The following is a 55,460-nucleotide window of genomic DNA, read 5'->3' as shown; positions in this document are numbered from 1 at the left end:
ACAGCGACCTGTACCGCGCCCACCCCGACTGGGTGCAGTACCAGCCGGGACGAAAGCGGACGGAACTGCGCAACCAGCTCGTTCTCAACCTCGCGCGCGAGGACGTCCAGGAGTACCTCTGGGAGCGGCTGGACACCCTGCTGTCCAGCGCCCCGATCGATTATGTGAAGTGGGACTTCAACCGCTGCTTCACCGACGCCGGCTGGCCCGGGGAGCCGTACCCGCAGCGCCTGTGGGTGGACCACGTCCGCGCCCTGTACGCCCTTCTGGACCGGCTGCGGGCGGCCCATCCGGGTGTCGCCTTCGAGTCCTGCTCGGGCGGCGGCGGCCGGATCGACCTCGGCGTGCTCGGCCGCACCGACCAGGTGTGGACCTCCGACAACACCGACCCGCTGGACCGGCTCGCCATCCAGCACGGCTTCACCCAGATCCACCCCGCGCGCGTGATGGCGGCCTGGGTCACCGACAGCCCCAACACCCAGCTCAACGGGCGGGTCAGCTCACTGCGGTTCCGGTTCGTCAGCGCCATGGCGGGCGTGCTCGGGGTGGGCGGAGACCTGACGGAGTGGAGCGCTCAGGAGCTGGCAGAGGCCCGGCGGTGGGTGGAGCTGTACAAGGAGATCCGCCCGGTCGTGCAGCACGGCGAGCTGTACCGGCTGCGGCCCCCGGCGGGCGGTCTGAGCGCCGTGCAGTACCTCCGGGGCGAGGAGACGGTCGTCCTCGCCTGGCTCCAGGCGCAGAGCCACGGCGAACCGGCCCCGGCGGTGCGGTTGCGCGGGCTCGACCCGACAGCCTCGTACGAATGCCGTGAAACGGGCGAAGTGCACCGAGGTGCCGTACTGCGGCACCACGGGCTGCACACCGGACTGAAGGGTGACCTGGACGCGACGGTTATCCGGCTGCACCGCATCTGAGCCTTCTGTCCGAATTGACCCCTTCATTCCAACTCGGTGTGAAATGAAGGGGCCTAGGAATGGTGTGCGTGAGCAGCGTCATATCCGTGACCGAGCGTCGCGCGTCATGTCCACGTAATGCCCGGGTGTGCAGGGGAAATTGAGGGGGCGAAGGGGCGGGGATGCACCGTGGGTGACCGTGCGTCCCCGCATCCGACCACCCGGAACACGAACAACCGGAATCGGTTGCTTGTGTCGTACGTCCCGCTCGCTTACGTTCGCCACCCAACCGGACGGAACGCCGAATCCTGCCGCCGTCCGGACTCCCCACACATGACCCGTGTCGGCAGGAGCGGGGGACCCACCAGGTACGACTGCCTGTCCCGGTCTCCGCGACAGGCTAGGGGTGCAGCCGTGTGCGCACGGCCGGGCAGCTCCAGCCCGAACCCGACAGCTGACCTCGCAGGCGCCGGAGAGGAACAGCTCCATGCCCGCCAAGGGTAAGCACCGACGCCCCAAGACCCCGCGTTTTTCCCGCTCCCTGGCCGTCGCCGGAACCGGCGGCGCCGCCCTCGCGCTCCCGCTGGTGGGGGCCACCGGAGCGCACGCCGCGACCCCCGCGCAGTCCGTGCCCGAAGCGGCCGTGCAGTCCCTTCCGGACGCGGCCGGGAAGGCCGCCGCCCAGCCGGAGGCGGGCGTGCGCACCTACACCGTGCGCGGCGGCGACTGCCTCGCGAAGATCGCCCAGGAGCAGCACGTCAGCGGCGGCTGGCAGCGGCTCTACGACGACAACCGGCAGGTCGTCGGCGCCGACCCGGCGCTCATCCACCCGGGCCTGAAGCTCAGCCTCGGCGGGCAGGCCGCACCGGCCCGCACCGAGTCCGCCGCGCCGAAGCCCGCCCGGCCGGCCGCCCCGAAGCCCGCCCGGCCGGCCGGGTCCGGCACCGCGCAGACCGCCTCCGCCGGCTACACCCTGCCGGTGGCCGGCGCCACCATCGGCACCGGCTACCACGTCGCCGGCAGCATGTGGTCCAGCGGCTACCACACCGGCGTCGACTTCGTCGTCCCGACCGGCACCCCCCTCAAGGCCGTCGCCGCGGGCACCGTCGTCTCCGCCGGCTGGGGCGGCGCGTACGGCAACCAGGTCGTCCTCAAGCTGAACGACGGCCACTACGCCCAGTACGCCCACCTCTCGCAGCTCTCCGTCTCGGCCGGCCAGACCGTGACCGCGGGCCAGCAGGTCGGCCTGTCCGGCGCCACCGGCAACGTGACCGGACCGCACCTGCACTTCGAGATCCGCACCACGCCGGACTACGGCTCGGACCTGGACCCGGTCGCCTACCTCCGCGCGCACGGCGTTCCCGTCGGCTGACACCCGCCCCCCTGCCCGACGCCGCCTATTCCTGACTTGGCATATTTTTGAGAGTGGCTCATCTCACCGTTCGTCAACCCCGGCCTACGGTCGCGTAGGTCACATCGAAAGGTGAATCATGGTCCGACGTGGCAGACGATTCGAAGAATGACAACGCATCAGTGATCGGGTCGTACGTGGCGGTGGGGGACAGCTTCACCGAGGGCGTCGGCGACCCCGGCCCCGACGGGGCGTTCGTGGGCTGGGCCGACCGCTTCGCGGTACTGCTCGCCGACCGGCGCCCCGAGGGGGACTTCCGGTACACCAACCTCGCCGTGCGGGGGAAGCTGCTGGACCAGATCGTGGCCGACCAGCTCCCGCAGGCCGTCGAACTCGCCCCCGACCTGGTCTCCTTCTGCGCGGGCGGCAACGACATCATCCGCCCCGGCACCGACCCGGACGAGGTCGCCGAGCGCTTCGAACGCGCCGTGGCCCGGCTGACCGAGGCCGTCGGCACCGTTATGGTGACGACCGGCTTCGACACCCGGGGCATGCCCGTGCTCAAGCATCTCCGGGGCAAGATCGCCACCTACAACGGGCACGTCCGGGCCATCGCCGACCGGTACGGCTGTCCCGTCCTCGACCTGTGGTCCCTGAAGTCCGTGCAGGACCGCAGGGCCTGGGACAACGACCGGCTGCACCTCTCGCCCGAGGGTCACACGCGCGTGGCGCTGCGCGCCGGACAGGTCCTCGGCCTGGACGTCCCGGCCGACCCGGAGCAGCCGTGGCCGCCGTTGCCGCCCCGGGGCACCCTGGACGTCCGCCGCGACGACGTCCAGTGGGCCCGCGAGTACCTCGTCCCCTGGATCGGCCGCCGCCTGCGCGGCGAGTCCTCCGGTGACCACGTCACCGCCAAGGGCACCCTCTCCCCGGACGACATCAAGCTGCGCATCGCCTCGGTGGCCTGACCCGGCGAACCGCGCCCCGCCGCCTGCGTGGGCGGGCGGGGCGCGGTCGGGTCAGTGGCCCGGGGTGGCCGGCGTGCACGGTGCGGCCCGTGTGCTCACCGTGCCCGTTCGGTCAACGTCTTCCGGTCCAGGCCCAGTTCCCGGGCAAGGGCGTCGTCCACCCACTCCTGTGCGCGGGAGCGCGCCACCGCGCCCGGGTACGACGTCAGCTGCACCGCCAGGCCGTCCAGCAGCGCGGTCAGCCGCAGTGCCGTGCCGGCCGGGTCCGCGCAGGCGAACTCACCGGCCGCCACGCCCTCGGCGATGACCTCCGCGATCGCCGCCTTCCACTGCTTGTCCAGCTCCCGGGTGACCTCCCGCAGCGCCGGCTCGCGCAGGGCGACGGCCCAGCCCTCGATCCACAGCCGCCAGCCCTTGGCCTGCCCGGTCGGCGCGTACCAGCGCACCGCGGCCCGCAGCCGGCGCAGCGCGGTGGTCCGCCGGTCCACCACCTTGCGCAGGCGCGCGAGGTCGTCCTCGGCCGCGTACGCGAACGCGGCGGCGACCAGCTTCTCCTTCGTGGAGAAGTGGTACAGCACCAGCGCGTTGCTCACCCCGAGGGCCGCGGCCACGTCGGCGATCCGCACCGCCGCCACGCCCCGCGCCTCGATCTGCCCGATGGCTGCCCGCAGCAGCTCCTCCCGCCGCTCGGCCACGCTCAACCGCACTCTTGCCACGCGCTCACCCTAGTCGTAGTCGATCGCAGGTGAGCGTCACCGGTCGCAAACGATCCCGTCCCCTCGGCCTCCGCGCCACCATCCCCAGCCGCCCGGCCCGGAGTTGACCACCACCTCAGGGCCTCGACGGCCCGACGGGCGTGGAACGGATCCTCACCGGCGGCCGGGGCCTGCCCCTGCCTGCCCGGACTGTCGGAGGGGCCGACCATAATGGAGGGCCTCACCCACTCCACCGGGAGGTACCGTGACCGGTTTGCGTTCTCCGAGCTCCGGGCTCCGCGCGCTGCGGCCCGCGGCCTTCGGCGCGGACCCGGGCGGTGAGCGCCTGGCACGCATCCGCCGCTCGCCCCACTTCAGGAACGGTGTCTTCCAGAACCCCGGCGGCCCCGCCCGCACCCGCCCCTCCGGCTCCACGATGGACCTCGCGAAGGTGTTCCTGGACAAGGACACCCGGCCGTTGCGCGCCCCCGGAGGCACCGTCCCGGTGCACCCCACCACCTTCGCCGACCTGGCCGGACCGCCCACGACGGGGCTGCGGCTGACCTGGATGGGCCACTCCAGCGTGCTCGCCGAGATCGACGGTCACCGGGTCCTGTTCGACCCCGTCTGGGGCGAGCGCTGCTCCCCGTTCCCCTTCGCCGGACCCAAGCGGCTGCACCCGGTGCCGCTGCCGCTGGCCGCGCTCGGCCCGGTCGACGTCGTCGTCATCTCCCACGACCACTACGACCACCTGGACCTGCCCAGCATCAAGGCGCTGGCGGACACGGACACCGTGTTCGCCGTGCCGCTCGGCGTCGGCGCCCACCTGGAGCACTGGGGCGTCCCGGCGGACCGGCTGCGCGAACTGGACTGGCACGAGTCCACCAAGATCGGCGGGCTGACCCTCACGGCCACCCCGGCGCGGCACTTCTGCGGCCGCGGGCTGCGCAACACCCAGCACACCCTCTGGGCGTCCTGGACCGTCGCCGGCGACGAACACCGGATCTACCACAGCGGTGACACCGGCTACTTCGACGGCTTCAAGGACATCGGCGCCGCGCACGGCCCCTTCGACGCCACGATGATCCAGATCGGCGCCTACAGCGAGTTCTGGCCCGACATCCACATGACCCCCGAGGAGGGCCTGCGCGCCCACCTCGACCTGCAGGGCGGGGCGCCGCACGGCGTACTGCTGCCGATCCACTGGGGCACCTTCAACCTCGCCCCGCACCCGTGGGCCGAGCCGGGGGAGTGGACGAAGGAGGCCGCCGAGGAGGCCGGCCAGGCGGTGGCCCTGCCCCGGCCCGGCGAGCCCTTCGAACCGGCCGGCAAGCTGCCCGCCGAGGCGTGGTGGCGAGGCGTGTCGGGGGACGTGCGGCGCACCTGGCGCTCGGTCGGCGCCTTCGTCGCCGAGCCGCCCGCCCGCGCGACCGGCGACCTCGCGGACTGACCCGGCGGGGGCATGCGTTTCAGCGGGCAAAACGTACGATTGTGAATGAAATGTACGTTGTGCTCGGAGTGCGGTCATGGCCGAGCACGACAAACCGCAGAGGCGGCGACGCCTGAGCCGTCCCGTGGTGCTCGCCGCGGCCGTCGCCCTGGTGGACCGGGAGGGGCCGGCGGTCCTGACCATGCGCCGCCTGGCGGCCGAGCTGGGTGTGGAGCCGATGGCCCTCTACCGGTACACCGTCGGCAAGGAAGGACTGCTCGACGGCCTGGTGGAGTCCTTCTTCGCCGAGGTCGACGAACGGCTGCGGACCTCGGTCGAGCAGGCCCGCGCCGACACGGCCACCGCCTCCGCCGAACCACCCTGGCTGACCGAACTGCGGCGCATCGCGCGGGCGTTCGCCGGTGCCGTGCACGCCCATCCCGAGGTGCTGCCCGTCCACAGCCGCGGAGCACCCTGAGGACACAACGTACATATCGGCATACAGTCGTAGAAAACTGTCGCCCGCACCCTGCGCGCGCTCCTGTGCGACGTCCGTCCCGATGTCGCAGGGCTCGCTGAGGCCTTCAGGCGTGGTGGTCCCGCTAGCGCGGGGACTGCGCGGCAGCCGGGTGGCTGCGGCGCCACTCCAGGCGCGCGCCCAGGATGCACAGGTCGGTGACCAGTGCGGTGGCGGCCACGGTCAGCCATTCCACCGCTCCGCCCGCAGTGCACCTACGGGACACACGTACCCCGTACATCAGTCTGCGCTCGGCACCCCCGGTCAAGGCCAAAGCGAGCACGTTCCGTGACGATCGGCTTTGGGGAAGGGGGTCGGAGAGGGGCCTGGAGCCGCTCCTACGGCGATCCGTGCGCGGGGCAGGCCGTGGCGAGCGAGTCGCTCGGACTCCCGGGGGGATCCCTCGCTCGTTTCGTTTGCGACCGCTTGTGAGCAGGCCGGATCGGTCCTGTTGACGGTTCGATCGCATGCCCGCCAAGGGTCATCGGACTTTCGTGCGAGAGCTCATACCAGAGCGGGACGCTCCTCGGGGGACTTTGTCAACTGCCCACCGCACATGATGCTCAGGCAACTACTGTGAGTGGCCGTCGGGCGACGCGCGGCCGGTCCGCCGGTGCCGCCGGCCGACGCCGTGATGACGCACGCCCGCATCGACGCATGCCCGCGGCGCACCGCACCAGGACACAGGCCCGACGGACAGTACGAGGACGCAGATGTCTCACCTCCGAGCACCGGCCACCCGAGCCGACCGCCGCGAGGGCGGCCGGCACGGGCGGCCGGTCGCCCGACCCGCTCCCGCACTGCCCGAAACACATATACGGCCCCAGCTCATGCGGCTCGCCGTCCTGCCGCCCCTCGCGGTCGCGCTCAGCGCCACCGCCGCGGTCCTCTTCAGCATCCGCTCCACCGGCGCCCGCACCGGCCCCCTGCTGTGGGCCGTGCTCGCCGGAGCGGTCAGCGTGGCCATGGCCGGGATCCTCATCGCCGCCGTGGCCGCCGACCGCGCCGCCCGCTCGGTCACCGACCGCGTCGACGCCCTGCGCCGCACCGCCGCGCGCGGCGAGGCCGACCTGCACGCCCTGGTCGACGCGCTCCGCCAGGGCGAGGCCCCGCCGCAGCCCGGTCCGCGCCGCCGGCCGCCCGCCGACGCCGACGACTTCGAACTGCTCGCCGCCGACCTGGCCCGCGCGTACGACGGCGCCGTCACCGCCGTCGTCCGGGCCGCCCAGCTCTCCAGCCGGGCCGGCAGCGAACAGAAGCTGGAGGTGTTCGTCAACCTCGCGCGCCGGCTCCAGTCGCTCGTGCACCGGGAGATCTCGATCCTCGACGACCTCGAGAACGAGATCGAGGACCCCGACCTGCTCAAGGGCCTCTTCCACGTGGACCACCTGGCCACCCGGATCCGGCGGCACGCCGAGAACCTCGCCGTGCTCGGCGGCGCGGTCTCCCGCCGGCAGTGGAGCAATCCGGTCAGCATGACCGAGGTGCTGCGCTCCGCCATCGCCGAGGTCGAGCAGTACTCCCGGGTCAAGCTCGTGCCCCCCATCGACGGCGAACTGCGCGGCCACGCCGTCGCCGACGTCATCCACCTGCTCGCCGAACTCATCGAGAACGCCACCGTCTTCTCCGCCCCGCACACCCAGGTGCTGCTGCGCGCCAACCTCGTCACCTCCGGGCTCGCCGTGGAGGTCGAGGACCGCGGGCTGGGCATGCCCGTCGGCGAGCAGAGCCGGATGAACGCCCTGCTCGCCGACCCCGACCAGGTCAACGTCGCCAGCCTGCTGGCCGACGGCCGCATCGGCCTCTACGTCGTCTCCCAGCTCGCCCGCCGGCACCACATCCACGTACGGCTGCAGACCAACATCTACGGCGGCGTGCAGGCCGTGCTCGTCGTCCCGCAGGCGCTGCTGGGCAACGCGCCGGGGGTGCCGGGCGCGGGTGCCGGGACCGCGGAACCGCAGCCGCAGGGCCGGCCGCCGGCGGACACCGGTGCGTCGCAGCGGGCAGGGGCGGCCGTGCCGGTGCCCGCGCAGACACCGCGGAGCGGGGGTGCGCCCGGAGCCGGGAGCGCTGCCGGAGGCGGGGCCGGGGACGGTGCCGAGGCCGGGGCGGGCTCCGGACGGCGGCGGCACGCCCAGCGCGGAACCGGGCGGCGCGGCGCCGACAGCGGTGCGCACGGACGGCACGGAGGTGCCCCCGCCCCGCTGCCCGTGCGCGGCGCCCAGGAGACGCGGCCCACCCCCGCCGAGGCCGTGCCCGGCATCAGTGCCGAGGACCGGGCGGTGGTGGAGGCGCACGCGGGCGTGCTGCCCACCCCGCGCGTCGGCCCGGTGCGCGGCACCATGGACAAGCCCCAACTGCCCCGCCGACGCGCCCAGGAGCACATCGTGCCCCAGCTGCGCGGCGGCCCCGCACCCCGCCAGGACTCCGACACCGTCGCCGACCACGACCCCGGCCTGATGGCCGCCTTCCAACGCGGCATCGGACTCGCCGAGGCCCAGCAGACCCTGGAGCCGGAGCACCGGGGGGCGGAGTACGGGGTGTCGTCGGAGCTCGGAGGGCCGGGCAACCGGGCGCCGTCCGAGTACCGGGGCCCGGAGTACGGGGCATCGCCGGTGGACGGCAAGCCGGGATACGGGGCATCGCCGGTGGACGGCAAGCCGGGATACGGGCACATGGGCTCGGCCCCCCTGGAGGCCGCGCACATGGCAGGCGCGCACCTCCCTACCGCCGCGCCCCACTCCACCGAGCCGGCCCGCGTACGTGCCGACCACGGCGGCGGCCTGGAACACATGGGCGCCCCACACAGCGGCCCGTACCACGGGGGCTCCGACCACATGGAGTCTGCGCACATGGGCTCGGAGCACATGGAGGCTGCGCACATGGGTTCCGAGCACGTGGTGCCCACCCACATGGGCGCAGGCCACACGGGCTCGGGCCACACGGGCTCGGGCCACACGGACGTGGACTACACGGGCGCGGACCTCACAGCCCCCGGCCACCCCGCCCCGCACAACGCGGCCCCGCCCCACACGGCCCCGGAGCACATGCCGCCAGACCACATGGCCCGGCCCGACACGGGCCCGCTCCACACGGCGCCAGAGCACATGGTCCCGCCCCGCACACCCCAGGCCCCCATGTCCCGAGAAGACAGGTCCCCGGCCCCCATACCCCCAGCGCACGCCCCCGCGCCCGCAGGCGACGGTGGCCGCGGCACCGGCCGGTCCGAGGGGAGCGCCCCGGCCGGATGACCGCCCCCGCACCCCTACGCCGTACCCCCACCCCCAGCGCTCCCGCAGATCTTCGTACCCCAAGGAGTCGATCCACCATGGCGAGCGACGCGCCGACCGTCCCCGCATCCGACCTCGACTGGCTGCTGAGCGGCCTCGTGCAGCGCGTACCGCACACCTCCAGCGCGGTGCTCCTGTCCTGCGACGGGCTGGTGAAGTCCGTGCACGGCCTGGACGCCGACAGCGCCGACCACATGGCGGCCCTGGCCTCCGGCCTGTACTCCCTCGGCCGCAGCGCGGGCGTCCGGTTCGGCGACGGCGGAGAGGTCCGCCAGGTCGTCGTCGAGCTCGACTCGACGCTGTTGTTCGTGACCACCGCCGGCTCCGGCACCTGCCTCGCCGTGCTCGCCGGCCGCGAGGCCGACGCGGCGGTGCTCGGCTACGAGATGGCGATGCTGGTCAAGAGCGTCCGCCCGTACCTGGTGACCGCTCCCCGGCAGCATGCCGTCGAATCCACGGCGACGAGGACTTGAGCGTGGCCGCAGCCGGCGACGGGCCCTGGCTGGACGACGCGGCGGGGCGGCTGGTGCGGCCGTTCACGGTCAGCAACGGCCGGACCAAGCCCAGCATCGCCCTCGACCTGATGTCGCAGGTGATGGCCACCGGCGTCACCCCGCTCGGCTACCTCGGACCCGAACACGCCCAGGCACTCGACCTGTGCCGCGCGCCCGTCTCGGTCGCCGAGGTCGCCGCCCAGCTGAAACTGCCCGCCGTGGTCACCAAGGTGCTCCTGTCGGACCTGGTCGACTGCGGTGCGCTGACCACCAAGCCGCCCGTCTACCACCACACTCCCACTGACCGGTCTCTGCTGGAGGCAGTGCTCGATGGACTACGACGACAGCTCTGACCCGTTCCCGACCGCGCTGAAGATCCTGGTCGCGGGCGGGTTCGGGGCCGGCAAGACCACCTTCGTGGGCGCGGTCAGCGAGATCGCGCCGCTCAGCACGGAGGAGCTGCTCACCACGGTCAGCGTCGGCACGGACAGTCTCGACGGCGTCGAGAACAAGATGGAGACCACCGTCGCCATGGACTTCGGCCGGATCACCCTCGATCCGGAACATGTGCTGTACCTGTTCGGCACGCCCGGCCAGGAGCGGTTCTGGTTCATGTGGGACGAGCTGTCCGAGGGCGCGCTCGGCGCGGTGATCCTCGCCGACACCCGGCGACTGCAGGACTGCTTCGCGGCCGTGGACTTCTTCGAGGAGCGCGGGCTCGCCTTCATCGTCGCCGTCAACGAGTTCGACGGCGCCCACCGCTACGACCCGGAGGAGGTGCGGGCCGCCATCGACCTCGACCCGGAGGTCCCGGTGGTGCGCTGCGACGCCCGCATCTCCAGCTCCGGCGTCCAGACCCTGCTCGTCCTCGTACGCCACCTCCTCGCCCACGCCCCGGCGACCGCGCCCAGCCACGGCGCCCACATGTGATCCCGCCCTACCGCCCACGGAGCCGCTATATGAGGTACGCCCACCGCGCCGGAGCCCGGCCATGAGCTACGAGCCGCCCCGGCCGGTCCGGGGTCTGCTGCTCACCCCCGAGGACAAGGAGGCCCCCGCCCGCGTCCACCGGCTGCGCCGACTCGGCCTGGCGGACCGGCCCGATCCCGTGCTCGACGCCTTCGCCGCCCACCTCGCCCAGCTCACCGGCGCGCTCTACGCCATGGTCAACTTCATCGGCGAGGACCACCAGTTCTTCGCGGGCCTGAGCGCCCCCGCCACCGCCCCGGTCGTCCGGGACGACGGCAGCAGGGCCGAGATCGGGCGGGTGCTGCCCCGCGACCACGGTTTCTGCCCCCATGTGGTCGTCCGCCGAAAGGCTCTGGTTCTGGAGGACGTCCGCGACTATCCCCGGTTCGCGGGCAACCCGGTCGTTGACGAGTACGGCATCCGTTCCTATCTCGGCGCGCCGCTCATCGACAGCTCCGGCATGGCGCTCGGCACCGTGTGTGCCGCCGACACAGCGCCCCGCGCCTGGGGCAGGCCGGGCCTGGAGACCATCAAGGCGCTCGCCGCCGATCTCGTCGTACGCCTGGAACGCAGTGCGCAGGACGGTCTGCCGATCTGACACGCGGAAAGGGCGTGTAGGAAAGCTGAGGCGCAGGTTAAGAAAAGCTCGATGGACCCCGGCCCGCGCATACGGCAGATTGCAGGGTGATTCCACCCCTCTGACCCGGTGCGGGCTCCTTCGGCATGCCCGTGGGCCGGGCCTCACTCACAGGAGCCCTAGCGTTGAAGGCGCTCGTCAAGGAGAAGGCGGAGCCGGGACTCTGGCTGACGGACGTCCCGGAGCCCGCCATCGGCCCCGGTGATGTCCTGATCAAGGTCATGCGGACCGGTATCTGCGGCACCGACCTGCACATCCGGGCCTGGGACGGCTGGGCCCGGCAGACGATCCGCACGCCCCTCGTGCTCGGCCACGAGTTCGTCGGGCAGGTCGTCGAGGTCGGCCGGGACGTGGCCGACATCCGCATCGGCGACCGGGTCAGCGGCGAGGGCCACCTGGTGTGCGGCAAGTGCCGCAACTGCCTGGCCGGCCGCCGCCACCTGTGCCGGGCCACCGTCGGCCTCGGCGTCGGCCGCGACGGCGCGTTCGCCGAGTACGTCGCCCTGCCCGCGTCCAACGTCTGGGTGCACCGGGTCCCCGTCGACCTCGACGTCGCCGCGATCTTCGACCCGTTCGGCAACGCCGTGCACACCGCGCTCTCCTTCCCGCTGGTCGGCGAGGACGTGCTGATCACCGGTGCCGGCCCGATCGGTCTGATGGCCGCCGCCGTGGCCCGGCACGCGGGCGCCCGCAACGTCGTCATCACCGACGTCAGCGAGGACCGCCTGGAACTGGCCCGCAAGATAGGAGTGAGCCTCGCCCTGAACGTCGCCGAGACGACCATCGCCGACGGACAGCGCGAGCTGGGGCTGCGCGAGGGCTTCGACATCGGCCTGGAGATGTCCGGCCGTGCCGAGGCCATGCGGGACATGATCGCCAACATGACGCACGGCGGCCGGATCGCCATGCTCGGCCTGCCCGCCCAGGAGTTCCCGGTCGACTGGGCCCGGATCGTCACCTCGATGATCACCATCAAGGGCATCTACGGCCGCGAGATGTTCGAGACCTGGTACGCGATGTCGGTGCTGCTGGAGGGCGGCCTCGACCTCGCCCCGGTGATCACCGGCCGGTACGGCTACCGCGACTTCGAGGCGGCCTTCGCCGACGCGGCGAGCGGCACCGGCGGCAAGGTCATCCTCGACTGGACCGTGTGACTCCCTTCATCCGCAAGCACCTTCAGGAGAGCCCCCATGTTCGACACCGTCCGTGAGGACCTGCGCGCCACCCTCGACGAGATCCGCGCCGCCGGCCTGCACAAGCCCGAGCGGGTCATCGACACCCCGCAGTCCGCGACCGTCAACGTCTCGGCCGGCGGCCGCCCCGGCGAGGTCCTCAACTTCTGCGCCAACAACTACCTCGGCCTCGCCGACCACCCCGAAGTGGTCGCCGCCGCCCACGCCGCGCTGGACCGCTGGGGCTACGGCATGGCCTCCGTCCGCTTCATCTGCGGCACCCAGGAGGTCCACAAGGAGCTGGAGGCCCGGCTGTCGGCGTTCCTCGGCCAGGAGGACACGATCCTGTACTCCTCCTGCTTCGACGCCAACGGCGGTGTCTTCGAGACCCTGCTCGGCGAGGAGGACGCGGTGATCTCCGACGCCCTCAACCACGCCTCCATCATCGACGGCATCCGGCTGTCCAAGGCCCGCCGCTTCCGCTACGCCAACCGCGACCTCGCCGACCTGGAGACCAAGCTCAAGGAGGCGTCCGACGCCCGGCGCCGCCTGATCGTCACCGACGGCGTCTTCTCCATGGACGGCTATGTGGCGCCCCTGGCGGAGATCTGCGACCTGGCCGACCGCTACGACGCGATGGTCATGGTCGACGACTCGCACGCCGTCGGCTTCGTCGGCCCGACCGGCCGGGGCACGCCCGAACTGCACGGTGTCATGGACCGGGTCGACATCATCACCGGCACCCTCGGCAAGGCCCTCGGCGGCGCCTCCGGCGGCTATGTCGCCGCCCGCGCCGAGATCGTCGCGCTGCTGCGCCAGCGCTCCCGCCCCTACCTGTTCTCCAACACGCTCGCCCCGGTGATCGCCGCCGCCTCCCTCAAGGTCCTCGACCTGCTGGAGTCGGCCGACGACCTGCGCGTCCGCCTCGCCGAGAACACGGCCCTGTTCCGCCGCCGGATGACCGAGGAGGGCTTCGACGTCCTCCCCGGCGACCACGCCATCGCCCCCGTCATGATCGGCGACGCGGCCGAGGCGGCCCGCATGGCCGAACTGCTGCTGGAGCGCGGGGTCTACGTGATCGGCTTCTCCTACCCGGTGGTCCCGCAGGGCCAGGCCCGCATCCGCGTCCAGCTGTCCGCCGCGCACTCCACGGACGACGTCAACCGCGCGGTCGACGCGTTCATCGCGGCGCGCGCCGCGCTGGCGGCCTGACCGACCGGATGACCTGGGATAATTGAGGTCATGATCGAAGCACGGCGGCTCCACATCCTCCGTGCGGTGGCCGACCACCGCACGGTCACCGCGGCAGCCGCCGCGCTCTACCTCACCCCCTCCGCCGTCTCCCAGCAACTGACGGCCCTGGAACAGGAGACCGGCCACCGCCTGGTGGAGCGCGGCGCCAAGGGCGTACGGCTCACCCCGGCCGGCGAGATCCTGCTCGGCCACACCAACGCGGTCCTCGCCCAGCTGGAGCGGGCCGAGGCCGAGCTGGCCGCCTACGGCTCCGGCGAGGCGGGCACGGTCACCGTGGCGGCCTTCGCGACCGGCATCGCCCAGGTCGTGGCCCCGGCCGTGGCCCGCCTCGCCCACTCCGCGCCCGGCATAAGGATCCGCGTGCAGGACGCGGAGGGCGACGCCAGCCTGCCCATGGTGCTGGACCGGCAGGTCGACGTCGCGGTCGCCGTCGAGTACCGGGGCGCGCCGCCCGCCGACGACCCCCGGCTGACCCACGTGCCGCTCTACGCCGAGCCGTTCGACGCCGTCGTACCGGTGGGGCACCGCCTGGCGGACGCCCCCGAGGTGCCCCTCGCCGAGCTGGCCAAGGACCCCTGGATCGGCCCGTACCCCGGCAACCCCTGCCACGACGTGGTCGTCCTGGCCTGCGAGAGCGCCGGCTTCCAGCCCCGCCTCGAACACTCCTCGGACGACTTCCGGGCCGTCGTCGCCCTGGCCTCGGCCGACGCCGGGGTGGCGCTCGTACCGCGCTCCGCGCTGCGCGGCATGGACCTCGCCGGTGTGGTCGTACGGCCCGTCGACGGCGTCGCCCCGACCCGCCGGGTGTTCGCCGCCGTCCGCCGCGGCGCCGAGGGGCACCCGCTGATCCGCCCGGTGCTGGAGGCGCTCGGCGAGGCGGCCCAGGCGTGAGGCTTCCGTAACCGTGCCGTCTCATATCCGGGATAGCGTCCCGGATATGAGAAGCGAGGATCACGTCGATCTCCTCATCGGCGCCCGGCTGGCCGAACTGCGCGCCCAGCACGGCTGGTCCCTGGGCGAGCTGGCGGAACGCAGCGGAGTCAGCCGCTCCACCCTGTCCCGCGCCGAACGCGCCGAGACCAGCGCCACGGCCGCCCTCCTGAACCGGCTCTGCCACGTCTACGGGCGCACCATGTCCCAGCTGCTGAGCGAGGTCGAGGCGGCGCCGGCCCCGCTGGTCCGGGCCGCGGAGCAGCAGGTGTGGGAGGACCGCGCCTCCGGTTTCGTCCGCCGGTCGGTGTCCCCGCCGCACACCGGGCTGCGCGGCGAACTGGTCGAGGGCCGGCTCACCCCGGGCGCGGACCTCGCCTACGACCGCCCGCCCGTGCCCGGCCTGGAACAGCACCTGTGGCTGCTGGCGGGGACCCTGGAGGTGACCGTGGGGGACCAGGTCCACCGGCTCGACCCGGGTGACTGCCTGCGGATGCGCGTGACCGGCGCGACCCGCTTCCGCTGCACCGGTCCCGGCGAGGCCCGCTACGTCCTGGCGGTGGTACGGCCATGAGGGTGGAGCGCTGGACCGGCGACCGGGTGCGCGACCGGGCCGGGGACCTGGCGGAGCTGCTGGCCGACACCGTGGCCTCGGGCGCCTCCGTCGGCTTCCTCGCGCCGCTCGGCCACGCGGAGGCGGCCGCCTGGTGGCGGGAGCAGGCGGACGCCGCGGCGGCGGGCCGGCTCGCCGTCTGGGCGGCCCTGGACCCCACGGACCGGGTGACCGGCACCGTCAGCCTCGCCTTCCCCGGCAAGCCGAACAGCCGGCACCGCGCCGAACTGGTCAAGCTGATGGTGCACCGCACGGCACGGGGACAGGGACTCGCCCGCCGGCTCCTGGCCACCGCCGAGCAGGCCGCCGCTGCCGACGGCCGCACCCTGCTCCACCTCGACACCGAGACCGGCAGCCCCGCCGAGCACCTGTACCGCTCGGCCGGCTGGACCGTGGCCGGCACCATCCCCGGCTACGCGGCGGACCCGGCGGGCGAGTTGCGGCCGACGACCCTCTACTACAAGCACCTCGGGGGGTGACTGTCAGTGGCAGGAGCTACCTTGCGTGGCATGCCGGATGCAGAAGACGTACGCCGAATCGCCCTGTCCCTGCCGGACACCGCGGAGAAGATCGCCTGGAGCATGCCCACGTTCCGGGTCGCCGGGAAGATGTTCGCGACCCTGCCCGAGGACGAGACGTCCCTCGCCGTGCGCTGTCCCAAGGACGAGCGTGACGAACTGGTGCTGGCCGAGCCGGAGAAGTTCTGGATCGCCGACCACGAGGCCCAGTTCGCCTGGGTGAGAGCGAGACTCTCCGCGCTGGAGGACGAGGAGGAGCTGCGGGACATCCTCGCCGACTCCTGGCGCCAGTCCGCCCCGGCCCGACTCCTGGACGCCCACCCCGAGTTGGGGCTTCCGCCCGGGATGTGACATCGCGGCGGCCGACGCCGGGACCGAGCATCCGGTGCGGCACATCGGCCAGCGGGCGACCTGGTCCGGGCCGACCCGGCTGCACCCGCCGCCCGCTGGATCCCGGGGCTCACCCGTGCGCCGCCGTCCTCCGCCCGGCGTCCACGAACCGGCCGATCCGCTCCCGCAGGCTCGCCGCGTCCAGCCCGTGCGCGGCCACATGCTCCTCGATCGTGCCGTAGCGGCGCAGCTCGCGGCGGCCGACGCCGAGACCGAGCACCCGGTGCGGCACATCGGCCAGCGCCTCGCTCACCGCGGCCGTCGACGTCCCCGCCAGGTACGGCTCGACGAGCACGACGTCGGTACCCGCCGCCTGCGTCGCCCGGCGCAGCCCGGCCGCGTCGAAGGGCCGTACGGTCGTCGCGTACAGCACGGTCACGTCCAGGCCCTCCGTGGCGGCGAGGACCGCGTCCAGCACCGGTCCGACGGCGACGACGACACCGGAGCGGCCCTCGCGGACGGGGCGGAAGTGCTGCCCGTCGACGGCCCGGCCCTGCCGGTTGGACTGCACGGACAGGCGCACGTACACCTTGTCGTCCCCCGCGGCGACCGCGTGTCGCAGCAGCGTCTCGGCCTCGTCCGGGTGCCCGGGCACATGCACGGTCCAGCCGTCCAGCGTGTCGAGCAGGGCGACGTCGCCCGGGGCCATGTGGGTGAAGCCACCGGCCGGCCAGTCGAAGGAGGCGGCGGCGCTGACCAGCACCGCGCCCGTGTCCTGGTGCCCCAGATCCAGCTTGAGCTGCTCGAACGGCCGCTCCACGAGGAAGCTGGCGAAGGTGTGCACGACCGGCCGCAGCCCGGTGAGCGCGAGCCCCGCCGCCGCCCCGACCAGCAGCTGCTCGCGGATGCCGACGTTGATCACCCGGTCGGGGTGCCGGCGCTCGGCCTCGCGGAACCCGTCCCGGCCGATCTCGGCGAGGACGACCGCGACCCGCGGATCCTCGTCCAGCAGCCGGGAGACGACGGGGGCGAGACGGTCACGCATGGTGTCCATGGAGGTGTGCCCTTTCAGAGCAGGGGAGGGTCAGGCGTTCTTCGGTTCGACGCGGGCCACGACGGCATGCGGCCGGCCCGGGTGCGGCGCGGTGAACGCGGCGTACAGCGCCTCGTGGTCGCGCCCGTCGACGGTCACCGCGGACCAGCCCGCCGCCTCGAACCGGGCGGCGATCCCGCCGGGCAGCGCGTGGCTGGCGGAGGAGTTGTCGATCACGACGGTGTGCAGCCGGTCCAGTCCGGCCGGCCCGGCGAAGGCGATCGCCTCGTGGTTGCTGCCCTCGTCCAGCTCGGCGTCCCCGATCAGCACCCACACTGCCGGGTCGGTCCGGCCCTGCGCCCGCAGGCCCAGCGCGGTGCCCACGGCGATCGGCAGCCCGTGCCCGAGCGACCCGCTGCCGATCTCGGCCCCCGGCACCAGCACCCGGTCGGGGTGATGACCGAGCGGGGAGTCGTACGCCCCGAACCCCGGCAGCCAGTCCACCGGCACGAAGCCCTTCGCGGCGAGCACCGCGTAGTAGGCCATGGGTCCGTGCCCCTTGCTCAGCAGGAACCGGTCCCGGGCCGGGTCCTCCCGCCGCTCCGGAGCGACCCGGAGCACCCGGTCGTAGAGGACCCACAGCACGTCGAGCGTGGAGGTGGCCGCCGGGCCGTGCTTCTCGTCGCCGGTCATCATGCCCATCAGCCGGGGCAGGTCGGCATAGCCGTACGTGCGGCTCTGTTCCGCTGTGGTCGTCATGCCGATGATCGTGCAACCTCGACCGAGCTTGAGGTCAACACGGAAAGGGGCGCGCGACCACCGATCCGAGTGCGGTATTGTTTCCCTGCACGTTGTGACCGGGGAAACCCCAGGTCAAACGGCACCGGGACGTGGCGCAGCTTGGTAGCGCACTTGACTGGGGGTCAAGGGGTCGCAGGTTCAAATCCTGTCGTCCCGACTCGTGAGAGTCGCCGGTGAGGGCCGGTTCCGGAGACATCCGGAACCGGCCCTCACTCATTCGAGGAGACGTCCCTCACCCTGCCGACTTGTCCCCCTTGGTGCCGTCGATCACCTGTCCCGCCGGCGGGGGTGCCGCCTTGACCGGCTTCTCGTAGTCCGAGAAGACGATCGTGCCGGGATTCTCGCCGCCGGACTGGTCGAGCTTGAGAATGTACGGCTTTCCCTCCGTGGCGACGTACAGGGTGATGGTTTCGCCGCCGCCCTTCTTTTTCTTCAGGGGGATCGCCTTCCGGCCGTCGACCGTGGTGACGTCGCCCTTCGTCATTCCCTTGCGCTCGGACTTGTCGCTGTCCATGTCGGCCAGGAATCCCTGCTTGTCGCACAGCCCCGTCGTGCGGGCGTCGCCGACCGGTACCTTCACCCAACGGCCGATCAGCGCCCGAGCCTCCTTCTGCCGGCCGGTCGAGCCCTTGGCGGCGTTGGCCCAGAACTCCTTGTCGCCCTTGATGTACGTTGCCTGGCCTGCGTGGATGATGTCGGCCGAGCCTCGTTCCATGGCCATCCGGCCCTTGCAGTTCTTCTGGGTGTCGACGTGGAAGTCGACCGTCATGGGCTGACCGTCCGCGGAGACCTTGCCGGCCATGCGCAACGATGCGGAGTTCCGGGTGGCGGTCACCGCCTTGGCGGCCACCTGGTCCGCGCTCTGCCCCTTGAACGGCTGATCCGACGATCCGCCGTCCGAGCATCCCGCGGTACCTATGGCAGCGGTCGCGCAGATCACGGATGCGGCTAACGTGCGGCTCACAGACATGGAAAACCCTTCCCGGGGAAACTGCTGCATTTCCTGGGCGGCCGCTCTTTCACCTCGTGACGGCCGCTGTGGATGTCCGGTTTTCCCGGGGATCATGGAATAGTCGCTTCCTCTTCCGTGGGAAGGCCCGCACCGCACTCGATCAGGGGTGCGAGACTCTTCGGAATGGACATCGCCCGCAGGAGCAATGTCACCGTCACCGGCAACCCCGAGGGACGGCCGGTGGTGCTGGCGCACGGGTTCGGGCTGCGACCAGAACATGTGGCGGCTGACGGTTCCCGGCTCCGGAGCGGCTCGGGGCGCTGGTGATGGTCGCCCCGTCTCCCCGCTACATCGACGACGACGGCTACCGGGGCGGATTCAGCGCCGAGGACATCGAGGAACTGCTGTCCTCGCTGGAGTCCAACTATCTCCCTGCTGGCCTTCGCCGCCGGACAGGCCGACAAGTCCCCCGGGGCCGTCGTCGAGGCGGTGACGGCCCTGCTGCACAGTTTCGGCGACGGCCTCGAGGACGACACCGCCGTCCTCGCCCTCGGAGCCGCCCCTCGGACGAGATGGCCACGATGAGCCCGCTGAAGATCACCATCCGAGACGCCGCCAACGGTCCCGTGCTGGAGATCTCCGGCGAACTCGACTACGCCAACGCCACACAGCTGCGTGACCTGATCCCCACCATCGGCCTGCGGGCCGGTCAGCGCCTGACCCTGGACCTGGGCGAGATGGCGTTCTGCGACTCCAGCGGCATCACCGCCATGATCGCCGCCCGCAACCATGCGCACGCGGCCCGGGCGGACGTCGCACTCGCCGCCGTCCCCGCCCGCACGCTGCGGGTCCTGCGCATCGTCGGCCTCGACCAGATCTTCACCATCCACCCCGGCGGCGAGACGGCCAGCCGTTCCTGACGGTGCGGCGGCGTCGAAGAGGTCAGAAGGCCAGCCCCACGTGCGCGAGGGCCTGCTTCAGCAGTACCCCGTGGCCGCCCGGCATCTCGTTCTGCACGGCGGGGGAGGCGGCCTCCTGGGGGCTGAACCAGACGAGGTCCAGCGCGTCCTGGCGGGGCCGGCAGTCCCCGGTCACCGGCACGATGTAGGCGAGGGAGACCGCGTGCTGGCGCGGGTCGTGGTACGGCGTGATGCCGGCGGTGGGGAAGTACTCGGCGACCGTGAACGGCTGGAGCGAGGCGGGGACGCGGGGCAGGGCGACCGGGCCGAGGTCCTTCTCCAGGTGACGCAGCAGCGCGTCGCGGACCCGCTCGTGGTGCAGGACCCGGCCGGAGACCAGGGTCCGGCTGACGGTGCCGTCCGGGCCGATGCGCAGCAGCACCCCGATGCTGGTGACTTCACCGCTGTCGTCCACGCGCACGGGCACGGCCTCGACGTACAGGATCGGCATCCGGGCCCTGGCCATCTCCAGCTCGTCCGTGGTCAGCCAGCCGGGCGTGGTTTCGGTCATGTCAGACATTGCTTGATCATACTTTCCGGATGGGGTGCCCGCTGGAATCGCGGGCAGGTTCGGATACGGGCGGTCCGTACAGCCGGCGGGCGTTGTCGCGGCCCGTCCAGTCCGCGATCCGCAGGGCGTCTGCCAGGCTCAACTCGTCGGCGTCGACGCGGTCCTGCAGCAGACCGGCGAGGCCCTGGCGGAAGCACAGGGCCCCCAGGTGGTGGAACTCGGCCACACCGTAGGCGTCGGAGCTGTACAGCAGTTTGCGGAACGGGGTGATCTCCAGCGCCTCCTCCAGCACCGCCCGGCAGCGGGCGGGGCCGGTGTGGTGCAGTGCGAGGCCGACGTCCAGGTACACCCGCTCGAACACCGCGGCGAGATAGGCGGCCTGGCGGTGGTACGGCCAGCAGTGCAGCAGCAGCACCGGGATGGTGCCGGCGGTCCGGTGCAGCCAGTCGGTGAGCAGCGTGGGGTCGGCGCGGTGCAGCCGTACGTCCGCGTCGCCGAAGCCGGTGTGCAGCTGCAGCGGCAGGCCCAGCTCGACCGCGGTCCACAGCAGGTGCCGCAGCAGCACGGGGTCGTCGAGGCGGCCGCCGCGTGCCAGCCAGCGCCCGGCCGCCCGGGTCACCTCGGCCGCGGCGGGGCGCTCCGGGTCCAGCGCGAAGCCCGTCCGGTACGCCGCGACGGACTTCACCGCCACCACGCCCGGCCGGCGTACGGCCTCCTCGGCGGCGGCCCGGAACGCGGCCGCGTAGCCGCCCGCCGCCGTGCCCCGCGCGGCCACCGACTCGGCGATCCGTTCCAGCCGTACGACCTCGCAGGCGGCGGCGCCGGCCGCGGCGGCCAGGTCCGCGGGGGAGGTGAGCGGGTGCGGGGCGTAGCCGGTGTCCACGCAGAACATCCCGGCTCCGGACGCCGTCAGGAAGCGGCGGTTGACCTCCTGCCAGCCCAGCTCCGCGCGCCGGGCCACGTAGTCGGCGGGCGGCGCGTGCCGGGGGAGGTCCAGCAGGGGCGCGCAGTGGCGGCGGACGGCCACGCCGGCGGGGGTGTCGAAGGGGGAGACGCCGGGCCAGGCCGCGCCCTCGGTGATCAGGGCCTCGAACTCCGCGGCGCTCAGGTCGGCCGTGACCGCGCCGTGGCAGTGGTGGTCCACCAGCGGCAGCACGGCGAGCGCCTCGTGCACGGGTCCGGGGGCGGCCATGGTCAGTACGTCCAGCGGTAGGCCGCCGCGACCCGGTCGGGGCCCAGTCCGTCGACGGCCGCCGCCTCGCCGAGCCGTACGGCGGTCACCGCGTCGGCGAGGACCGGGCCCAGCGCGGCCCGCAGCACCGCGTCGGCGCGGAACTCCTCGACGGCCTCGGGCAACGACTGCGGCAGCCGGCGTACGCCCAGGGCCGCCGCCTCGTCGGGGCCGTAGCGGGCCGGGTCGCCGGTGATCTCGTCGGGCAGGGCGCGGGCCGCCGTGACGCCGTCGAGTCCCGCGGCGATCACACAGCCGAGGGCGAGATACGGGTTGGCGGCCAGGTCGACGGGTTTGACCTCCATGTTGGCGTCCTGGTCGTGGCGGCCGGCCGTGCCCGTGATCATCCGCAGGGCTGCCTCGCGGGTCTCGCGGCCCCAGGCGGTGAAGACCCCGGCCCACTGGGAGGGCCGCAGCCGCAGGTAACTGGCCGGGCTCGGGGCGGTGACCGCCGTCAGCGCCGGGAGGCGGGCGAGGACACCGGCCGCGAAGGACTCCGCCTCGGCCGTCATGCCGTACCGGCGGTCGCCGCCCGCGTGCAGGTTCACCCCGTCGCGCCAGCAGGACAGGTGCAGGTGGCCGCCGTTGCCGACGCCCTCGGCGGACACCGCGGGCGCGAACGACACCCGCAGGCCGTGCCGCTGGGCCACCGCCCGGACGGTCTGGCGGACCAGCACGCTGCGGTCGGCCGCGGCCACCGGGTCCCGCGCGCCCACCGAGATCTCGAACTGCCCGGGCGCGTACTCGGGGTGCAGCTGGTCGACGTCCACGCCCTGAGCTGCGCACGCGGCCAGCAGATCGGCGGCGTAGTCGCTCAGCCCGACCTGCCGGATCGCGCCGTACGCCGGCCCGGCGACCGCCGGGACGAACTCCCCGGCGGGCGCCGAGTCCAGTCCGACGGACCACTCGATCTCGACCGCCGCCTTGAAGGCGAGGCCGTGCCGCTCGGCGGCGTCGGTGACGGTCCGGCGCAGAAAGGTCCGGGCGCAGCCGGGGTGCCGGGCGCCCTCCTGGGTGATCCGGTCCACCGGCGCCCAGGCCCAGCCGGGCTGCCCGGCCAGCGCCACCAGCTGGTCGAGGTCCGGGTAGAGCCGCAGGTCGCCGTCGGGGGAGCCGAGGACGTCGGTGGTGACGACGGAGTCGTGGGCGAGGAAGGTGTCGAACACCGGGGACATGCCGACGCCCCAGGACACGGCCGCCTCCAGCCGCGCGGTGGGGATCGTCTTGACCCGGCCGACGCCCGCCGTGTCGACGTACGCCAGCACGATGCCGCGGACGCCCCGCGCGGACAGGCCGGCGGTGAGGGCGGCGACCCGGCGCAGGTCGCCGGGACGGCCGCCGGGCACGGGGTCGGCGAAAGTCGTCATACGTCCTCCTCGGCGGGCCCGTCGGCGCGCCGCCGGCCCGCGCCGCCCGCCTCGGGGTGGGAGGCCGGACGGGTGAGGACGGGACGACTGCCGCCGGCTACCGCCGGCATCAGCCGCCGTGCCGACGGGGAGTGGCCCTCGCTCACGCCCTCGCTCACGTATCCGCCCTTCTCACGTGCGGTCGTCCGCCGTCATTGTGCCGCCCGCCGATCGCGCTGTCCCGGCAACCGGGCACCGTGGGCGGTTCCGGGCACCCGGGGCGCATGAGGAACACTGGACCGGTATCCCCGCCCCCGACCGGAAGCAGGACATGCCCGCCACGCCCGCCACCCTCCCGGACGCCTCCACATCGCCCGCCGGCCCCGCCGACATCCGGCTGATCGTCACCGACATGGACGGCACGCTGCTGGACGACACCCAGCGGATACCCGACGGCCTGTGGCCGATGCTCGCCGAACTGCGCCGGCGCGGGGTGCTGTTCAGCCCGGCGAGCGGCCGCCAGTACGCGACCCTGCACCGGCAGTTCGCGCAGGTCGCCGAGGGCATGGTGTTCATCGCGGAGAACGGCACGTACGTGGTCCGCGACGGCGTGGAGCTGAGCTCCGACCCGCTCGACCGGTCCGTCGCCGCCGGGGTCGTCCGGACGGTACGGCGGCTGGTCGCGGGCGGTGCGGACGTCGGCGCCGTGGTCTGCGGCAAACGGGCGGCGTACGTCGAGCGGACCGACGAGGCGTTCCTCGCGCAGGTGCGCACGTACTACGTCGAGCACCGGATCGTCGAGGACGTCACCGCGATCGACGACGATGTGATCAAGGTCGCCCTGTTCGACTTCGGCTCCGCCGAGCACAGCACCGCCCCGGCCCTCGCGGGGTTCGCCGGCACCCACCAGGTGGTGGTCTCCGGCGAGCACTGGGTGGACGTGATGAACCGCACCGCCAACAAGGGCACCGCCCTGCGCGGTCTCCAGCGGGCGCTCGGCATCACCCCCGCGCAGACCATGGTCTTCGGCGACTACCTGAACGACCTGGAGATGCTCGACGCCGCCGAGTGGTCCTTCGCCATGGCGGGTGCCCACCCCGAGGTGATCCGCCGGGCCCGCCACCTGGCGCCGTCCAACAACGACGAGGGCGTGCTGCGGACCATGGCCCGCGTGCTCGGCCTGTAACCCGGCTCAGGGCTTGAGCCCGACCCCGCCGTACAGCGAGACGGGCCCGTCCGGTGCGGCCTCGGGCCGCCACTCCGCCACGGAGACGATCCCTGGCTCCAGCAGCCGAAGTCCCCGGAAGAACGTGCCCACTTCGGCGTGTGAGCGGGCCACCAGGGTGACCCCGCCGGCCGCGTAGGCCGCGATGCCCTTTTGGACGTTCTCGGGTTCGAGGTCGGCGGTCATCGTGGACAGCACCAGGCAGCTGCCGGGCGCCAGCGCGCCGACCAGGGTGTCCACCAGGTCGTGGGCGCCGTCCTCGTCGGCGATGAAGTGCAGCAGGGCGATGAGGGAGAGGGCCACCGGGCGGTCGAGGTCCAGGACGCGGGCGGCCTGTTCCAGGATGCTGCGCGGTTCGCGGGCGTCGGCCTGGACGTACTCGGTCACGCCCTCGCGGGTGCCGCGCAGCAGCGCGCCGGCGTGGGCCAGCACGATGGGGTCGTTGTCGACGTAGACCACGCGGGCGTCCGGGGCCACCGACTGGGCGATCTGGTGCAGGTTCGGCTCGGTCGGTATGCCGGTGCCGATGTCCAGGAACTGGCGGATGCCCTGCTCCGCGGCGAGCGCCCGGGTGGTGCGGTGCATGAACGCCCGGTTGGCGCGGGCGGCCTTCGGGGCGCCCGCGTCGATCGCCGCGATGCTCCGGCCCAGTTCCTCGTCGACCGGGTAGTTGTCCTTGCCGCCGAGGAACCAGTCGTACACCCGGGCCGGATGCGGCCGGGTCGTGTCGATGGTGTCCTGAATACGCGGGCCGGTCCCCGTCACGTGCTGCTCCTCCACCCGTCCGGTCCCGGCGGTCGGTCCGGGACGTGCGGGGAGCAGTCTGACACGATCATGCGGCGCGGCGCAGACAGTCTTCGGCCACCTGTCGGTCGAGCGCCGCCCGCACCAACGCGGCGGCCAGCACCGCCGGTTGGGTGTCCCCGGCCAGCGCGGTCAGCTCGCCGGGGTCCTCGGGCAGGCCGAGCCGCCCGGCGCCGGACAGCGCCTTCCCGTCCAGGTAGGGCGCGATGTCCGGCCACACCCGCTGCGCCTCGCGCAGGAAGATGTCGGCGCCGGCCGGCCCGATGCCCGGCTCCTCCTGGAGCAGCTGCTTCAGCGTGCCGGGGTCGCCCTCCGCCTCCCGGTGCAGCCGGCGCAGGTCCCCGCCCCAGCGCTCGGTCAACAGCTCGGCACCGTCGCCGAGCTGGGTGGCCGTCCGCTCGTCGTACCGGCGGTAGCCGCCCCGGCCGAGCGCGTTCACCCGCTGCTGCCGGCCTGCCTCGGCCATGCGGCGCGGGGTGTCCAGGTGGTCCTCGTGCAGGGCCCGGGCGGCGGCCACCGCGACCGAGGCCCGGATCCGGGCACTCAGCAACAGGGACAGCACCAGGAGCCGGTACAGCGGCCGGGGGGTGTCCTTCAGGCGGATGCCCGCCTCCTCGGCGTACGTCCGCCCGTACGCGGACACCAGCTCGTGCACGACCCGTTCGTCGCGGTTCATGTCCGCACCGGCTACGGCTTGAGCGGGTCGTGGCCCAGCGTCATCAGCCGGTGCCGCCGGCGGGTGTCCTCCGGTGTGTTCTCCGGCTCGGGCTCGTTCTCCGGGTCGGCCAGGTCACCGACGGTGTCGACGACCTTGTACATGACCCGGACGTCGTCGTCGGTGAGGTCGGTACGGCGCTTCTGCAGGATCGCGAGGACGTGCTGCCCGGTGGGCGTGCCCGCCTCCTCCGGCAGCGGTTCCGTCTCCTCGTCGGCGTCGCGGACCCTCAGCCAGGCCGCGAGTTCCGCCGAGGTCATGTTGACCACGCGGTGGAAGTCCTCCCACAGCGCCTCGATCTCCAGGGCGTCGGCCATGGGCCTCCCCCTTCCGTGCGGGAGTGGGTGTCCTAGCTGGCGGCGTCGTCGTGCGGGTGGTTCTCCGCCTCGAACATCCAGCGCTGCTTCTCCAGGTCGGCCGTGACCGCGATCAGCAGGTCCTGGGTGACCGGGTCGGCCTTCTCGGTGGCCTCGATCCGCTGGCGCAGCCGGCCGATGGCCGCCTCCAGCGTCGACACCATCAGCTGGACCACCTCGGTGTCGCGCAGCCAGCCGTCCTTGGTGCCGGGCAGCGCGAAGGTCGCGGCGATGGTCTCCGGACGGCCGTCCGGCGGCACGCCCAGTGCGGCGGCGCGCTCGGCCACGGTGTCCGAGTGGTCCCGGGCCGTGGCGACCACCTCGTCCAGCTGGAGGTGGATCGACCGGAACCGGGGTCCCACGATGTTCCAGTGCGCCTGCTTGCCGATCAGCGACAGGCCGAGCAGGTCGACCAGGGTCTCCTGCAGGGCGGTCCCGGTGACGCCGAGCGCCTCCTCGGGCAGCGTGCTCTTGACCACGGTCATGGCGCGTACGTCCCCTTTCGTGAGCTGTGCACGGTCATGTCCGTGGGAGCGGGTGCCCGGTGCGCCGGGGAGCAAACCGGCTGATCAGCGGGGCAGTACCCGGTCCAGGAAGTTCAGCACCACGGCGAAGACGTCCGCCTTGCAGGTCTCGTGGAACACCTCGTGCCGCGCCCCCGGGAAGATCCGCTCGGTCAGCCGCCCGCCGCTCAGCCGCTGCACCCCGGTCCGGCTGCCGGGCAGCGGCACCAACCGGTCGTCGTCGCCGTGCAGCCACAGCAGCGGCAGCCGGCCGACGTCACCGCCCCGGGCGACGGTCTCGAGGGTCCGCGCGAACGCCTCCAGCGTCGGCCGCTTCATGGGCCCGTGCCAGACCAGCGGATCGGCGGCGTAGGCGGCGCCCACGGCGGGGTCCCGGGAGAGCGCGGACGGGCTGATCGGGACGTCCGGGATCTCGTCGAGGGCCAGCAGCCGCCCGGGCAGCTCCCAGGTGCCGATCACCGGGCCGGACAGGATCAGCGCGCTCAGCTCGTCGCCGTACCGCTGGGCGCAGCGGGCCGCGATCAGTCCGCCCATGGAGTGGCCGACCAGGACCAGCGGCAGGCCGGGGTGGCCGGCACGGGCCAGTTCCGCCACCGCGTGCACGTCCGTGACCACGTCCTCGAAGTCCTCGATCAGCACCCGCTCTCCGGCCGAGCGGCCGTGGCCGGCGTGGTCGGGTGCGTAGACGGCGGCGCCGTGCCCGGTGAGCACGCCGGCGAGTTCCGCGTACCGGCCGGCGTGTTCGCCGTAGCCGTGCACCAGGAGGGCCAGGTAGCGGGGGGCCGGATGGGGCCACTCGTGTACGGCGAGGGGGCCGTGCGTGCCGTCGAGGGCATGCTCGCGGACGTGGGGCATTTCTCCTCCAGCTGCCTCGGTGAAGGTCCTGGGGGATCTTCCCAGTGAGGCGGTCGGGGGTCTATAGTCCAAAACTAGCAGTGCTAATTAACGGTGCTGTGCAGGTCCGTGATCCACAGAGTCGTAGGTCAGGAGTCCCAGCCGTGCGTCCCGTCCACTTCGCGGCCGCCCGCCGCACCCCCATCGGCAAGCTGCGCGGAGCCCTCTCCTCCGTCCGCCCCGACGATCTGGCCGCGACCGTCATCCGCCACCTGGTCGCCGACGTGCCCGCGCTCGACCCGGCCCGCATCGACGACGTCTACTGGGGCGCCGCCAACCAGGCCGGCGAGGACAACCGCAACGTCGCCCGCATGGCCGTCCTGCTCGCCGGACTGCCCGACTCCGTGCCCGGCGCCACCGTCAACCGGCTGTGCGCCTCCGGACTCGAAGCGGTCACCGCCGCCGCCCGCACCATCGCCGCCGGCGAGGCCGACATCGTGATCGCCGGCGGCTCGGAGTCGATGAGCCGCGCCCCCTTCGTCCTGCCCCGCCCCGACGAGGCCCTGCCGCAGCGCATCGAGACCCACGACACCCGGCTCGGCTGGCGGCTGGTCAACCCCGCCATGAAGGAGCTGCACGGCCTGCTCTCCATGGGCGAGACCGCCGAGGAGGTCGCCGAGCGGTACGGCATCTCGCGCGCCCGGCAGGACGAGTTCGCCCTGCGCAGCCACCAACTCGCCGCCGCCGCACGCAAGAACGGCCACTTCGACGACGAACTCCTGCCCGTCGAGCGCCCCGACGGCATCGTGGTCGAGCAGGACGAGTGCGTCCGCGAGGACACCTCCCTGGAGAAGCTCTCCCGCCTCAAGCCGGTCTTCCGCACGGACGGCACCGTGACGGCCGGGAACGCCTCGCCGATGAACGACGGCGCGGCCGGCCTCCTGCTGGTCAGCGAGGAGGCCCTGAACGAACTGGGCCTGGAGTCCCTCGGCCGCTATGTCGCGGGCGCCTCCGCCGGCGTCCACCCCGACGTCATGGGCCTCGGCCCGGTCCCGGCCACCCGCAAGGTGCTGGCCCGGGCCGGCTGGGAGACCGGCGACCTCCAGGAGGCCGAGTTCAACGAGGCGTTCGCCGCGCAGGCCCTCGCCTGCGTCGACCAGCTGGGCATCGACCCGGAGCTGGTGAACCCCACCGGCGGCGCCATCGCCCTCGGCCACCCCCTCGGCTGTTCCGGCGCCCGCATCCTCACCACCCTGCTGCACCGGATGCGGCGCACGGGCGCGGACCGCGGGCTCGCGACCATGTGCGTGGGCGTGGGGCAGGGGAGCGCGGTCCTGGTCGAGAGGCACTAGCGCGTCCGCAACGGGGGCTCCCCGCGAGGGGATCCGGTACACGAGCCGCAGCAAGGAAACGGAGCACCACTCCATGGCCACCCTGTCCGTCGCCGCCATTCTCGCCGAGAACGCCCGGCGCCGCCCCGGCAAGACCGCCCTCGTCGAAGGCGGCCTGCGGCTCACCTTCGCCGAGGTGTGGCAGCGGGCGCTGGCCCGGGCGGGCGCGCTCACCGGTCTCGGCGTACGGCCCGGCGACCGGGTCGCCCTCATGGCACCCAACACCGCCGAGTTCCCGGTGGCCTACTACGCGATCGCGGCGGCGGGCGGTGTCGTCGTCCCCGTGCACCTGCTGCTGTCGGCCGGCGAGGTGGAGCACGTCCTGCGGGACAGCGGGGCCACGTTGCTGCTGGTGCACCCGGCGCAGGCGGAGACCGGCACCGCCGCCGCACGCGCCACGGGCGTCCGCGTGGTCACCCTGGGGGGCGAGTTCGAGAAGCTCGCGGCCGACGCGGAGCCCCTGGCGTCGTACGTCACCCGGGCCGCCGACGACCCCGCCGTCGTCTTCTACACCAGCGGTACGACCGGTGTCCCCAAGGGCGCCGTCCTCAGCCACTTCAACCTGGTGATGAACGCGACCGTCAACGCCTTCGACGCCAACGACATCCGCGCCGACGACATCGCCCTCGGCGCGCTGCCGCTGTTCCACGCCTTCGGCCAGACGGTGTCGCTCCACTCCACCTGGCGGGCCGGCGCCACGCTCGTGCTGCTGCCCCGCTTCGACGCGGCCCGGGCCATCGAGCTGATGGTGCAGGAGGGCGTGAACACCTTCCAGGGCGTGCCGACCATGTTCGTCGCCCTCACGGCGGCCGCCGCCGACGCCGATCGGCTCCCCGCGCTGCGGGTGTGCATCTCCGGCGGGGCCTCGCTCCCGGTCGCCGTGCTGGAACGGTTCGAGGTCGCGTTCGGGGCGAAGATCTACGAGGGGTACGGACTGTCGGAGACCTCGCCGACCGCCACCGTCAACCAGCCGGTGTTCGGCACCAAGGCCGGCACCATCGGCCACCCCCTGTGGGGCATCGACGTGGAGATCGCCCGCGCCGAACTGGAGGGCCGGATCGAACTGCTGCCGCCCGGCGAGCTGGGCGAGGTCGTCATCCGCGGCCACAACGTCTTCTCCGGCTACCTCGGCCGCCCCGAGGCCACCGCCGAAGCCCTGGTGGACGGCTGGTTCCGCACCGGCGACCTCGGCACCAAGGACGACGAGGGCTTCCTGCGGATCGTCGACCGCAAGAAGGACGTCATCATCCGCGGCGGCTACAACGTCTACCCGAGGGAGGTCGAGGAGGTCCTGATACGCCACCCGCAGATCGCCCAGGTCGCCGTCATCGGCCTGCCCGACGAGCTGCACGGCGAGGAGGTGTGCGCCGTCGTCGTCCCGGCGCCGGGCACCGCCCCCGACGCCGCCGCGCTCACCGAGTGGTCCAAGGAGCACCTCGGCCGGCACAAGTACCCTCGGCGCGTGGAGGTCACCGACGGGCTGCCGCTCGGGCCGAGCATGAAGGTCCTCAAGCGGGAGCTGCGGGCGCGGTACGCGGGCCGCTAGGCGGTGCGCCGGCCGGCGCACCGGGACCGGCCGGCGAGACGCCGCTTACGCCGAACCCATGCATGTGCATAGCATCGGTTCCTCCATGAACACGATGACGCTCTGGCACATGTCCGGCTGGGGGTTCGCGGCGCTCGCCTTCGCGGCCCTGCTAGTCGGCTTCTCCAAGACCGCGGTCAGCGGGGCCAACACCGTCAGCCTCGCGATCTTCGCCGCGGTCCTGCCCGCCCGCGCCTCGACCGGCGTGCTGCTGCCCGTGCTGATCGCCGGCGACGTGCTCGCCGTGCTCACCTACCGGCGGCACGCGCACTGGCCCACGCTGTGGCGGCTGTTCCCGGCCGTGGCGGCGGGCGTGGTGGCGGGCACGCTCTTCCTGGTGTGGGCCGACGACGGGATCGTACGGACCTCGATCGGCGCGATCCTGCTGCTGATGGCCGGGGTGACGGTGTGGCGCCGGCGCACCGCCGAGGCCCCGCGGGCGCCGGAGGCGGTGACGACCCGGGCGGCCCGGGTGAAGGCCCGCTCGTACGGCGTGCTCGGCGGGTTCACGACGATGGTCGCCAACGCGGGCGGGCCGGTGATGTCGATGTACCTGCTGTCCGCGGGCTTCCGGAAGCTCGGCTTCCTGGGCACCTCCGCGTTCTTCTTCCTCATCGTGAACGTCTCGAAGGTGCCGTTCAGCGCGGGGCTGGGGCTCATCGACGGGCGCTCACTGCTCCTTGACGCCGCGCTCGTGGTGTTCGTCGTGCCCGGCGCGTTGTTCGGCAAGTGGGCTGTGAACCGGATCAACCAGCGACTCTTCGAACAACTCGTGATCGCGGCGACGGTCGTGGGCGGCCTGCAACTGCTACTGCGCTAGCCCCAGCAGCTCCGGGACGTCCGCGAAGGAGTCCACGACGTGGTCCGGGGTACCGCTTGCCTGTTCGTGCGTCTCCGGCTGGTACTTGCCCGTCTTCACCAGCACCCCCGTCAGCCCGGCCCGCTGCGCCGCGAGCACGTCCGACTCGATGTCGTCGCCGACCATCAGCGCCTGCTCCGCGCCGACCCCCAGCCGGGCCAGCGCCGCCTCGAAGAACGCCCGCGACGGCTTGCCCGTGACCTCCGCCTCCACACGCGCCGCCTGTTCCAGCCCGAGCAGGAAGGCACCCGAGTCCAGCTGCAGCCCGGCGTCGGTCCGCCAGTACAGGTTGCGGTGCATGGCGAGCAGGCGCGCGCCCCGCTGCAGCTCGCCGAAGGCCCGGTTCAGCGCCGCGTAGTCGAACCCGGGCCCGGCGCCGCCGATCACGACCACGTCGGCACCCTCCTCGACCAGCGTGACGTCCCCCAGGTCAGCGGCGATGTCCCCGCTGTTCAGCAGCGTGCAGCGGGCGCCCGGAAAGTGCTCGGCGAGATGGGCGGCGGTGACGGCGGGCGCGGTCAGCACGTCCTGCGCGCCCACCTCGAAACCGGCCTCCGCCAGCGTCTCGGCGATCGACGCCCGGGTCCGGGAGGTCGTGTTGGTCACCAGGGCCACGCCGAGCCCGGCCGCACGGAGGGCGCGCAGCGCCGCCACCGCGCCGGGCAGCGGCTTCCAGGACACGGTGAGGACCCCGTCGATGTCGATCAGGACGGCACGCGCGGACGCCAGGGACTCCATGGACCGACCGTAGCGACCCGGGCGGCGGACGGGTGCGTACGACCGGGCAGGCTCACCCCTGTGTCGGCTGGTCAGTCCTGAGTCCGGCCGTCCCGCGCGGGATGCCGGCGCAGCAGGTACGTGTCCATGATCCAGCCCTTGCGCTCCCGGGCCTCCGCCCGCAGCCGCTCGATGCGCGGGCCGGCCTCGGCGATCGGACCGGAGACGAGGATCTCGTCCGGCGTGCCGATGTAGGCGCCCCAGTAGATGTCCATGTCCTCCTCGGCGTACCGCCGGAAGGCCTGGTGCGCGTCCAGCATCACGACCACGTCGTCCACCCCCTCGGGGAAGCCCTCGGCCAGCCGCCGCCCGGTGGTGATCTGCACCGGCCGGGCGACCCGGTTCAGGCCCGTGCGATGCCGGGCGACCAGCGCGGAGACACTGCTGATGCCGGGCACCACGTCGTGCGCGAACTCCACCGCGCCCCGCTCCCGCACCTCCTCGAGGACGGCCAGCGTGCTGTCGTAGAGCGCCGGGTCACCCCACACCAGGAAGGCGCCGGTGCCGTCCTCGTCCAGCTCCTCGGCGATCAGCCGCTCGTAGATCCCGGCGCGGGCGCTGCGCCAGTCCCCGACGGCCGGCGAATAGGCCGCCCCGCCCGCCTTCCGGTCCCGCTCCGGATCCCGGGCCTCCACCACGCGGTACGACCCCTCGGGCAGATGCGCGTCCAGGATGTCCCGGCGGAGCTGGGTGAGATCGCTCTTCACCTCGCCCTTGTCGAGCAGGAAGAACACGTCCGTGCTCCGCAGCGCCTTGACCGCCTGCAGGGTCAGCTGGTCGGGGTCGCCCGCGCCGATACCGATGACATGAATTTTTCGCACGCCCCGAGTCTGCCGCACCCACCGCCTCGGCCTGCGCGGCGGGGCCCGGCGGGGGCGCGGCTCGGCAGCATGCTGCGCGGCACCCCGGCCAGGGCGCCGACGGGGGTCTCGACCCGTGGATCCACTGTCTCGGCAACGTGCTGCATCGCCCCGGTCGGGGGCTCGGCCGCGGCGCTCTGCCGGCGGGGCCGTGGCCTTGGCGCGCGCTGCGGCCGTCTTCGGGGTCGGGGGTCGAGCGGGGGTGCCTTGGCTCGTGCTGCGCCGATCCCTGGTCAGGGGGGTCGCGTGGGGTCTACTGCCTCGGCAACGTGCTGTACCGCCCCCGGTGCTGGCGGGGCCGTGGCCTTGGCGCGCGCTGGGACCGGCTTCGGAGTCGGGGGTGGAGCGGGGGCGCCCCGGCTCGTGCGTCCACTGCCTCGACGTGCTGTACCGCCCCCGGTCAGGGACCCAGGCGGGGTGCCTCCGCCCGCGCGTCCGCCGGTGTCGAGCTGTGCTCCACCCGGTCGGCCAGCTCCCGCGCCCACCGGGTGAGGCCCGGCAGGTCCAGGCCGTACGGCCGGTCCTCCCCCCGGTCGGTCTCCCACTCCTCGACCGCGCCGGCACCCCGCCGGAGCAGCCGCGCCCCGCCGAGGGCGTTCCCGCGGGCCGCGTGGGTGAGACCCACCGCCAGCTGGGCCAGCCCCCGCCACAGCGGACGCTCGTCCTGCGGGCCCGACTTCCAGGCGTCCTCGAACACCTCGTGCGCGTGGAACGGCCGCCCCTCGGCCAGCAGCGCCTGCGCCTCGGCAACCGTCTCCTGCGGCGCCCGCACGACCCCCTCCGGCTGCCGCGGCACCCCTTCGGCGCCGTACGGCAGCGGGCGCCCCAGCCCGTCCCGCGGTCGCGCGTTCCGGGCCCGCCCTGCCACGTCCCGGTCCCTGGCATCCGATGCGCCCGTGTTCGTCATACCGCCGATTGTCCCCCGCCCCGCCCGGGCCTTCTTCGGCGCACCCCCAGGCGTGGGGTAAAGTGCTGTCCGCACGATCACGCGGGGCACCGCGGGTGAGCGCAACGGGACGTGGCGCAGCTTGGTAGCGCACTTGACTGGGGGTCAAGGGGTCGCAGGTTCAAATCCTGTCGTCCCGACGGGAGCAAAAGCTCCATAGTCGCAGGTCAAAGGGCCCTGCTCCGCACAGCGGAGTGGGGCCCTCGATCATGTTCCGGGGAGTGGGCAGCCCGGTACGCCAGGTGCCCCGCCGAGCCGACGCGTCAACGGCACGAGCTCCCCGAAGCGAGCGGGTGCACGCGGCCATTGGGCTGATGGGTGCCGGTGAGATCGGTCTGATACAGGGCGGTCACCGTCGCCGCGGCGGCCGCACTCCAACTGGGCTCGACGAGCGCGCTCGTCTGCGCCCCCGGACGCCTGGAGCCTACGGTTGCGGGGTGTTGGGGGCAGAGTAGCCTGGAGTTGATCGGCGCCACCCGGTTCTGGAGGTAGGCGATGTTGATCCGATTTCTGCGGCTCCGTATGCCGCGCGGGCTCGTTCTTCTCGGCGGCGGCCGCCTGATCCGGGGTTTCAGCGGCGGCGACTACGACGGCCACGGATACCAGTCCTGACACCGTGCACGGGCGCATGGGAGGTCGTGCGGTGACCCAGGACACCGACGCCCTGGCGGCCATGGAGCGGATCCTCTCCCCGCACTGCCGTGTCACCAGGCTGTCCGGAGGGGCGCTCATCGCCGACTGGCGGCGGACGCGGTTTCTCGGCATGACGGCGGCGGACGTCCGCAAGTTCGCCGACCGGGACTCCGAGGAACGCGCGGAACTCGTCACCGGTCTGGTCCGGGCCGGCTGCGCCACGGCCCGCCGCAAGGCGTACACGGACGCCGAGGTCGGCCTCTGGCTGCGCGGCGGGCACCTGCTCATCCGGACGCTGGGCTTCGGGCGCGTGCTGCGGCTCCTGCCCCTGGTCGCTCCCGCCTACGCCCGGACGGACATCCCTTCCCCGGCGGACGTCGCACGGCTGAAGCGAGCGGTCGAGGCGCACAGCCGGAGCAGCTGGTTCGTCAACGACGACTGCAAGACCGAGGCCGTCACCGCGTTCGTCCTGTTGCGGCGGTGCGGGTGCAAGGCCGTACTCCATGTCGGTGTGCGCGAGCACCCGTTCGCCCTGCACGCCTGGACGTCCTCCGCGGGCCTGTGCATCCCGGATGCCGATCCGCGAGGGCACTCCTTCACCCCGGTTCTCTCGATCGGTGGTTGAGGGCGTCGACGTGGAGGCGCTCCGAGTCGAGTTCGCCGAGGGCGCACCCCGGCTCCGCACGGCCGAGACCATGGTCCGGAGCGGCCTCGTGACGACGGTGTCCTCACCGGCCGGCACCGCGGCGGTCGTCGGCTGGGCCGGCTCGGTCCGCGACCGCCTGGCCGGCGCACGCGCTCTCCTCGATGCCTTCGCCCGCCCGGGACCCCGACCGCCGCTGCCCACCGGCGACTTCGCGGCGGTCCTGGTGTACCAGGACCGCGTCCTGCTGATACGTGACCAGCAGGCGCGCATCCCGCTGTTCTACCGGGAGTCCGGTGGCCGGGTGAGCGCGGTGAGCACCTCGGCGCGCGGCCTGGGCAACGTCACGGAGCTGGAACCCCGCTACTTCTGCCACTACTTGACCGGCAACATGGCGCAACCGCACACGGAGCCGAGCCCGTTCGCCGGGGTGCACCGGGTGCTGGGCGGCGAGGTGGTGGAGCTGTCGGCCACCGGGCGGATGCGCCGCCGGGTGCCGGGCCGCACCCGGGGCACCGACGACCCGCCGGCACCGGCGGCGGACGGAACCGGTCCCGGGCAGGAGCTGCGCCGCGCACTGGAGCACGCTGTCGGGCGCCGCCTCGGCCGGACGGTCGCCTGCCATGTCTCCGGCGGCACCGACTCCACCAGCGTCGCGTTGCTCGCGGCCCGCCTGCTCGCCGCCGGACGGGGCGGCACCGGCGACCTGGTGCTGCTCGCCGGGCGCTTCGACCGGGGAGAGCTGGCCGGCGAACGGCCGTACCTCGACGAGGCGGTGGAGGCGGTCTGCCGGCAGGCACCCGGCGCCCGCCCGGTGATCGTGGACGCCGACGACGTGGCGGACTTCGACGATTTCCTGCACCACGCCGGGGACGCCGACGAACCCCATGCCCACGCCTTCCGCGCCCCCTTCTGGAGCAGGCTGCACACCGCCGCGGCGGAGCTGGGCTGCGACACCCTCCTGACCGGATGCGGAGCCGATCCGGTCGTGGACGCCAACCCGTTTCACCTGCACGCGCTGGCCCGGTCCGGACAGCTGCGGGAGCTGACGCGTCAGGCGCGGGTCCGGGCCGCGGCGAGCGGGCAGGGAGTACGCGACGTCGTCCGCACCCACGTCGTGCAGCCGGCGCTGCCGCTGGCCGCCGAACGGGCCGCCAGGCTCGTCCACCGCGGCACGGTCCTCGGGGGCCTCGGCCACTTCACCCGTCCGCCCTGGCTGCGCCGCGGATTCGCGCGGGCGCACGGCTACCGCGCGGCCGGCGCCGCGGAGAGCCGCTTCGTGTTCGGGCGCACGCCGGAACGGTCGCTGTACGACGCGGCCAACTACCTGGCCGCGCCCGACCCGCTGTCGTTGCGCTGCGCACAGCGCAACGGCTTCTTCCTCTCGCATCCGTTCCTCGACCCGGAGGTCGTCGCCACGATGCGGCGCCTCCCCGCCGACGCCGCGTTCCGTCCGGGCCGTCCGAAGGCGCTCCTGCGCGAGGCCATGGCCGATCTCCTGCCGCCCCGGATACGCGACCGGACCGCGAAGATCCCCTTCAACGAGCCGTACGTCCACGGACTGCGGTCGCACGGCGACGACCTCATCGACCTCTGCCGCTCGGCCCGCCATCCGCTCACCGCGGAGATGTTCGACATCGACATCCTCTGTCAGGCGGTGCGGGAGGCTCAGCTGGGCATGGGCGACTCCCGCGCCTGGGACCGCATGAACGGCTCGCTCGCTCTGGTGGTGTGGCTGGAGGGACTGCGTACCGGTCAGCGCTGAGTCTTGACGTCCCACAGGGTCGTCGCGACCGGGCCCGTGTCCACCTGGCGTACTCCGTACCGGTTCTCCACTGATTCCTGGGACTCGTCCTTGGCACCCGACGCGTTGATCGTTTCGAAAACGTTGACGCCATGCTGACCGAACTGCCAGTACACCGTGATGTACCGGGGCTTCCTCGTTCTTGCGTCGATCGCGTTGTTCTCCCTGATCCGGCTCTTATAGGCGAGGGAGCTGAAGTCCTTCTGGTTCTTCACCCACGCTGCCACCCGGGGCTTCTTCTCCCAGGAACTCCCGCTGGGCTTGAGGCGGTCTACGGAAGAGAGGTCCTTGCGCGTGAGGTGCACGCCGGCGTAGAACGTCAGCTGGTCGTAGCGGTTTTTCTTGGGGAGTTGTACGACCACTCGGGCGGAGAACGTGTCCTTGGCGTAGATCCAGTGCCCGTAGGGCATCCATGGCTGTGCCGACACCAACAGGCCCGGCTGGTGGATCTCCCTGCGGGAGACCGGGTTGTACGCCCTGAAGTCCTTCCAGCTCTCCGCGTCGGCCCGCCATTCTTGCATGGATCTGTCCTTCCGGCTCAGCCGCACCTGCTCCGCCATGGCGTGGAATTCGGTGCCCAGAACATAGAAAGCCGTATCACCGCGGTTCTCGATCTGGATGTCCACCGGTACGGAGAACGACTTGCCGCCCCGGTTCTGCATGGATTTCCCCACGTCCAGTTTGATGACGGGCAGGGTTTCCCGTTGGGACGGCTGGTAGAGGTTCTGGTAGCCGAAGTTGGCCACCGCGATGACCGTTGTGACGACCAGCGTGGCGGCCACCCGCTTGGGCGCGGGGATCTTGTCCAACGTGCGGAAAACCGTGAAGGCGGCCCAGGCCGAACCCACCGTGAGGAGACCGAACAACACCTTGAAGTACCAGTAGTCGCCGTTCTTCAGGATCTCGGCCCACACGAGCAGGTTGGTCAGCGCGGCCGCGAACGAGCCGATCAGCGCGATCACCCCGGAGTACTCGTACTTCCGCGACAGCCAGTGGTCCGCGGCCGCGATGGCGCCCACCAGCGTGGTGAAGGCCACCGCGACGAGCACGGCACCGGTGAGGCGGCCGGTGAACCTCAGCGCCGTCACGACGTTCTCGTAGCCGAACCATCCCAGCATTCCGGTCGTCGCGAGCAGAACCAGCATGATCAACGCAAGAGAGACCCGCGACGAACTGGTCTGCGCTTTCGCCAGCGTCCGTTGCGCCCGCTGGCGCGCGCTGGCGGGTGAGTTGCCGTGGATCCTCATACGACCACCTCCTCGCGGTCGGTCAGAGCCCGGGCAGCAGGACGGTGTCCGCGAACACCGTCCGTTCCTTGATCTCCTCGGGTGTGGACGTGTGCAGGAACGCGCCTTCGCGGGGTTCGTCGTTGGGGATGAACTCGACCTCGCGGACCCGCACCCGGAGGGCCCCGGTGCCCTGGGGCAGCCAGAACTCGGACGTCCACTCCCTGACGCGCGACAGGCCGACCTTCTTCGGGACGGGCTTGCGCAGGTCCACCCGGTACCACGCCGGAACCCCGGTGGGGCTCGCGTCGAACGCGATGAGATCGACCTGGTCCGCCGGCACGCCCTCGGGTGCCCGGCAGCGTTCCAGGACCATGTCGACCCGGTCGACCGCGGGGGCCGGTGAGATCACGCCGGTCAGTTTCACCTGGACCCGGTCGGCGGCGAGGCGCGTCACCTGGAGCGTCCGGTCGGGGAGCAGGGGCACGGTGTCCGTCCTGACCACCGGCGACAGCGCGAGCCCGGCCAGGCTCTCGGGCTGGTAGCGGGCGACGGCGAGCTGCACCAGCGCGTGGTGGAAGGCCGTACCGTCCGTTCCGGCGAGCGCCACGTCGCACAGCCAGCACCCCTCGTCCTCCTGGTACTCCGGCTGGTGCGGTTTCACGACGACGTCGGCGTGGGCCTCCTCCAGCGCCAGACGCCGGTCCGGTGCGGTGGCGCTGGAGATGTGGGCGGCGAACGGCGCACCGAGGGGCAGGCCCTTGGTGGGGTAGACCGGGTCGCTGCCGGCCAGGGAGACGAACGGGGAGAGGCGGTCGTCCGGGCCGGCGCCCTCCGGGCGGACCACCACCGCGAGGAGCTCGCCGGCCCCGGTGGTGTGCCACGGCGGCTGCAGGGCGAGCCGGACACGTCCGGCCGAGCGCTCCCGGGTGAGCGTGTGGCCCGTCGCCGCGAGGTCGCCGGTCCGCTGCCAGCGGAACGCCGGCCGGGCGGACAGGACCACGGGCGGTGCCGGACGCGCCGAGCTCGGCACGCTCACCGGCGCCAGCTCCTCGGCCAGGGTGAACTCGTCTGTCAGCTGGGGATCGCGGAAGTACTCCCGGAACCGGCCGACCGCCTTCAGCGTGTAGGTCACGGTGCGGTGCCGGGTGTCGCCGAACTCGTGGCGGAAGAGGGTCTCCGGGCGCGCCGGTCCGGACGGATCGACCGGGATCGTCTCGACGGGCACGTCGGTCACCTCCTGCCGCCGGGTGTCCCACTGGTCCGTCCAGCGGGCGGTGACGTGCAGCTCCGCCGTGCTCTTCGGATCGAACACGTCGGACTGCGGCACCAGCGTGGCGAAGGTGGCGTTCGCGGCGCGACCCGCTTTCAGGACGGTGTCGGGGCGCCGCAGCGGATGCTGCACCGCGTGGACGAGCGTGACGGACCGGGCCGGGGTGACCATCGGGTGGCGGCCCTGCCCGAACGCCTTCGTCGCGTTCTCCGGCGGGTCGGCCAGGTGCAGGGCGAAGTGGTCGGTGATGCCCTCCCGGGGGAACGTCGACACTTCCAGGGTGAGCTGCTGTGTCGGCGCGAGACGGACGACCAGCCGGTCACCCTCCCAGGCCACGGCCGGCCGCCCGGGCTGCGGGGTGGTCAGCTGCAGCGTCCTGGGCGGCAGGCCGGGCCACTTGTCCGGCGCCTCCCAGGCCCGGGCCAGCAGGGCGGGAGGGCGCGGCTCGGTGCGCAGGACGGCTATGCCGCCGGCGGCCGGATCCGGCAGGGCCGGCCCCTCGGCCGCCGCGAGGAGCGCCCGCCCGACCCACTCCCAGGTCACGCGGTTCACCACGGCCGGGTCGCCGTCCAGATCGAGCATGCCGTGCTGCTCGGCGAGGGCCGGTGTGCCGTCCGGTGGCCGCAGCAGCCGCTGGTCGTTCAGCGGGTAGCCGTGCCGTCCGGCGTACGCCGGCACGTCCAGGTCCGCCACGGGGTCGCTGCGGATCACCACGAGCTCGGCCGACTCGCCGGGCGGGACCCGGGCGGGGTCCACGGCCGCGGGGTACACGACGACCGGTGCCGGCAGCGGCTCGTGGCGGGCGTAGAACTCGGGCCGGGTCCCGTGCTGCTCGGCCGCGTCGTCCCCGGGGCCGAGCCCGCCGCCCGCCAGGTCGGCCACGCGGGCCCGCAGCGTGTAGTGGCGCCCGAAGCGCAGCGGGGGCAGTGTGCCGGGCTCGACCTCGAAGGCCGTGCTGAGGCTGAGCCCCGGGTCGGCCGGCGGCTGCGCGGCCGGTGTCCCGTCGACCTGCGGCCGGGGCACCGCCAGGCTCCAGCCCCGCCAGGCGGCCACCGTCTCGTCGGCGTGCAGCCCCGTCCAGTCGCTGATGGCGGCGTTGGTCTTGAGGTGGCCCTCCTCCGGTGCGCCCGCCGCGCCGATGACGAGGAAGTCCTCGCTCAGCCGGCCGTCGGGAAGGCGCCGGTGGGCCCGGTAGGTGGCGTTGCGCCGGTGCAGCGAGAACCAGTGGGCGCCGCCGAGGGTGGGCCGTACGTCGATGCGGTAGCCGAGCACCAGGTCGTCCGCCGTGAGGACGTCCGGCAGCGCGGCGCGGGCCGCTCTGCTCAGCCGCGCGCTCATCTCCTGGCCGCGGCCCCGCAGCACGAGCCGCAGGCCGTCCGAGCGCAGCGCGGGCAGCACCGGGGTCCCGGCGGCCGGGTCGGCGTCGTGGGCGCGGGCCGCTTCGCGCAGCCGCTGGGCGGCGACGTCCACGTCGACGGTGGCGACCTGCCACAGCGGCGCCCCGTGGTCGTCGGTCCGGTCCAGGGTGACCATGCCGTCGTCCACCCGGGCCGTCGAGCCGGGGCGGAACCCCGCTTCGAACAGGGTGCGCGGGGAGACGACCGCGGGCAGCGACGCGGGCCGTGCGGGCCACACCACGCGCACCGTCCCGCCGGCGTGGTCGGTGACGTCCCGCGGATCGAGCGCCAGCTCGAAGATCAGGCCCAGGGCCCGCAGGACGGCCGGGTGCTCCCGCAGCAGCGACAGGGTCCGGTGGAAGCCCGGCCGCCCCGGTGAGGCGGGTACGTCCACGGGGGCGGGCGCCGGTTCCTCGGGCGCCAGCCAGTGCTCGCTGCGCAGCACCCGCTGCACCCGCTGGGTGAAGTCCGGGGACCGCGGACCGAGTTCCGGGTCCACCTCGGCCCGCGCCACGTCCTGGAGCCCCTGCGCCACCGCCTGCGCGTCCTTCGAGGTCTCCCGCACGGTCAGCCGGCCGGGGTCCACGGCCCGCTGGCCGTCGGGGGCGTCCTCCACCGGCAGTCCGGCGACCAGCCGCTCCCAGACGCCGGCCTGGAACGGGACGGCTGGAACGAGGTCCCGGCTGCCGTCCGGGGCGGCGGACGGCCCCGCACCCGGCCGGAACAGCTCGACGCGTACCGTGCCCGCCGTCAGGGCCGCCGGCGGCCACTGCGCCATGCCGTGCTGCGCCGGGGTGCCGCCGTCGAGCCGGGGCACGACGAGCACCCGCAGCAGCGGCCGGTCCTGCACGAAGCCGCCGGGTACGGGGATCCACAGCATGTCGCTCATGACGCGAACGCCTTCCGGTACTGCTCCCAGGCCTCGAACGCCGCCGCGGAGCGCGCCTCGGCCGCTTCGGGGGCGAGGGTGGTCTGCGCGGGGTCGGTGCCGCCGACGAGCTCGAAGGTCCCGCTGTCGACGGTGACCGTCTGCGAGTACAGCGTCAGGTCCAGTTCCAGGACGAGGCTCGCCCGGCCCGTCAGTTTCGGCCGGCCGTCGTCGCGGAAGAGCAGGGCGACCCGCAGCTCGACCGAGACCGTGACCAGGCCGAGCAGCCGGACGCTGCCGCCGATCCGGATGAACGCCTCCAGCTCCAGCGCGCCGTCGGCCCGGCGCACGAAACGCACTCCGCCCAGCGCGTGCACCTCGGCCCTGGCGACCACGAAGTCGACGGCGACCATCGCGCCGAACTCCATCGAGATCTCCACCCTCGGCTCGCCGGCACCGGCGATCTCCACCGAGGCGTACCCGCCGCCGCTGAACCCGGTGACGGACAGGGCGAAGGGGTGCTCCCGGCTCGCGAACCCGAGTGCCACGGTCACCGGTTTCTCCGCATAGGGAACGGTCACCGCCAGCCGCGCGGCCACGTTCTGCATGACGAACATGCCGGCCACCGCCCTCGGCAGCGTGATCTCGTAGCCGACGGTGACCCCGGTGGGGGAGACCCGGCAGGTGAGGCCCCCGCCGAGGAGCGCCTCCAGCTTGCGCTGCAGTTCCTGGAGCAGCTTCAGCGGACCGCTGAACGCGATCTCCGGCGCGTCGAGGGCGAGATGCGTGGGGCGGCCCGGCCGCTGGTCGAACGTCACCTTGCCGAAGGACAGTGTGAGCAGCCGCGTGGCCGGCGGTGGGGGCAGCGCGAGGGCGACGTTGCGCAGCACGCAGGTCTGCGCCGGCGGCGCGGCTGCCTCCGGCCGTTCCCGGGCCGGCGGCCGGGAGCCCACGGACAGGTCCAGCCGCGCGGCCGCAGCGGGCTGGAAGGCGTTGTACGCCTTGAGCGGCAGCGCCGGCCACTCCATCTCCGTGCTGGTCTCCAGCCCCGTCCGCCGCTGCACGATCTTCGGCGGGCTGGGCTGGGAGCCGCCCGAGGTGTCGATGAGGGCGGCCAGCGGGAAGCCGAACAGCGTCGCTCCCTTGAAGGCCCTCTCCAGTGCCGCCGCCAGGTCGGACGCGCCCGGGAGGGTGTCGGTGACGACGGGACCCAGCTCGCGGGAGATCCCGTCGGCCTTGAACTTGGGCGCCACGAGCCCTCCGGAGCGGTCGGCGTTCCTGGTGAAGTCGACCAGGAGACCGCCCGGTGCGACGAAGACCAGCGGGACCCGGGGCACGGACACCGCCGCGGCGGCGGAGTGGCCGCGCAGGGCGGCGGCGTAGGTCATGGCCTGCGGCTGCTCGTGCCCCGAGCCGGGCAGCAGGGTGCGCAGGGCGGACAGGACGACGTCGAACTCGGCCAGGTCCGGGCGGTACCCGGTGCCGTGCGGCACGGCGGTGAACGTCAGCGACCGGACCTCCTGCACGTCCCCCGGCCGGCCGCCCGCCCCCAGCAGGTCGAGGGCGACGCCGGGGACCGGCGCCTTGGCGAACGGCCGCCAGCTGTCCAGCACCCCCTGCGACGGGCCCGGTCGCGTGTCGGCGACGAAGACCAGCGGAATGGGGAACTGGACGGTGGTCGCGCCGGCGCGGCAGCGGACCGGGAACCGCACGGGCGAGGAGGGGCCGCCCGGGAGGAACTCCAGGAAGTCCGCCGGCTCCGGTGTGCCGGTGAGGGAGAACTCGCGGCCCAGCAGCTCCACCTCGTCGAACGGGAACGTCGGGGCGCGGGTGCCCGTCAGGAGCGGGCGGGAGATCACCAGGGTGCGCCGCCTGCGCAGGGCCGCGACACAGCCGACGGGGGCCGGGTCGCCCAGGGGCAGGAATTCCCGCCGGGCGAAGTCCTGGTACACGCAGGCGAAGCCGAACGGCCAGAGTTTCCCGGACACGGTGACGTCCGCCCGCTGGTCCCGGCCGGCCGTCGTCTCCTGGGTCCAGGAGGACGAGGGCCACTGCGCGCCGGCCGACAGGGTTCCGCCGAGCGCGGTCAGCTCCAGCCGGGTGGCGTCCGGCGGCCAGTGCTGTGCGCTCCACGAGACGATGACCGCCCGCTTGTCCTTCAGCGGCGGCTCCTGGAACGGGCCGCCGCCCGGAAGGTTCTCGGTGTCCCGGGAGGACGTGGGCCGGATCGCCAGGAGTGCGTCCCCGGCGCCGGCGTCGCCGGCCCGCAGCCGCGCGGTCCACAGGCCCACCGCACCCGAACCCGCCCCCGGCACGGGTCGCGCCCTGTGGTCCGACACCACGGGCGCGCCCGAAGTCCGGGCCAGGGGAAGGACGGTGAGCCCCCACGGCAGCTCGATCCCGGACGCCTGCCCGTCGATGTGTGCCTGCCCGGGGCGGGCGAGCGCGCCGAGGATGCCCTGCGCGGTCAGCTCGATCACGGTGCCCGTCCCGACCCGGAAGACGAGCCGGCTGGGTTCGGCCAGCCACGCGTGACTGTGCACGGGAGCGGCGGTGTGGAAGTCGGCCGGTGTGGTCTGCTCCAGGACCGCCTGCGGCGGGAAGGTGAGCGTCACGGTCGGGTCGGTGCCGGTGGCCACCAGCCGGGGCGCGGCGGCATGTGCGTCCGTACGGACCTCGCATCCGGCCCATTCGACGGCCAGGACGACGAAGTCCTCACCGCGTACGATCAGAAAGTCCGGCCCCGCCATCTTTCCTCACCCGCTTCGTCGCGGCGTTCCCGTGCCTCGTGGGCCTCATGGCGCCAGGCCGTACCGGAGCTCGCTGCCGTTCAGGTGCGCGACGTGCGCGCTGCCCTCGCGGTCGAAGACGAGATCGCTCCACGCGCCGCCGGCCTCGACGTCCTGGAGGTCGAAGGTGGCGATGCCGGTCCGCGTCGCGAACTTCAGCCGGCCTTCGGAGCCGTAGACCACACAGATCCGCGAATTGTGGTTCACCGCGCACGCGGAGTGCACGTCGTCCCCGGCCACCTGGTTGCTGACGGTTTCCGTCGCGGGGGACTCCGGGAAGTTGCCGAAGATGCACAGTTTGAGCGCGCGCTCGGTTCGTTCGTGGTACGAGATGAAACTCTCGCCGGTGATCGAGTGCCCCATTGCCGGGTATTCGCCGAGGATTTGATCACCGCTCATGAGCTGCACCTGCCAGCTGTCCGGCTGGCCCGGGAAATCGGTTCCGGGTACCCGGGTCGCCACGCGGAGCCTGCGGATCGCCTGCCCGGTGGCGGACAGGTCGTCGAAGTAGGCGATGCGCAGGGTCTCCTGGGCGTCGAAGTCCAGCGCGGGGAACCAGCCCTTCTCCACGACGTCCCCCTCGTCGACCCTCTGCACGTTCTTCTTCCAGCGCGGAGGAGAATCCGGTGTGCTCTTCGGCGGCGCCTTGGTGGCGTACCAGAGGCTGAAACCGGACTGGTACGCGAGGTTCGGGGTGTCCTTGAACGCGGGAGGACTGAACACCCCGGGATGCAGCCGGAGCGAGACGAACCGGACTCTGCCGGTGAGAATGCCCCCGCTGGTGGGGACGTCCTCGAAGGTCCACTGGGTGTCGCGCACCCCGTAGACCAGGTGGTCGTCGGCCTCGGTCGGGAAGGCGACGTGCGGCCTCTCCCGGGAGTCGATCGCGAGGCCGATGCGGTAGATGTCGCGGGCCGCCGGACCCGCCGGCAGCTCCGTCCTGCTCCACCCGTCCTCCTCCCGGTGGGCCACGACGACGTTCCCGCCGTTGGTCGCGTACGCGATCCAGGGGGTGTTCGTCTCGTCGACCGCCAGGGACACCTGCCCGGCAGCGGTGCCGGTCTTGTCCACGACCTCGGTGTCGAATGTGGGCGCCATGTTCTTCGTCATCTCCGATTGAATGCTTGCCCGTTAGTTGTTACGTGTTCAATCGAGAGGGGTGCGCGCCGCGGACTCGCTGACTCACACGCTAGTCACCGCGAGGGCGTGCTGCACCCCGGGGGATTCGGGCTGCGCGAGCCTGCGGGCGGGAGCAGGATGGACATGGGGGTGCACCATCGAATCCGGCGTCGGCCTCTGAGGGAGACGACCATGGAATCGGGCAGGATCGAGCGCAATCCCCTGGCACCGGAACCCGCGCCGGCGCCGCGAGCCGGCCAGGAGCTGGAACGCGAGGCGGCCGAACGGCTCGACGAGATCCGGCAGTACTTCAGGGACCGGTACGCGCGCCGCGACGTCGTCGCCCGCACCACGACGGCCACCGGTGAGGAACTCGACTGGGTCCCGGCCGAGTCCGGCGCGGAGCCCCCCGACCTCGAGGGCCCGCAGCCGCCCGGCGACCCCGGCCGTCCCCGGTCGCCGCAGACCTTCGAGCAGGCCGGACACCAGGGTGAGACGGGCCCGCCCGGCACCGTGCCGGTGGTGCGCAGACCGCTGGACGGCATCACCGCGACCGGTACGCTGCAGGACTACCTCGCGAAGGGCGTACGCGCGAAGCGCTTCACCCCGCCCGACGACACGGGTGCCGCCACGCGCGCCGCCTCGGTCCACAAGTACGCCCACGCCGCCCAGTGGGTGACGAACTTCGGCACCGAGGGCTTCATCAACACCTGGCGGCCCTACGTCCAGTGGTCGAACGAGTTCTCCCTGGGTCAGCTCTGGGTGGTGCGGGGCAGCGGAAGCGGGACGGACCTGCAGACCGTCGAAGTGGGCGCACAGACCTACCGTGACCTGTACGGGGACTGGTATCCCCACCTGTTCATCTTCTACACGACCAACAACTACACGCACAGCGGCGACAACCTCGGCGGCTACAACACCGACGTGAACGGCTGGCAGCAGACATCGCAGCGGGTCTACCCGACCGCACGGCTGGCGGAGAGCGCGTACGGCGGCGTCCAGTACGACCTCGCGCTGAAGGTCACCCTCTACAACGGCAACTGGTGGGTCCGCGTCGGCGACGAGTGGATGGGGTACTACCCCGCCGCCCTGTTCAACTCCACGGGTCTGCGGGACCAGGCACAGGTCGTGGACTGGGGCGGTGAGATCGTCGACGACGTCGCCAACCACCCGGAGGCCACCGCGACCTGGATGGGCAGCGGCCACTTCCCGAACGAGGGCTGGAGCCGTGCGGCGAGCATGCACAACCTGGCCTGCCAGTCCGACGGCGCCGGGACGATGGCCGGGTTCCGGGGGACCCCGTCCGTGACGAACACGAACGCCTACCAGATCACCGCCGACTTCAGCGGCACGACGACCTGGGGGTCGTACCTGTACTGGGGAGGCCCGGGTGGCGTCGAGTGACGTCCCGGCGGGGGACGACCGCGCGGAGGTCATCCCCTCCGAGGTCGATCCGGACGTCGAGTGCGTCCGGATCGACAAGGCGGCCGGGCAGGCGGAACCGCCGCCGTCGCCGCCCCCGGACGCCGGGCCCGAGGGCAGGAGGCTCTGCCCCGAGGGCTATGTGCCCCGGCGCCGCCGCCGCGACTACACGCTGAACGGCAAACGGGTCGTCACCGGCACCCCGCCGACCCGCAACCCGGAGGAACCGCGCGCGCACGGGACGCCGCCGGACGACGCGGTGCCGTAGGCGGACCCGCGCCGAGCCGGAGCCGGCCCGGTCAGCCGCGGGTCGCGGTGACGGTCACCTCTCCTCCGCGGGCGGCCAGTACCCGGGCCCGGCCCGCCGGACCCTGTAGGACGCGCGCGTCGCCGGCGGCCGTGATGCGCCAGGCGCCCGGGGGCAGGGACAGGGTGGTCGTCCGGGGACCGTGCGAGGCCGCGCGGTAGGTCAGCCGGTAGGCGCCCGTCCCGGGGTCGTACCCGGCGGAGCGGACCGTGCCCGCCACCGCCTCCGCGTACGGCTCGGCGGTCAGCTCCTTGTGGGGGCGGAAGGCGCCGGTGTCGTCCACCGCGCAGTAACCGCCGCCGTAGCACCACACATAGCCCGCCCAGCCGGAGGCGTAACGGCCCAGGGAGGCCAGGGCGTCACGGTAGAAGTCGTTCATGTGCGGCAGCGTGCTGTCCGGCGGCCCCCACTCGCCGACCACCACCGGGACCCGGTAGCGCCTCGGGTACTCGGTGACGGCCCGCTCGTACGCCTCGATCCAGCCGGCCCCGGGATCGTAGTCGCCGCCCGCCTCCATCGCGGCGTTGTAGAAGTGCGGCGCGTACACGACCCGGGGATCGTCCACGCGGCCGAGGCCGGTCGGTACGCCCTCGCCCACGACCGGGGTCGGTTCGACGAACAGCCAGGCGTCCGGGTCGGCCGAACGGACGGTGTCGGCAAGGCGGTTGTACATCGGGGTGAGCTGCTCGCGTTCGACGCGGCGCGCGGCCGTCGCGAGGTCCTCTCCCGGTTGCCGCTCGCCCATCGGCTCGTTGATCAGGTCGTAGCCGAGCACGGCCGGGTGGTGGGCGAAGCGGGCGGCGAGGGTGCGCCACATCGCGGCCTGGGCGCGCCGCAGGTCCGCGTCCTCGTACAGGTGGGTGAAGGCGCGCTGCACGGCGGGCTCGAAGTACTCGGCGAACCAGTCGTCGGGGTGGGCGGTGAACGGCAGGCCGTCGGTACGGGTCGCCCACTCGGGTATGCCGCGGTGGCCGAACGCGGGCCCGAAGACGTCCTGGTGGGCGTCGAGGACGACCTTCACGTCGTGGCGCTGCGCCCAGTCCAGGACGCGCCCGATCTTCCGGAGGTACCCGCGGCTGTACTGTCCCGGTCTCGGCTCCAGGTCGTCCCAGAAGACCAGCAGCCGGGCGAAGTCGAAGCCGCGGGCCCGCAGGTCGCGCAGGTGGCGTTCGGTGATGCCGGTCAGGGCCGCGTCGCCCCGGTGCGTCTTGTCCTCGATGTTCCAGCCGTGCAGGGTGAGCACCCGCCCGTGCCGGTCGGTGAGCCGGGGGACGTCCTGCCCGGTCTCCTCGGCGTGGGCGGTGGCGGGGGCCAGCAGCGCGGCGACGACCGCGCCCGCCGTGAGCATCGCTCGCAGCACAGGAAACCTCCCGGAAGCCGGTCTGCCGTTCCTTGACCTCGCGTGCACTTCAAGCTGAACACTCCTGTGCTACCAGCCATGCACGGGGAGGACCAGCATGAAGTACCGCACCATCGGCACGGATCCGGCCACCCGCCGGGAGGTGAGCGTGCTCGCGCTCGCGGCTCACTGACCGTGCGGCTCCCGCACCACCGCCACGTCACCCGGCGCCACGGTGACCGAACCGGGGGTGTCCTTGCCGGTGAGCAGCTCCCTGGCGTCCTGGGCGACCGGCACCGACGCCCCCCGGCCGGTGTGGTCGATGACGAAGAGGTAGTCCGCCTCCGGACCCCGCCGTCGGACCACCTCCACCCCGGGCGGCGCGGAGCGCACCGGCTCCGCCCCCGCCTCGGTGCGGACGCGCTCCAGCAGGGCGGCCAGCGTGTCCGGGTCGGGCAGCGTCGCCAGGTACCAGGCCGCACCGGCGCCGTGGCCGTGCCGGGTCACCGCCGGGACACCCTCCAGCGGGCCGTCGGCGAACGAGGCGACCGCCTCGGCGCCCTCCAGCCGCAGCCGCTCCGACCACAGCGTGCCCGAGGCGCCCTCCGGCACCGCGCCGCTCAGGCCGACCGGCGCGTCCGGCAGCAGCGGGAACGGTTCGTCGGAGCGCACCCCCAGCACGTCCCGGAACGCGCCCGGGTAACCGCCCAGGCGCACATGGCAGTTCTCGTCCACGGCCCCGCTATGGAAGCCCACGGCGAGGATGCCGCCCCGCTCGGCGAACGCGGCCAGGTTCGCCGCGCCGGCGTCGTCGACCAGGTAGAGGCTCGGCGCGAGCACCAGGCGGTACGCGGACAGGTCCGCGTCCGGCCGTACGAAGTCCACCGCGACGCCCGCGCGCCACAGCGGCTCGTACCAGGCCCGGACCAGGTCCAGGTGGCGCAGCTCGCCGCTCGGCTGGGCGGGCAGTTCCAGGGCCCACGAGGCGTCCCAGTCCCAGACGATCGCCACCTCGGCGGGGGTGGTGCTGCCGCGCACCTCCGCCAGCGCCTTCAGGTCGGCCCCGAGCCGCACCACGTCCTGCCAGATCCGGCTGTCCGTCCCGGCGTGCGGCACCATCGCCGAGTGCCACTGCTCGGCGCCCGCCTTCGACTGGCGCCACTGGAAGAACGCGATGCCGTCCGCGCCGCGCGCCACGTGCGCCAGCGCGTTGCGGCGCAACTGCCCCGGGTCCTTGGCCCGGTTGACCGGCTGCCAGTTGACCGCGCCGGTGGAGTGCTCCATCAGCAGCCACGGACCGCCCGCGAGCGAGCGCACCAGGTCGCCGCTGAGCGCGATGTCGATCTGCGACGCGGGGTCCGTGGACCGGAGGTAGTGGTCGTTGGAGACGATGTCCAGCTCGGGGGCCCAGCGCCAGTAGTCCAGCGCCTCGAAGCTGAAGTTCACCATGAAGTTGGTGGTGGCGGGGACGGACGGGGCCGCCGTACGCAGCAGGTCCCGCTCCGCCCGGTACAGGGAGAGCAGTTCGTCGGAGCAGAAGCGGCGCCAGTCCAGCTGGTGCGTCGGGTTGGGTACGGCACCGGTGGCGCGCGGCGGCAGGATCTCCTCCCAGTCGTAGTACCACTGGGACCAGAAGGCGGTGCCCCAGGCGGTGTTGAGGGACGCCAGGTCGTCGCCGTACCGGTCGCGCAGCCAGCGCCGGAAGGCCGCCGCGCTGGTGTCGCAGTAGCAGGCCGCGTTGTGGCAGCCGTACTCGTTGTGCACGTGCCACATGCGGACCGCCGGATGGTCCGCGTACCGTCCGGCGAGCGCGCCCGCGATGCGCAGCGCGGCCTCCCGGTAGGCCGGCGAGGACGGGCAGAACGTCTGGCGGCTGCCGTAGGAGAGCCCGCGGCCGTCCCCGTCCACCGGCAGCGCCTCCGGGTGGGCCCGGAAGAACCAGGCCGGCGGCGCCGCCGTGGGCGTGGCCAGGTCGGCGGCGATACCGCTCGCGTCCAGCAGGTCCAGGATCTTGTCCAGGCGCGAGAAGTCGTACACGCCCTCGGCCGGCTCCAGCAGCGCCCAGGAGAAGATGCCGACGCTGACCAGGTTCACCCCGGCCTCGCGCATCAGGCGCACGTCCTCGGCCCACACCTCCTCGGGCCACTGCTCGGGGTTGTAGTCGCCGCCGTACGCGATACCGGGGACGGACAGGGTGCGCTTCACGTGGTTCTCTTTCCGGTGCGGGCGCCTCAGCCCTTGTTGGAGCCCAGGGTCAGGCCGCTGACGAACTGGCGCTGGAGCACGAAGTACACGACCAGGGTGGGGATCGCGGTCAGCAGGGAGCCGGCGGCGATCAGGTTGGGGTCGGTGAAGTACTGCCCGGAGAGGTTGTTCAGCGCCGAGGTGATCGGCATGTTCTCACCGGTGGAGATCAGCACCAGCGCCCAGAAGAAGTCGTTGTAGATCCAGATGGACAGCAGGGTCGCCAGGGCGGCCATCGCCGGCTTGCACAGCGGCAGCGTGATCTGCCAGTACAGCCGCCACACCGAGGCGCCGTCGACCAGCGCGGCCTCGGTCAGCTCGTGCGGCAGCGAGCGCATGTAGTTGCTGAGCACGAACGCGCAGAACCCGGACTGGAATGCCACATGGATCAGGACCAGGCCGAGCGCGGAGTCGTACAGCTTGCCGCTCGCGGTGATGCCCGGCAGGTCCGTGAGCAGGTACAGCCGGTACAGCGGGGTGATGATGACCTGCTGCGGCAGCAGGTTGCCGGCCGTGAACACCAGCAGCAGCGCGAGGTTGACCCGGAAGTCGAACCGGCTGACGTAGAACGCGACGCAGGAGGACAGGAACAGCGTCAGCAGCACCGCCGGCACCGCGATGAGCAGTGTGTTGCCGAAGTAGTGCATCATGTCCGACTGCTGGTACGCGTTGGTGAAGTTGTCCAGGCTCAGCTTGTCCGGCCAGGAGACGTAGCCCTTGGCGCTGGTCTCGCTGTAGGGGCGCAGCGCCGAGAAGACCGCCCACAGCAGCGGGGCGAGCCAGGCCAGCGCGGTGCCCGCGAGGAAGACGTGCAGCAGGACGCGGGCGGGGCGGATCGGGGCGCGCCGCTTCAGCGGGAGAGTGGTGCCGCTCATGCGCGCCGCTCCTTCCGGAAGGTGGCGATCAGATAGGGGATGATGACGGCGAGGGAGATCACCAGCAGGACGACGGCGATGGCGGAGCCGTAACCGATGCGGCTGGACTCGCCGATGATGTTGTTGGTGACCAGGATCGACAGCAACTCGGTGCCCTGGGCACCCTTGTTGAAGACGAAGACCAGGTCGAAGGCGCGCAGTGCCTCGATGATGGTGACGACCAGGACGACCGTGTTGGTCGGGCGCAGGGTCGGGAAGATGACGTTCTTGAACGTCTGCCACTCGCCCGCGCCGTCCAGTGCGGAGGCCTCCCTGAGCGACGGGTCGACGCTCTTCAGACCGGCCAGGTACAGGATCATCATGTAGCCGGTGTGCCGCCAGGACGCGGCGATCAGGACGGCCCACAGGTTGAGGTGCGGGTCGCCGATCCAGTCGATGTAGTGGCCGGGCTTGTTGGCGCCGATGATGCTGTTGATCAGGCCCGTGTCCGGGTTGTAGATCAGCTGCCAGACGAACCCGATGCAGGCCATCGAGATGACGACCGGCAGGAAGAACGCGGTCTGGTAGATCCGGGTGAAGCGGATCTTCTTGTCCAGCTGCACGGCGAGGAACAGGCCGAACGGCGTCGGGATCAGGATCAGTACGACGAACCAGATCACGTTGTGCTGGACGGCCGGCCAGAACTGCGGGTTGTCGGTGAACAGTTGCTTGAAGTTGTCCAGGCCGACCCACTTGATCGAGTCGAACCCGATGCCGTCCCAGGTGGTGAAGGCGAGGAGGATCGAGGCGAGGGCGGTGACCCAGACGAGGATCACGTGCAGGACGGTCGGCACGCCCGCCATCAGGGCGAGCGTGAACCGGTCACGGCGGGTCAGCAGGCGCCGGTGGCCCCGCACGACCCGCTTCTTCTCGGGCGCGGTCCCCGGAGCCGGCACCGCGGCCGGCTCCGGGGTCTTCGTCGTCGTGTCGGTGGTCATCGGGCCGCTCACGAGGAAGCGAAGATCGTCTTCTTCTGGCGCTCGATGGACGACAGCAGGCCGTCCACGCCCTTCGGGTTCTGCAGGAACTTCTGCAGGCCCGGCTGCATCACCGTGGAGGTGAAGTCGGGCCGGGAGTCGCGGTCCATGAACTGGGTGAGGCTCTTGGCGCCGGAGATCATCTCGAAGGCCTTCTTCTGCAGCGCCGAGTACGACGAGGTGGAGGCCTTGTCGGAGGCGGCCACCACGCTCGGGTCGCTCTTCAGGTAGATCTCCTCGGCCTGCGGGGTGCCGAGGAACTCCAGCAGCTTCACCACACCGGCGTGGTTCTTCGGCGACTTGGAGACCATGAAGCCGTCGGTGGGCGCCTCGACGGTGTCCTGGCCGTACGCGGAGTTGATCTCCGGGAAGGGGAAGAAGTCGAGGTCGTCCAGGTCGGCCTTGTCGGTGAACTGCTGGGCCACGAAGGAGCCCAGGAGGTACATGCCGGCCTTCTTCGCCACCAGCGTCTGCGCGGCGTCCTGCCAGGTGCGGCCCATGAAGCCGTCCTGGTGGTAGGGGAGCAGCTCGGCCCAGTGGTCGAAGACGGCCTTGACCTTCGCGTCGGTCCAGGAGGCCTTGCCGGCCATCAGCTGGACGTGGAAGTCGTAGCCGTTGAGGCGGAAGTTGATCTGGTCGAAGGTGCCCATCGCCGGCCAGGCGTCCTTGTCGCCGAAGGCGATCGGGACCAGGCCGTCCTTCTTCATCTGCTTGCACAGGGCGACCAGCTGGTCCCAGGTGGCGGGGACTTCGTAGCCGTGCTGCCGGAAGACGCTCTTGCGGTAGAAGACCGCCCACGGGTACGTGGTCAGCGGCACGAAGTAGTACTTGCCGTCCGCGCCCTTGCTGAGCTTCTTCATCGCCTCGGGGAAGTTGCCCCCGATCTTCTCCCAGACGTCGTCGATCGGGCTGGCCAGGCCCTTGGCCGCGAAGAACTGCATGCGGTAGCCGGCGAACCAGTTGAACACGTCGTCCGGGGTGCCCTGCAGATACGAGTTGATCTGCTCCTGGAAGGTGTTGTGGTCCTTGGTGTTCACGTCGACCTTGAGGCCGGACTGCTTGGTGAAGGCCGTGTAGATGTCACCGTAGGCCTTCTTCGGCACGGCGTCGGACTGGTTGGAGCCGACGGTGACGGTCTTCGGGTCCGATCCGGAACCGCTGCCTCCGCAGGCGGACAGCAGGGGTATGCCGGCTCCGGCGAGCAGGGCGGCACCACCCGCTCCGCGGAGCAGGGACCGGCGGCTGGGACCGGGCAGGGACAGACCGGAGGGGGAGAGGCGCATGGCGGCTCCTGAGGAATGCAGGGTTCGGCCAAGGGGATGAGTTGATCACCGAAAGGTCTTCGAAACCGCTCAGAAACCAACTCGACCGAACATCGTGGGCGTAATAACAGCCCCACGTCCGCTCATGCGTCAATAGCTCCGGGTCGCAACGGGGGGTCTCTTGCCCGAAACGTAATCGTCACCGTCACCTGCGCCATTGACGGCGGACAGGCCGAGCAGCCCCCGCGGCCGGGGGCGGCCGAGGGGGCTGTGGGAAAGAGGTGGTTCCGGCCCGGGCGGGACGGGGGGTTCCGCTTCAGGTTCTGACCAGCAGCTGGAAGGCGAAGGAGTACCGGGACGCCCGGTAGACGTGGCTGCCGTGCTCCACCGGCCGGCCGGCGTCGTCGTAGGCGGTGCGCTCCATGGTGAGCAGGGCCGCGCCCTCCCGCTCGTCCAGCAGGGCGGCCTCCACGGGTCCGGCGGCCCGGGCGCCGATGGACTGCCGGGCGCTGTGCAGCGTGATCCCGGCGGAGCGCAGCATCCGGTACAGGCCCGTCGACTCCAGCCGCTCGGTACCGAGGTCGAGCAGGGACACGGGCAGGTGGTTGCGCAGGAACGCCACCGGCTGCCCGTGGGTGCAGCGCAGCCGCTCCAGGAGGGTGATCTCGGCGCCCTCCGCCAGGCCCAGGGCGGCGGCCACGTCGGCGGGCGCCGGGATCCGCTCGTTACGCAGCACCCGGGTGGCCGGGCCCTGTCCGGCCGCCGCCAGGTCGTCGTAGAGGCTGCTGAGTTCCAGCGGGCGCTTGACCCGGCTGTGCACGACCTGCGTCCCCACCCCGCGGCGGCGGACCAGCAGCCCCTTGTCGACCAGGGACTGGATCGCCTGGCGGACCGTCGGCCGGGACAGCCCGAGCCGCGCGGACAGGTCGATCTCGTTGCCCAGGAGGTTCCCGGGGACCAGTGCGCCGTGCTCGATGGCCTCCTCGAGCTGCCGGGCGAGCTGGTAGTACAGGGGTACCGGGCTCGCGCGGTCCAGTGCGAAGGTCAGTCGGTCGAGCGCGCGATCACCCGGTGCCGTTCGCTGCGGGGTGCGGTGTACTGGGCTCATGCCCCTCAGGTGTAGGCCCGCGCCGGGGAGGGTGTCAACGGTTTGTACTTACATTCGGACCTGCTTGTGAAATGATGTCTTAACAAAGTATTGACAGCGGGCTCGACAGAGGCTTGTATCCCGTCCCAACGCAATCGCGTCCCTTGCCCCGTCGCACGCACAGTGAGGTGCAGGAAAGATGGACCGCTCTTCTCGTCCCCGCTCCCGCAGACTGGCTCCCCTCGTGGCCCTGACCGCTGCGGCAGCCCTCACCCTCGCCGGCTGTTCCAGCAGTTCCGGCGGCAAGAAGGCCGAGGAGTCAGCGGCGAACGCCTCCGCGGGCAAGGCCGACACCCCCCGCATGACCGTCGCGCTGGTCACCCACCA

51 protein-coding genes, 2 tRNA genes, 2 pseudogenes and 1 riboswitch (2 of these 56 cut by a window edge) are annotated in these 55,460 nt (G+C 72.6%); of the genes and pseudogenes, 29 read left to right on the top strand and 26 right to left on the bottom strand.

All coding sequences use genetic code 11. The annotated features are described in order from the left end of the window. From ACIP4Y_RS07430 to ACIP4Y_RS07420, 3 genes are all read left to right on the top strand, one after another. Positions 1 to 914, top strand: the final stretch of a protein-coding gene (locus tag ACIP4Y_RS07430) for an alpha-galactosidase (RefSeq protein WP_401389028.1). It extends 1,159 nt beyond the left edge of the window; the window shows 914 of its 2,073 coding nt (coding positions 1,160–2,073); its start codon lies beyond the left edge, outside the window; the stop codon is at positions 912 to 914. A gap of 268 nt (positions 915 to 1,182) precedes the next feature. Next, a riboswitch (cyclic di-AMP (ydaO/yuaA leader) is annotated at positions 1,183 to 1,375 on the top strand. 5 nt (positions 1,376 to 1,380) lie between these two features. Next, entirely contained in the window at positions 1,381 to 2,265 is an 885-nt protein-coding gene (locus ACIP4Y_RS07425; RefSeq protein WP_401389025.1) for a peptidoglycan DD-metalloendopeptidase family protein, read from the top strand. Between the two features lie 161 nt (positions 2,266 to 2,426). Next, positions 2,427 to 3,212 (top strand): SGNH/GDSL hydrolase family protein, encoded by a 786-nt coding sequence (locus ACIP4Y_RS07420; protein ID WP_358638745.1) that lies wholly within the window; start codon positions 2,427 to 2,429, stop codon positions 3,210 to 3,212. 95 nt (positions 3,213 to 3,307) lie between these two features. Here the strand turns inward: ACIP4Y_RS07420 and ACIP4Y_RS07415 are convergent, their stop codons facing one another. Beyond that, a complete protein-coding gene (locus ACIP4Y_RS07415; RefSeq protein WP_358638575.1) occupies positions 3,308 to 3,928 on the bottom strand; it encodes a TetR family transcriptional regulator C-terminal domain-containing protein in 621 nt (206 codons plus the stop codon). A gap of 244 nt (positions 3,929 to 4,172) precedes the next feature. Between ACIP4Y_RS07415 and ACIP4Y_RS07410 the strand changes: the two genes are divergently transcribed. The 13 genes and pseudogenes from ACIP4Y_RS07410 (at position 4,173) to ACIP4Y_RS07350 (ending at position 16,081) form a co-directional block, all read left to right on the top strand. Next, positions 4,173 to 5,357 (top strand): MBL fold metallo-hydrolase, encoded by a 1,185-nt coding sequence (locus ACIP4Y_RS07410; RefSeq protein WP_401389022.1) that lies wholly within the window; start codon positions 4,173 to 4,175, stop codon positions 5,355 to 5,357. 76 nt (positions 5,358 to 5,433) lie between these two features. Further along, positions 5,434 to 5,814 carry a TetR/AcrR family transcriptional regulator gene (locus ACIP4Y_RS07405; protein ID WP_401389019.1) on the top strand — a complete coding sequence of 127 codons (381 nt, stop codon included), beginning with the start codon at positions 5,434 to 5,436 and terminating at the stop codon, positions 5,812 to 5,814. A gap of 752 nt (positions 5,815 to 6,566) precedes the next feature. After that, positions 6,567 to 8,354, top strand: a pseudogene (locus ACIP4Y_RS07400) (sensor histidine kinase); the annotation flags it as partial. 827 nt (positions 8,355 to 9,181) lie between these two features. Beyond that, positions 9,182 to 9,616 carry a roadblock/LC7 domain-containing protein gene (locus ACIP4Y_RS07395; protein ID WP_358638578.1) on the top strand — a complete coding sequence of 145 codons (435 nt, stop codon included), beginning with the start codon at positions 9,182 to 9,184 and terminating at the stop codon, positions 9,614 to 9,616. Between the two features lie 2 nt (positions 9,617 to 9,618). Next, a complete protein-coding gene (locus ACIP4Y_RS07390) occupies positions 9,619 to 9,990 on the top strand; it encodes a DUF742 domain-containing protein (protein ID WP_358638579.1) in 372 nt (123 codons plus the stop codon). Continuing rightward, on the top strand, positions 9,968 to 10,567 hold the full coding sequence (locus tag ACIP4Y_RS07385) for a GTP-binding protein (RefSeq protein ID WP_401389015.1): 600 nt from the start codon (positions 9,968 to 9,970) through the stop codon (positions 10,565 to 10,567). The genes ACIP4Y_RS07390 and ACIP4Y_RS07385 overlap by 23 nt, the downstream gene beginning before the upstream one ends. Positions 10,568 to 10,628: 61 nt before the next feature. Beyond that, positions 10,629 to 11,204 carry a GAF domain-containing protein gene (locus ACIP4Y_RS07380; RefSeq protein ID WP_358638581.1) on the top strand — a complete coding sequence of 192 codons (576 nt, stop codon included), beginning with the start codon at positions 10,629 to 10,631 and terminating at the stop codon, positions 11,202 to 11,204. Between the two features lie 164 nt (positions 11,205 to 11,368). Then, a complete protein-coding gene (tdh, locus tag ACIP4Y_RS07375) occupies positions 11,369 to 12,397 on the top strand; it encodes an L-threonine 3-dehydrogenase (RefSeq protein ID WP_358638583.1) in 1,029 nt (342 codons plus the stop codon). 36 nt (positions 12,398 to 12,433) lie between these two features. Then, positions 12,434 to 13,627 (top strand): glycine C-acetyltransferase, encoded by a 1,194-nt coding sequence (locus tag ACIP4Y_RS07370; protein WP_358638585.1) that lies wholly within the window; start codon positions 12,434 to 12,436, stop codon positions 13,625 to 13,627. Positions 13,628 to 13,657: 30 nt separating this feature from the next. Continuing rightward, positions 13,658 to 14,560, top strand: a complete 903-nt coding sequence (locus ACIP4Y_RS07365; RefSeq protein ID WP_358638587.1) for a LysR family transcriptional regulator — start codon at positions 13,658 to 13,660, stop codon at positions 14,558 to 14,560. A 46-nt stretch (positions 14,561 to 14,606) separates the two neighbouring features. Beyond that, positions 14,607 to 15,173: a helix-turn-helix domain-containing protein gene (locus tag ACIP4Y_RS07360; RefSeq protein ID WP_401389010.1), complete on the top strand. Its 567-nt coding sequence runs from the start codon at positions 14,607 to 14,609 to the stop codon at positions 15,171 to 15,173. Then, positions 15,170 to 15,691 carry a GNAT family N-acetyltransferase gene (locus ACIP4Y_RS07355; RefSeq protein ID WP_401389007.1) on the top strand — a complete coding sequence of 174 codons (522 nt, stop codon included), beginning with the start codon at positions 15,170 to 15,172 and terminating at the stop codon, positions 15,689 to 15,691. The genes ACIP4Y_RS07360 and ACIP4Y_RS07355 overlap by 4 nt, the downstream gene beginning before the upstream one ends. Positions 15,692 to 15,721: 30 nt before the next feature. After that, the gene (locus ACIP4Y_RS07350) at positions 15,722 to 16,081 is read left to right on the top strand and encodes an MmcQ/YjbR family DNA-binding protein (RefSeq protein ID WP_401389004.1); all 360 of its coding nucleotides are present in this window, start codon (positions 15,722 to 15,724) and stop codon (positions 16,079 to 16,081) included. 109 nt (positions 16,082 to 16,190) lie between these two features. On the opposite strand, the gene ACIP4Y_RS07345 is transcribed toward ACIP4Y_RS07350, so the two are convergent. Together ACIP4Y_RS07345 and ACIP4Y_RS07340 are read right to left on the bottom strand one after the other, a co-directional pair. Then, the gene (locus ACIP4Y_RS07345; RefSeq protein WP_358638594.1) at positions 16,191 to 17,114 is read right to left on the bottom strand and encodes a transketolase C-terminal domain-containing protein; all 924 of its coding nucleotides are present in this window, start codon (positions 17,112 to 17,114) and stop codon (positions 16,191 to 16,193) included. A gap of 30 nt (positions 17,115 to 17,144) precedes the next feature. Beyond that, complete coding sequence (locus ACIP4Y_RS07340; protein ID WP_401389001.1) at positions 17,145 to 17,852, bottom strand: transketolase; 708 nt, start codon at positions 17,850 to 17,852, stop codon at positions 17,145 to 17,147. 125 nt (positions 17,853 to 17,977) lie between these two features. Between ACIP4Y_RS07340 and ACIP4Y_RS07335 the strand changes: the two genes are divergently transcribed. Continuing rightward, positions 17,978 to 18,051: transfer RNA gene (locus tag ACIP4Y_RS07335), tRNA-Pro, on the top strand. Positions 18,052 to 18,126: 75 nt separating this feature from the next. Here the strand turns inward: ACIP4Y_RS07335 and ACIP4Y_RS07330 are convergent. Then, on the bottom strand, positions 18,127 to 18,894 hold the full coding sequence (locus ACIP4Y_RS07330) for a hypothetical protein (RefSeq protein WP_401388998.1): 768 nt from the start codon (positions 18,892 to 18,894) through the stop codon (positions 18,127 to 18,129). A gap of 135 nt (positions 18,895 to 19,029) precedes the next feature. Here ACIP4Y_RS07330 and ACIP4Y_RS07325 point away from each other — a divergent pair. Beyond that, positions 19,030 to 19,277: pseudogene (locus tag ACIP4Y_RS07325) on the top strand (alpha/beta fold hydrolase); the annotation flags it as partial. 150 nt (positions 19,278 to 19,427) lie between these two features. Further along, complete coding sequence (locus ACIP4Y_RS07320) at positions 19,428 to 19,766, top strand: STAS domain-containing protein (protein WP_401390609.1); 339 nt, start codon at positions 19,428 to 19,430, stop codon at positions 19,764 to 19,766. Between the two features lie 22 nt (positions 19,767 to 19,788). On the opposite strand, the gene ACIP4Y_RS07315 is transcribed toward ACIP4Y_RS07320, so the two are convergent. From ACIP4Y_RS07315 to ACIP4Y_RS07300, 4 genes are read right to left on the bottom strand one after another with little or no spacing between them, the layout of a single operon-like run. Next, on the bottom strand, positions 19,789 to 20,325 hold the full coding sequence (locus tag ACIP4Y_RS07315; protein WP_189889529.1) for an NUDIX hydrolase family protein: 537 nt from the start codon (positions 20,323 to 20,325) through the stop codon (positions 19,789 to 19,791). 7 nt (positions 20,326 to 20,332) lie between these two features. Beyond that, complete coding sequence (locus ACIP4Y_RS07310) at positions 20,333 to 21,508, bottom strand: amidohydrolase family protein (RefSeq protein ID WP_401388994.1); 1,176 nt, start codon at positions 21,506 to 21,508, stop codon at positions 20,333 to 20,335. Between the two features lie 2 nt (positions 21,509 to 21,510). After that, positions 21,511 to 22,914, bottom strand: coding sequence for a glutamine synthetase (locus ACIP4Y_RS07305; protein ID WP_401388991.1), 1,404 nt, complete (start codon positions 22,912 to 22,914; stop codon positions 21,511 to 21,513). After that, positions 22,911 to 23,072, bottom strand: coding sequence for a hypothetical protein (locus ACIP4Y_RS07300; RefSeq protein WP_401388988.1), 162 nt, complete (start codon positions 23,070 to 23,072; stop codon positions 22,911 to 22,913). Before ACIP4Y_RS07300 ends, ACIP4Y_RS07305 begins: the two co-directional genes overlap by 4 nt. Positions 23,073 to 23,224: 152 nt before the next feature. On the opposite strand from ACIP4Y_RS07300, the gene ACIP4Y_RS07295 reads away from it, so the two are divergent. Then, positions 23,225 to 24,079: a Cof-type HAD-IIB family hydrolase gene (locus ACIP4Y_RS07295; protein WP_401388985.1), complete on the top strand. Its 855-nt coding sequence runs from the start codon at positions 23,225 to 23,227 to the stop codon at positions 24,077 to 24,079. A gap of 6 nt (positions 24,080 to 24,085) precedes the next feature. Here ACIP4Y_RS07295 and ACIP4Y_RS07290 read toward each other — a convergent pair whose 3' ends face one another. The 5 genes from ACIP4Y_RS07290 to ACIP4Y_RS07270 form a co-directional block, all read right to left on the bottom strand. Further along, a complete protein-coding gene (locus ACIP4Y_RS07290) occupies positions 24,086 to 24,883 on the bottom strand; it encodes an SAM-dependent methyltransferase (protein ID WP_401388982.1) in 798 nt (265 codons plus the stop codon). A 67-nt stretch (positions 24,884 to 24,950) separates the two neighbouring features. Next, complete coding sequence (locus ACIP4Y_RS07285) at positions 24,951 to 25,598, bottom strand: endonuclease (RefSeq protein ID WP_401388979.1); 648 nt, start codon at positions 25,596 to 25,598, stop codon at positions 24,951 to 24,953. An 11-nt stretch (positions 25,599 to 25,609) separates the two neighbouring features. Further along, positions 25,610 to 25,954, bottom strand: a complete 345-nt coding sequence (locus ACIP4Y_RS07280) for a DUF3140 domain-containing protein (RefSeq protein ID WP_358638614.1) — start codon at positions 25,952 to 25,954, stop codon at positions 25,610 to 25,612. A 32-nt stretch (positions 25,955 to 25,986) separates the two neighbouring features. Continuing rightward, the gene (locus ACIP4Y_RS07275) at positions 25,987 to 26,478 is read right to left on the bottom strand and encodes a DNA starvation/stationary phase protection protein (RefSeq protein ID WP_401388976.1); all 492 of its coding nucleotides are present in this window, start codon (positions 26,476 to 26,478) and stop codon (positions 25,987 to 25,989) included. Positions 26,479 to 26,562: 84 nt separating this feature from the next. Then, entirely contained in the window at positions 26,563 to 27,372 is an 810-nt protein-coding gene (locus ACIP4Y_RS07270; RefSeq protein ID WP_401388973.1) for a lysophospholipase, read from the bottom strand. Positions 27,373 to 27,515: 143 nt separating this feature from the next. On the opposite strand from ACIP4Y_RS07270, the gene ACIP4Y_RS07265 reads away from it, so the two are divergent. The 3 genes from ACIP4Y_RS07265 to ACIP4Y_RS07255 all read left to right on the top strand — a co-directional run bounded on the left by ACIP4Y_RS07265 (position 27,516) and on the right by ACIP4Y_RS07255 (position 31,147). Next, positions 27,516 to 28,703 carry a thiolase family protein gene (locus tag ACIP4Y_RS07265; protein ID WP_358638619.1) on the top strand — a complete coding sequence of 396 codons (1,188 nt, stop codon included), beginning with the start codon at positions 27,516 to 27,518 and terminating at the stop codon, positions 28,701 to 28,703. A gap of 73 nt (positions 28,704 to 28,776) precedes the next feature. Beyond that, on the top strand, positions 28,777 to 30,288 hold the full coding sequence (locus tag ACIP4Y_RS07260; RefSeq protein WP_401388970.1) for a long-chain fatty acid--CoA ligase: 1,512 nt from the start codon (positions 28,777 to 28,779) through the stop codon (positions 30,286 to 30,288). Positions 30,289 to 30,373: 85 nt separating this feature from the next. Next, a complete protein-coding gene (locus ACIP4Y_RS07255) occupies positions 30,374 to 31,147 on the top strand; it encodes a sulfite exporter TauE/SafE family protein (RefSeq protein ID WP_401388967.1) in 774 nt (257 codons plus the stop codon). Here ACIP4Y_RS07255 and ACIP4Y_RS07250 read toward each other — a convergent pair. The 3 genes from ACIP4Y_RS07250 to ACIP4Y_RS07240 all read right to left on the bottom strand — a co-directional run bounded on the left by ACIP4Y_RS07250 (position 31,136) and on the right by ACIP4Y_RS07240 (position 33,730). Further along, a complete protein-coding gene (locus ACIP4Y_RS07250; RefSeq protein ID WP_401388964.1) occupies positions 31,136 to 31,924 on the bottom strand; it encodes a TIGR01458 family HAD-type hydrolase in 789 nt (262 codons plus the stop codon). The two genes, ACIP4Y_RS07255 and ACIP4Y_RS07250, sit on opposite strands and share 12 nt — an antisense overlap. Before the next feature lie 71 nt (positions 31,925 to 31,995). Beyond that, complete coding sequence (cobF, locus tag ACIP4Y_RS07245; protein WP_401388961.1) at positions 31,996 to 32,784, bottom strand: precorrin-6A synthase (deacetylating); 789 nt, start codon at positions 32,782 to 32,784, stop codon at positions 31,996 to 31,998. A gap of 439 nt (positions 32,785 to 33,223) precedes the next feature. After that, positions 33,224 to 33,730 carry a DUF309 domain-containing protein gene (locus tag ACIP4Y_RS07240; protein WP_401388958.1) on the bottom strand — a complete coding sequence of 169 codons (507 nt, stop codon included), beginning with the start codon at positions 33,728 to 33,730 and terminating at the stop codon, positions 33,224 to 33,226. A gap of 105 nt (positions 33,731 to 33,835) precedes the next feature. Here ACIP4Y_RS07240 and ACIP4Y_RS07235 point away from each other — a divergent pair. The 3 genes from ACIP4Y_RS07235 (at position 33,836) to ACIP4Y_RS07225 (ending at position 36,810) form a co-directional block, all read left to right on the top strand. Further along, positions 33,836 to 33,909: transfer RNA gene (locus ACIP4Y_RS07235), tRNA-Pro, on the top strand. A gap of 503 nt (positions 33,910 to 34,412) precedes the next feature. Continuing rightward, complete coding sequence (locus ACIP4Y_RS07230) at positions 34,413 to 35,027, top strand: lasso peptide biosynthesis B2 protein (RefSeq protein ID WP_401388955.1); 615 nt, start codon at positions 34,413 to 34,415, stop codon at positions 35,025 to 35,027. Further along, a complete protein-coding gene (locus tag ACIP4Y_RS07225; RefSeq protein WP_401388952.1) occupies positions 35,020 to 36,810 on the top strand; it encodes an asparagine synthase-related protein in 1,791 nt (596 codons plus the stop codon). Before ACIP4Y_RS07230 ends, ACIP4Y_RS07225 begins: the two co-directional genes overlap by 8 nt. Here the strand turns inward: ACIP4Y_RS07225 and ACIP4Y_RS07220 are convergent. From ACIP4Y_RS07220 to ACIP4Y_RS07205, 4 genes are read right to left on the bottom strand one after another with little or no spacing between them, the layout of a single operon-like run. Further along, positions 36,801 to 38,096, bottom strand: coding sequence for a hypothetical protein (locus ACIP4Y_RS07220; RefSeq protein ID WP_401388949.1), 1,296 nt, complete (start codon positions 38,094 to 38,096; stop codon positions 36,801 to 36,803). The two genes, ACIP4Y_RS07225 and ACIP4Y_RS07220, sit on opposite strands and share 10 nt — an antisense overlap. Positions 38,097 to 38,118: 22 nt before the next feature. After that, complete coding sequence (locus tag ACIP4Y_RS07215) at positions 38,119 to 41,634, bottom strand: hypothetical protein (protein WP_401388946.1); 3,516 nt, start codon at positions 41,632 to 41,634, stop codon at positions 38,119 to 38,121. Beyond that, positions 41,631 to 44,363 carry a hypothetical protein gene (locus tag ACIP4Y_RS07210; protein WP_401388943.1) on the bottom strand — a complete coding sequence of 911 codons (2,733 nt, stop codon included), beginning with the start codon at positions 44,361 to 44,363 and terminating at the stop codon, positions 41,631 to 41,633. Before ACIP4Y_RS07210 ends, ACIP4Y_RS07215 begins: the two co-directional genes overlap by 4 nt. 45 nt (positions 44,364 to 44,408) lie before the next feature. Further along, positions 44,409 to 45,512, bottom strand: coding sequence for a hypothetical protein (locus tag ACIP4Y_RS07205; RefSeq protein ID WP_401388941.1), 1,104 nt, complete (start codon positions 45,510 to 45,512; stop codon positions 44,409 to 44,411). Between the two features lie 201 nt (positions 45,513 to 45,713). Here ACIP4Y_RS07205 and ACIP4Y_RS07200 point away from each other — a divergent pair, with 201 nt between their 5' ends. Both ACIP4Y_RS07200 and ACIP4Y_RS07195 read left to right on the top strand, forming a co-directional pair. Further along, positions 45,714 to 46,925, top strand: a complete 1,212-nt coding sequence (locus tag ACIP4Y_RS07200; RefSeq protein ID WP_401388938.1) for a neprosin family prolyl endopeptidase — start codon at positions 45,714 to 45,716, stop codon at positions 46,923 to 46,925. Then, the gene (locus tag ACIP4Y_RS07195) at positions 46,912 to 47,211 is read left to right on the top strand and encodes a hypothetical protein (protein ID WP_401388935.1); all 300 of its coding nucleotides are present in this window, start codon (positions 46,912 to 46,914) and stop codon (positions 47,209 to 47,211) included. Before ACIP4Y_RS07200 ends, ACIP4Y_RS07195 begins: the two co-directional genes overlap by 14 nt. Before the next feature lie 31 nt (positions 47,212 to 47,242). Here the strand turns inward: ACIP4Y_RS07195 and ACIP4Y_RS07190 are convergent, their stop codons facing one another. The 6 genes from ACIP4Y_RS07190 to ACIP4Y_RS07165 form a co-directional block, all read right to left on the bottom strand. Further along, positions 47,243 to 48,610 (bottom strand): cellulase family glycosylhydrolase, encoded by a 1,368-nt coding sequence (locus ACIP4Y_RS07190; protein ID WP_401388932.1) that lies wholly within the window; start codon positions 48,608 to 48,610, stop codon positions 47,243 to 47,245. 165 nt (positions 48,611 to 48,775) lie between these two features. Beyond that, positions 48,776 to 50,794, bottom strand: a complete 2,019-nt coding sequence (locus ACIP4Y_RS07185) for a beta-galactosidase (protein ID WP_401388929.1) — start codon at positions 50,792 to 50,794, stop codon at positions 48,776 to 48,778. Between the two features lie 26 nt (positions 50,795 to 50,820). Further along, a complete protein-coding gene (locus ACIP4Y_RS07180) occupies positions 50,821 to 51,708 on the bottom strand; it encodes a carbohydrate ABC transporter permease (RefSeq protein ID WP_358638647.1) in 888 nt (295 codons plus the stop codon). Further along, entirely contained in the window at positions 51,705 to 52,685 is a 981-nt protein-coding gene (locus ACIP4Y_RS07175) for a sugar ABC transporter permease (RefSeq protein WP_358638648.1), read from the bottom strand. The genes ACIP4Y_RS07180 and ACIP4Y_RS07175 overlap by 4 nt, the downstream gene beginning before the upstream one ends. 8 nt (positions 52,686 to 52,693) lie before the next feature. Further along, positions 52,694 to 54,007 (bottom strand): ABC transporter substrate-binding protein, encoded by a 1,314-nt coding sequence (locus tag ACIP4Y_RS07170; RefSeq protein ID WP_401388924.1) that lies wholly within the window; start codon positions 54,005 to 54,007, stop codon positions 52,694 to 52,696. A 295-nt stretch (positions 54,008 to 54,302) separates the two neighbouring features. Then, positions 54,303 to 55,094: a GntR family transcriptional regulator gene (locus ACIP4Y_RS07165; RefSeq protein ID WP_401388921.1), complete on the bottom strand. Its 792-nt coding sequence runs from the start codon at positions 55,092 to 55,094 to the stop codon at positions 54,303 to 54,305. A gap of 178 nt (positions 55,095 to 55,272) precedes the next feature. Between ACIP4Y_RS07165 and ACIP4Y_RS07160 the strand changes: the two genes are divergently transcribed. Further along, positions 55,273 to 55,460, top strand: the start of a protein-coding gene (locus tag ACIP4Y_RS07160) for a sugar ABC transporter substrate-binding protein (protein WP_401388918.1). It continues 832 nt past the right edge of the window; 188 of the gene's 1,020 nt are visible here — the first part of the coding sequence; it begins with the start codon at positions 55,273 to 55,275; the stop codon falls past the right edge of the window.

This window comes from Streptomyces sp. NPDC088810 (genome assembly GCF_044750305.1).
GTDB lineage: Bacteria > Actinomycetota > Actinomycetes > Streptomycetales > Streptomycetaceae > Streptomyces.
This window is presented reverse-complemented; position numbering and strand designations above follow the sequence as displayed.

Excerpts from the sequence above, each read along its gene's own strand:
- ACIP4Y_RS07345 (WP_358638594.1), bottom strand. The coding sequence starts at position 17,114 with ATGGACACCATGCGTGACCGTCTCGCCCCCGTCGTCTCCCGGCTGCTG.
- ACIP4Y_RS07210 (WP_401388943.1), bottom strand. The coding sequence starts at position 44,363 with ATGGCGGGGCCGGACTTTCTGATCGTACGCGGTGAGGACTTCGTCGTC.
- ACIP4Y_RS07340 (WP_401389001.1), bottom strand. The coding sequence starts at position 17,852 with ATGACGACCACAGCGGAACAGAGCCGCACGTACGGCTATGCCGACCTG.
- ACIP4Y_RS07370 (WP_358638585.1), top strand. The coding sequence starts at position 12,434 with ATGTTCGACACCGTCCGTGAGGACCTGCGCGCCACCCTCGACGAGATC.
- ACIP4Y_RS07355 (WP_401389007.1), top strand. The coding sequence starts at position 15,170 with ATGAGGGTGGAGCGCTGGACCGGCGACCGGGTGCGCGACCGGGCCGGG.
- ACIP4Y_RS07260 (WP_401388970.1), top strand. The coding sequence starts at position 28,777 with ATGGCCACCCTGTCCGTCGCCGCCATTCTCGCCGAGAACGCCCGGCGC.
- ACIP4Y_RS07270 (WP_401388973.1), bottom strand. The coding sequence starts at position 27,372 with ATGCCCCACGTCCGCGAGCATGCCCTCGACGGCACGCACGGCCCCCTC.
- ACIP4Y_RS07310 (WP_401388994.1), bottom strand. The coding sequence starts at position 21,508 with ATGGCCGCCCCCGGACCCGTGCACGAGGCGCTCGCCGTGCTGCCGCTG.
- ACIP4Y_RS07165 (WP_401388921.1), bottom strand. The coding sequence starts at position 55,094 with ATGAGCCCAGTACACCGCACCCCGCAGCGAACGGCACCGGGTGATCGC.
- ACIP4Y_RS07175 (WP_358638648.1), bottom strand. The coding sequence starts at position 52,685 with ATGACCACCGACACGACGACGAAGACCCCGGAGCCGGCCGCGGTGCCG.
- ACIP4Y_RS07405 (WP_401389019.1), top strand. The coding sequence starts at position 5,434 with ATGGCCGAGCACGACAAACCGCAGAGGCGGCGACGCCTGAGCCGTCCC.
- ACIP4Y_RS07180 (WP_358638647.1), bottom strand. The coding sequence starts at position 51,708 with ATGAGCGGCACCACTCTCCCGCTGAAGCGGCGCGCCCCGATCCGCCCC.
- ACIP4Y_RS07330 (WP_401388998.1), bottom strand. The coding sequence starts at position 18,894 with ATGCAGCAGTTTCCCCGGGAAGGGTTTTCCATGTCTGTGAGCCGCACG.
- ACIP4Y_RS07250 (WP_401388964.1), bottom strand. The coding sequence starts at position 31,924 with ATGGAGTCCCTGGCGTCCGCGCGTGCCGTCCTGATCGACATCGACGGG.
- ACIP4Y_RS07380 (WP_358638581.1), top strand. The coding sequence starts at position 10,629 with ATGAGCTACGAGCCGCCCCGGCCGGTCCGGGGTCTGCTGCTCACCCCC.
- ACIP4Y_RS07385 (WP_401389015.1), top strand. The coding sequence starts at position 9,968 with ATGGACTACGACGACAGCTCTGACCCGTTCCCGACCGCGCTGAAGATC.
- ACIP4Y_RS07425 (WP_401389025.1), top strand. The coding sequence starts at position 1,381 with ATGCCCGCCAAGGGTAAGCACCGACGCCCCAAGACCCCGCGTTTTTCC.
- ACIP4Y_RS07365 (WP_358638587.1), top strand. The coding sequence starts at position 13,658 with ATGATCGAAGCACGGCGGCTCCACATCCTCCGTGCGGTGGCCGACCAC.
- ACIP4Y_RS07295 (WP_401388985.1), top strand. The coding sequence starts at position 23,225 with ATGCCCGCCACGCCCGCCACCCTCCCGGACGCCTCCACATCGCCCGCC.
- ACIP4Y_RS07205 (WP_401388941.1), bottom strand. The coding sequence starts at position 45,512 with ATGACGAAGAACATGGCGCCCACATTCGACACCGAGGTCGTGGACAAG.
- ACIP4Y_RS07320 (WP_401390609.1), top strand. The coding sequence starts at position 19,428 with ATGAGCCCGCTGAAGATCACCATCCGAGACGCCGCCAACGGTCCCGTG.
- ACIP4Y_RS07350 (WP_401389004.1), top strand. The coding sequence starts at position 15,722 with ATGCCGGATGCAGAAGACGTACGCCGAATCGCCCTGTCCCTGCCGGAC.
- ACIP4Y_RS07240 (WP_401388958.1), bottom strand. The coding sequence starts at position 33,730 with ATGACGAACACGGGCGCATCGGATGCCAGGGACCGGGACGTGGCAGGG.
- ACIP4Y_RS07305 (WP_401388991.1), bottom strand. The coding sequence starts at position 22,914 with ATGACGACTTTCGCCGACCCCGTGCCCGGCGGCCGTCCCGGCGACCTG.
- ACIP4Y_RS07255 (WP_401388967.1), top strand. The coding sequence starts at position 30,374 with ATGAACACGATGACGCTCTGGCACATGTCCGGCTGGGGGTTCGCGGCG.
- ACIP4Y_RS07215 (WP_401388946.1), bottom strand. The coding sequence starts at position 41,634 with ATGAGCGACATGCTGTGGATCCCCGTACCCGGCGGCTTCGTGCAGGAC.
- ACIP4Y_RS07275 (WP_401388976.1), bottom strand. The coding sequence starts at position 26,478 with ATGACCGTGGTCAAGAGCACGCTGCCCGAGGAGGCGCTCGGCGTCACC.
- ACIP4Y_RS07280 (WP_358638614.1), bottom strand. The coding sequence starts at position 25,954 with ATGGCCGACGCCCTGGAGATCGAGGCGCTGTGGGAGGACTTCCACCGC.
- ACIP4Y_RS07220 (WP_401388949.1), bottom strand. The coding sequence starts at position 38,096 with ATGAGGATCCACGGCAACTCACCCGCCAGCGCGCGCCAGCGGGCGCAA.
- ACIP4Y_RS07170 (WP_401388924.1), bottom strand. The coding sequence starts at position 54,007 with ATGCGCCTCTCCCCCTCCGGTCTGTCCCTGCCCGGTCCCAGCCGCCGG.
- ACIP4Y_RS07395 (WP_358638578.1), top strand. The coding sequence starts at position 9,182 with ATGGCGAGCGACGCGCCGACCGTCCCCGCATCCGACCTCGACTGGCTG.
- ACIP4Y_RS07360 (WP_401389010.1), top strand. The coding sequence starts at position 14,607 with ATGAGAAGCGAGGATCACGTCGATCTCCTCATCGGCGCCCGGCTGGCC.
- ACIP4Y_RS07285 (WP_401388979.1), bottom strand. The coding sequence starts at position 25,598 with ATGAACCGCGACGAACGGGTCGTGCACGAGCTGGTGTCCGCGTACGGG.
- ACIP4Y_RS07200 (WP_401388938.1), top strand. The coding sequence starts at position 45,714 with ATGGAATCGGGCAGGATCGAGCGCAATCCCCTGGCACCGGAACCCGCG.
- ACIP4Y_RS07315 (WP_189889529.1), bottom strand. The coding sequence starts at position 20,325 with ATGTCTGACATGACCGAAACCACGCCCGGCTGGCTGACCACGGACGAG.